The sequence below is a fragment of the Prosthecobacter sp. genome, assembly GCF_044236155.1.
In the GTDB taxonomy this organism is placed as follows: domain Bacteria; phylum Verrucomicrobiota; class Verrucomicrobiia; order Verrucomicrobiales; family Verrucomicrobiaceae; genus Prosthecobacter.
On the sequence record NZ_JBIIHA010000001.1, the window covers coordinates 401,640 to 459,310 of the forward strand.

Below are 57,671 nucleotides of genomic sequence, written 5' to 3' on the forward strand. Positions count from 1 at the left end.
GAATGTGCTTAGAGGTGAAGGTGGGAACTATGGGAACAAATATAATTAACAAAATCTGACTATCAGGATTAAAGTTATTGAAATTATATTAGATGTGGCTAGGATTGGTGTGTTAACCCGGAATCATGCCCTTTCAAAGCCGAAAAAATCCAAATTACCTTTACCCAGCGTGTGGGTCCGAGGTAACAGGATTTTTTTCTTTGAAAAAAGTGATAAATTATATCCCAAATGTAATTTCTGTCATTTTTTTGTTGCTTTTTTGTGCGCTTCATAATGTTTCAGCTCACAACCTTAACCAGCGCACAAACTACCTAGTGTTTGATGACGCCACGATGGCCATGATCAAGCAGCGGGCGAAAGCGGGTCAGCAATTACTCAAGGCGGGCGACATCATCGGCCTCGTCATGAAAGCCACGCCGGATGTCGGTACTCCCACGGGTGCGGGTGGTTACTCGACGTTTTTCGTTCCTGTGGGAACGCAGGTCGTGGGAGCGCAGTATGGCTACATCGACAGCAAGGGGAAATTCGTCGCCATTCCGATGAAAGGGCAGTCGATCTTGTCCCTCGGCGACGGTTCGATCTCAGCAGCGGCGCAAAATGCGCTTAAAGGCCTCGAACTCGGCCCGAACATCGTTGGCCAGAAGACATTTGCTGTAGATGGCTCCTCTGGTGTCATGCGCGGCACCATGGCGGGCGTGTATGCTGACACCGGCATTTTTTATTCCACCGATCCGAAGACGGTCTGGCAAAGCTGGGTGACATCAGGCGGTCTGGACAACAACATCGGCACCACCTCGGATAACTACATCACCAACAACTCCGGCGATGTGATCATTCCGACAACTCGCTGGGATGCGGAGCAGTTGCTGGCCTGGGGTTCGAAATCTCCCGGCGCTTTGGTGGATTCTTCTGACCAGCGTGGCAACACACCTTGGGGCATGGGCAGCGGTGTCGCAGGTCCGCAGAGCGGTTATGCCTGGCACTTCGACAAGACGGTGTGGGATACGCAGGCCAGCAACTCCAACCGAATGAAGCTTTCGGTGAACAGCATGGGGCCATGGCAGCGCATTCGTTACTCAGGCAGCATGGTCAGCAAAGACGAGCCCGGCCGTCAGGGATCTGATCTCGGCTACGTCGGAGTGGACGCCTCCAGCATCGGCTTTGACCTCAGCCCCGCGAATCCGCTGCCCGCGACCACGAGCTGGAATGACTCGACCAGTCCCAAGGCCATCCGTATGGCTTGGGGGAATCTGGAGCTCTTCCGTCCTGAATACAGCCGTGTTCAGTTGAAGATTCTCAAGAATCCCGGAGAGGCCGACTCGCCATTTGATACCGATGGTTTCCTCCAGTCCTACACCGACACCTTTGGCGGTGATGCCGGCGGTGAGTACAACAACAAAGACCACCTCTGGCGCTATTATGAGCCCACTGCCGCGAACCTGGCAGGCAAACCGTTCATCGCCAAGACCGCCTCCAAGCCCATCGTGGCTCCGGGGGAGAATTTCTATTATGACATCGATGTGGTGAACTTCAGTTTCATCACGCTGACGAATGTGGTGGTGGAGGACATTCTTCCTTCAGGCGTGCAGTTTGTCAGCGCCCAGCCGGCGGTCAGCAGCGGGACCAGCACCCTGACTTGGAATGTCGGCAGCATGGCCCCGCAGAGCATCAAAAGTTTCCGTTTGAATGTGAGGGCCACCGGCACCGGCATCCAGGTGAACACCGCATCGACCCGTTCTGATCAAGCTCCCAAGGCCAGCACGATGGAAATCATCGACATCACCAGCCAGGCGCTTCTTTATCCTGACAAAACGGTGACTCCCGCGGATGTTCAGCCGGGCGGCACGGTGGCATACACATTGGTGATCGAAAACACGGGCACCACCGGCAGTGTCACGCCGATGGTGATCACGGAGTTTCTTCCCGCAGGTTTCACTTACCAAAGCCTGGTCTCCGCGAAGGTGAACGGTGCCCCGGCGGCCTCCGGTGGCGTGGTGGTGAACAACTCGGTTCCATCCAAGCCGCTGTTCACCATCAACCAGGCGATCAATGCGGGCAAAAAGCTGGAAATCACCTTCAACGCCAGGGTCAGCGACTCGCAGCCGACAGGAACCTACACCAACAGCTTCAGCTACGAGTTTGGCGGCAAGATCATGTCCACCGGAGCGCTGGCGCCGGTCAATGTGGGCGGAGCACGCATCGGTGACACGGTGTTCCGCGACTGGAATGGGAACGGCGCGCAAGACGCGGGCGAGGAAGGCCTTCCGGGCGTCACGGTGCAGTTGTGGAACAGCGCCGGCACGGCTGTGCTCGCCTCACGCGTGACCGACGCTTCAGGAAAATATGTTTTCGGCGGGGTTGCGTCTCCTGGCACTTATCAGGTACGCATTTCCAGTCCGCCTGCGGGATATGTTCCGACCTATGACCTCGATGGTCTTGGCATCGGCAGCGTAAATCTCGCGGTGGTTTCCGTCACGGCAGGGCAGCAACGCATGGACGCGGACTTCGGCTATCGTCCGGGCGGTTCCGGCAGCATCGGTGATCTTGTCTTCAATGACACCGGCAGGGACGGCAGCTATCAGGATGGCATCGACTCCGGCATCCCGGGCGTCACCGTCCGGCTCTACGTTGACAGCAACAGCAACAACAAGCTCGACACAGGCGTGGATCTGTTGCTGGCCACCACCACCACCAATGCCAGCGGCAATTACGCCTTCACCAATCTGGCCACCGGCCTGCCCTACATTGTGGATGTCGATGAAGCCGACGCGGACATCGTCACCGCTCTTGGCGGCTCGCCGGTGCGCATCACCACGCCTGATCCGGTGATTCTGACCAACCTCGGCGGCGCTTACAATGGTGCTGATTTCGGTTTCTGGCGCGAGCAGCCTGCCAGCATCGGTGACGAGGTGTTTCTCGACAACAACAGCAATGGTGTCAACGACACGGGAGATCGTCCGGTGGTGGGCATGCCCGTGATGATCTACGGGGATCTCAACGGCAACGGCTATCCAGACGCTTCGGAATGGCTGCGCACCGTGCTCACTGATGTGCAGGGCTGCTACTTGATGACCGGCCTGGGCGCGGGCAGCTACATCGTGACCCTGGATGACAATTCGGCCGCCGTTCCGCCGGGCTATCACCAGGCCGTGGAGCAGGTGGCGGTGACCGTGGCCGCCGGAGATTCAGACCTGACCGCCGACTTCGCTTTCGTGCAGCTTCTGAGCAAGACCGCCAGCCGGGCCAATGCGGTGCAGGGAGACCAGATCACCTACACGATGACGCCCCGCTACTCGGGGACCGATTTGCTGTCGAATCTCACCATCAACGACGCGCTGCCTACCGGGACGACCTTTGTCAGCGCCGGTCAGGGCGGCACGGTGAACACCTTTGTGTCACAGCCAGCGGTGAATGGCAGCGCGGGCAATCCGGCCGTGCAGATGACCACCGGCACCTACACCGGTGATGGAACAGACAACCGCAACATCACCGGCCTCAGCTTCCAGCCGGATGTCGTCATCATCAAAGGGGCGAGCAGCGTGGCACCGGTCATCCGCACCTCATCCATGAGCGGAGACGCGGCCAAACTGGTCACGGCGAGCGCCATCACCGCCAACCTGATCCAGTCTTTCCTCTCCACCGGCTTCCAAGTCGGCAACAACTCGGCCGTGAACAGCAGCGGCATGCGCTACGACTGGATCGCCTTCCGCGCGGCCGGCGGTGCGCTCAGCGTGGGCAGCTACACCGGAAACGGCGCTGCCACGCGCACGATCACCACGCCGGGCTTCAAGCCAGGCACGGTGTTTGTGCTGCCGGCCACGGCATCGGCGGCGGTCATGAAGATGGACTCGATGGAGGACAATGAATCCTTCTTGTTCACCGGCGGTGCCGCCGCGACGAATCTTGTCACCGGGCTTTCATCGACCGGCTTCCAAGTCGGGGCTGGCAGCAATGCGAGCGCGACGGTTTATCACTTCCTCGCTTGGAAGCCCCTGGCCGGCATCACCGCCACTGGAGTTTATGACGGCAACGCGGCGGATGACCGCAATGTCACCGATGTCGGCTTCCAGCCGTCGTTTGTGTTGCTGCGCAGCGCCTCGGCGGTGGCGGCGGTGATGCGTCCGGCCACGCTCACCGGTGATTTGTCGCTCTTCGGCAGCGCCACATCGAACGCGGCCAACAACATCCAGTCCTTGCTAAGCGATGGATTCCAGGTCGGCACCGACACGCGTGTGAATGCTTCCGCGGTGCAGAACTACTGGGCCGCTTTCCGTCCCGCCACCGCCTCCGCGCTCACCACCACGGCGATTGGCGTGTCCAAAACCGTGTGTCGCAACGGCGACCTCGTCACCGTGACCATGACGCTCACCAGTGACGCGGCTTTGTCCGGAATCACTCCAGCAGCGCCTCTGGTGAACGCCACCGGCAGCGCCACGGCCACGCTGGTGAGCGGTCCCACGCCCGCCACGGCCTCCATTGCCGCAGGCGGCAGCACCGCTTTCTCCTGGACTTATCAAGTGGATGCCGGAGTCAGCAGCGGAGACATCAGCTTCACCGCCGGCGCCACCGCGGGGAGCTACAAGTTTGACGAAGGCATTTCTCCGTCGCTCAACGTGTCAAAAACCGGCACGGGACAGAGCGTGAGCTGGAACCTGGGCAGCACGACCGCAGGCACGCCCGGATCATTGGTGCAGAATCTGAATCTCTACGCGTTGCAGGGGGACGGAAAAACCGGCTTTTATCGTTACGATGCCGGCACAGGGACGTGGCTGGCACGTGCGGTCACTCCGGCGGCGGTGCAATGGGGCGGCGCCCTGACCTCGGACCGCACCTTCCTTTATGCGACACGCGGAAACGGCACCAACGCCTTCTGGCGTTACGATCCGGCCACGAACGCATGGACCGCACGTGCAAACGTGCCCGGCACCGTGAAAGAAGGCGGTGCGCTGGTCTATCTCGCGCCTCATGTGTATGCGTTGCGCGGCGCCGGCACCGCCAACTTCTACCGTTACAACAACTCCACCAACGTCTGGAGCACGATGGCCTCGCTGCCCGGGAATGTGAAAAATGGCGGTGCATTGACCACCGACGGCACGTTCATCTACGCACTCCGCGGGGATGGCAAAAGCGACTTCTACCGCTATGATCCGTCAGCCAACACATGGACGAAGAGAACTTCAGTGCCCGGCGGTGTCAGCAGCGGCGGTGCCTTGAGCTTTGACGGCACTTACATTTATGCGTTCCGCGGCGGTGATCGCAAAGAGTTCTACCGCTACAATCGCTCCACCAACGCCTGGAGCCGCCTCACAGATGCTCTTGGCACCGTCAAGGATGGTGGCGCGATGGTGTATGCCGGTTCCACTCTCTATGCTCTGCGCGGCGACAACACCAAGGACGCGTGGCGCTACAACCCATCCTCAAACGCATGGGCCGCCATGGCAAGCATGCCGGTGAATGCGAATCCCGGTGCTGCCATCGTGGATTACGGCTCGCCCACCCCTACCGAAATCAATGTGGATCTCAGTGTGACGCCTTCCCTGGTGGTTCATGGCGGCACCGCGACTGTGACGATGACCGTTTCCTCCAGTTCCGGGCAGATCACGGGCGTCACACCTCCCGCGCTCACGGCTACCGGCACGAACGGCACCACGGCCACGCTGCTCAGCGGTCCATTGCCTTCCAGCATCACCGTTCCGTCCGAGGGATCGGCCACGTTCACCTGGACTTACTCCGTCTCGGCCGGGACCAACCCCGGCACATTGAGCTTTGCCAATGGCGCGTTCAGTTCTGCAGGCCGCAGCTTCCCGGCATCCACGTCCAACAGTATCATCACCACGCGCCCTGTCACGTTCACGGTCAGCGTGACGGACGCGTCCGCGCTCGACTCGGTGGACAACGTCGCCACCATCCAGACCAATGAGCTGAGCGGCACTTACATGCTGGCGGACTTCACCAGCGGCGCGGATGAGGACCGCTTGCTGCTGGTGAAAAACAACCAGGTGGAGGACCTGGGCGCTTCCGGCACCACGCAGGGCAAGGCCATGCTGCTCAACGCGGACGGCACTCTTTTCGTCGCGGACCGTGATCCTGCGATTGGCTCCGGAGCGGACCGCATCGCAGTGATCAATCCCGGAACCTCCTCGCCGCCGGTGAGCCAGTGGGCCTCGAGTGTGGTTGGTTTCAGCAGCCAATACAGCACCACGGACTGGTCGGCCGCCCAGGCTCTCGGCGCGCCCAACACGATGAGCGCGGGTGATTTGCCCACGGCCTGGGCACCTGCCACGAACACCAGCAGCCCTGAGTTCCTGCAACTGGGATTCACCACGCCGGTGTATGCGACCTCAGTGCGCGTGCGCGAGACTTTCTCCGCTCCGTTTGTCACCGGCATCGAACTTGTCGAGCCCAATGGCACCGTGCATGTCATGTCCATCCCGGCGGACACCACCGTGGCCCCTGGCTATTTCACCTTCAGCTTTCCGGCCACCAGCTATCTCGTGGATGAGGTCATCATCCGCACGACAAAGTCAGGATACGAGGAGATTGATGCCGTTGAATTGAACGGCTACACCAGCCTGGGCTTTGCCACGACGGTGATCGGACGTGCCGCGGATTCCACCAATCTGCTTGAGGGGCCGCTTGGCAATTTCAGCGTGCTCAAAATCACCTCCATGGCCTCTGATCCCGCCACGGGAATGATCCAGGCCATCCACCGGCGAGATGATGCCAGCACTGGCAACACGCTGCTGGACGTGATGTTTTTGATCGATCCCTCCACCGGTTTGCATGTGGAGGACGCCTTCGGTGCCGGGGTTGATTACGTCGTGGTGGCCTCCAACACCCTGCCTACCGCTCTTTACGACATTGATGACATGACGTTCCATCCTCAAACGGGGGAACTGTTTGCCGTGGCCAATGACTCGGTGACAGGTGTCAGTGACTCGGACCGTCTGGTTAAAATCGATCCGTTGACGGGCGCTGTGACGGACATCGGGCGAATCACGATCGCGGGGTCTTCCACTGGCATCAATGACTTTGGAGGTCTGGGCTTCGACGCCAATGGCGTGTTGCGCGGCAACACTGGCAACACCGGGGCCGCGGCTACCAACAACACTCTCTGGCGCATCAATACCGACACGGGTGTTGCCACGCGGGAATTGACCATGACGGCCACTTTCCCGGCGTACACAAATTATCAGGCTCTTTCCAGCTCTTCTGCCGCTCCGGCCATCCCGCAGACGCCGAGCCAGATCGTGCAGACCGCGCTCACGGGAAGCATCGGGGACACGGTCTTCGCGGACGTCAATGCCAACGGCGTTCAGGATGCCACGGAGGTCGGTCTGGGCGGGGTGAAGATCACCGTCACCAACGGCACGATCACCAAAACGGCGACCAGCGACGGCTCGGGCCGCTACCGCGTCTTCGGACTGAATTCCAACGGCGGCTCTCCCTGGTCGGTGAGCGTGGATCTGGCCACGCTGCCCGCCGACTGGGTGGCCACGACCTCCCCGCTGCTGCAGCGCACGCTCGCGGCCAACGGCACGCAGATCAATGACGCCGACTTCGGTTTCATCCCGCCGGTCACGAACGGCGGCTCGGTCCGCGGTATCGTGTGGCTGGACTTCGACCAGGACACGGTCATCGACACCACGGAGCCGTTTCTGAACAACATCACCGTTCGCCTCTACCGCGATCTCAACAACAACGGCACCATCGAGTCCAGCGACCTGCTGATGCGCCAGGCCATCACCGATGTGAACGGCGCTTATGCCTTCACCGGCCTTGGTGCCGCGAATTATCTCGTCGATGTCATCGAAAGCACTCTTCCTGCCGGCGTGGTGCTCGTTTCCGGTCCTGCGACGCTTTCGCTGACCACAGGATTGAACCGCATCACACTCGCTGCCGCGCAGAACGTGACGAACGCGAACTTTGGTCACAACCACAGCGGCAGCATCGGTGACCGCGTGTATTACGACACCAACTTCGACGGCATGCAGGATGCTGACGGCGCGGACAATGTTTTGGGCAATGCGGATGACGAGCCCGGCATCGCCTCCGTCGGCGTCTCGCTTTACGCGGATGACAACGCGAACGGGAAGGTGGACGCCACGGAGCGAATCCTGCAGTCCACCACCACGAACGCCAGCGGCCAGTATCTGCTGAACCGCCTGCCTGCGGGTCGCTATGTGGTGCGTGTGGAGGAACAGCATGTCCCCGCGCCTCCAACGAGTCCGAACGCCGGCAAATTTGACACCATGCTGCCCACCACAGGCGAGGAGATCGCGGTAAATCTCGCCGCAGGAGCCAGCGTGCTCACCGCCGACTTTGGTTTCGGCGAACTGGCACTGGTGGAGGGCATTGTCTTCCACGATACGAACTCCGACGGTCTCATCGGACCGGGAGAGCCCGGCCTGCCGAACGTGACCGTGACGCTGACCGGCACCGCTGTCTCAGGCGCCGCCGTCTCCCGCTCCGCTACCAGCGCCGCCGATGGCGGCTATGCCTTCCTCGTGGTTCCGGGCAGATACACTGTTTCTTATGTGACGAACGATCCGGACATTCCCGCGAGCATGACGCGTGCGACGACTCCCACGTCGTATCTGATGAGCGTTGTGGGCGGAAACGAGATCGAAGACATCAATTTCGGCCGCGATCACGCCGGCGCGGCCACGGGGGTCATCTTTGCGGACGCTGACGGCAACGGAGCGCGCCAGACCACGGAAAGCGGCCTCGCTAATGTGCTCGTCGAACTCTACAACTCGGCGGGCACCACGTTGCTCGACTCCAAAGTGACCGACACGGACGGTGTCTATCGTTTCGACGGTCTCGACAACGTGACTCACCTCATCAAGGTGCGTTCGGATACTCTTCCGACAGGTTATTCGACCACGCCCACGGCCGATCCGGTGCTGCCGCTGGATGGCAATGCGACCGTCGCGATTTCTGGAGGCGGAACCGTCAGCAACCTCAACTTCGGCTATCGCATTCCAACCGTCACGTTCGGTCTGGCCGGTCGTGTGTGGAATGACAACGGGCAGGGCGGCGGCGTCGCCGGTGACGGCGTGATCAACGGCACCGAGGCCGGTCTGTCTGGCGTGCCGGTGCAGGCTCTGGTCGATGTCACCAGCGATGGCACGACGGACGACACGCTCACCTTGTCCGCCGATGCCAGCGGTAACTTCAGCTTCACCGGCATCACCTCGGGCTCAAAAGTCACGCTGATGGTCAATGGCACGACCTTGCTGGCGCAGGGATATGTGCAGACCGGCGATCCTGACGCGACCAGAGACCAGCAGACGGTGATCACTTCGCTCACCTCCAATCTGACGGGCCGTAATTTCGGTTATCGTCAGCAATTGAGCAGCGTGGCCGGCCGCGTCGTCATCGGCAGCGGCGATGGCATCGCGCAGGCGGGTGAGACAGGTCTCTCCGGCGTCACCGTCACATTGACCTCCGCAGGTGCCGACACGATCTTGGGTACGGCCGACGACACAAACTCCACCGCCACGACGAACGCCTCCGGCGCCTACACGTTCAGCAGCCTTCTCCCCGGCGGCTACAGCGTCTCCTACACTCCACCAGCCACTTATCATGCCTGGGCCGACGCGGACGGCATCAACCCGAACAACATAAGCATCACGCTTGACCCCAATCAGACGCTGACCGGTCAGGATTTCGAGGCGGCGCGCCTTCAGATCGGCAGCCTGGTCTGGAACGACGTGAACAACAGCGGCACCTTCGACGCGGGAGAAAGCGGCATTTCGGGTGTGCAGGTGCAGTTGTTCACTCCCGGCGCTGACAACGCGATTGGCGGCAGCGGCGGCAACGCGGACACTCAGGTTGGCACGACCACCACCAATGCGTCCGGCATCTACAATTTCACCGGCATGGTGCCCGGCGCTTATTATGTGCGCGTCACGCCTCCAGGCGGTTTTCCCTTCACCACCGGCACTCCGGTGACTGCGGACAACCAGCTCGACAACGACAACAACGGCAGCCAGCCCGGTGGATCGGGCACGGTCCTTCTCAGCCCTGTTTTCGTCCTGGCGGTGGGCACGGAATCCGTCACCGACGGCGACACGGATCCAAACACGGAGATGACCATCGACTTCGGTCTGTCGAGTTGCCGCACGTTCACCATTTCGCCATCTCAACTTCCCAACGGCACCGCTGGAACGCCCTACAATGCCACGCTGACCGCTTCTGGCGGCACCGGACCTTACACCTTCCAGGCACGCAGCCCGCTGCCGGGTGGTTTGAGCCTCTCCTCAAGCGGTGTGATCAGCGGCACGCCGACAACGGCAGGTGGAGCCACGGTGCTGTTTGCCGCCATCGACTCGCTTGGCTGTGAAACGACCGTCAGCCGTGTGATTCTCGTCTCACCCGCCGTGGGAGCCTGTCCTGATCCGCAGGGACGCACCTATGGCAATGCGTATCTCGTCACACGTTTGGGCCGCGATGTCTTTGGCGGGGAAACCCAGAGCCAGGGCAACTGCGTGTTCAACATGTCGCCGGACGGCCGCTGGGTCACCGGTATTCGTTTTGGTCTCAAAACACGCGGCTTTGTCATGAACACGCTCTCGCTGAGCAGCGTGGACGTGCCGCTGGTGGATGTCACGCATCCCTATGCGATGGGCAGTGATGTGAATGACAGCGGCAATGTGGTCGGTCATGAAAAATGGACCGCAGGTGCGAGGTTCAACGTGATCCCGTGGTTCTACAACCGCACGAGCGGAACGGTCGTGCGTCTGCTCACGCCGTATGATGGAAACACCAGCGTTTACGCCCTGCCGGTCGCCCTGACGGCCGACAGCGCTTTTGCGTTTGGCACGGCTGACCCTGACGGCCCTTCCGGCCCGTTGATGTCGCAAGGCGGCATGTGGAACCTGAGCTCGCGCGCATGGACGGCCATCGCCGGCGTGCGCGAGGTGCTGGATGCTTCCGCCGATGGCACGCGGCTGCTCGTCATCGACAGCAGCGGCACAGGCAAGGTCATCAGCGGCAGCCATGCGAGTGGCTGGAGCACCACGCTGGTCACCTTCACCGGCGGATCGCTGCGTGGTGGCCGCATCAGCCCGAACGGACGTTATGTCGGCTCCAGCCAGCGCATCGCCGGAGTGCCGGTGCCGTTTGCGCATGACATTCAAACCGGCGCGCGCACGAATCTGCCGCGTGTGCTGCCGCAGGATCAACTGGGTGGCATTGTTGGTGCGATCAGCGACACCGGACGTGTGCTGGGATCGATTTACAGCAGCGGCTCCACCGGCAGCTTTGCGGTGATGTGGGATTCTCCCACCACCGCCTACAAGCGCGTCGCTGATTTGCTGATCGAGGACGGTCATGCCGCGCAGGACTCCGCTTACGCGTTCTGGAACATTTACAATGGGGGTGACGGCATCTCCGCCGACGGCAACACGCTGGGCGTTTATGGCAACAATCCCGGAGCCATTGAGGATTCGATGATCTTCCGTCGTGTGCCGGCCGCGGAGGCGCGCCTCTGCCTCGGCAACGCGGTGTGGCAGGATCTGGATCGTGATGGCATCAAGGATGTGGGAGAACCTGGTGTCGCAGGTGTGGTCGTGCGTTTGTTCCATCCTGGGGCGGATGGAGCGCGTGGCGGCACCGGTGTGAACGCCGACAATGAGGTGGCTCCTCCGATCACCACGACGAGCAGCGGCGCTTATGTCTTCAGCGGTGTTCCGGCGGGCACTTACTATGTGCAGATCACGCCCACGCTCGCGCTGCCTTCGACCTCGGGCGGCGTCGTGACTTTCGACAACGGCATCGACAATGACAACAACGGTCTGCAGCCCGGCGGCCCCGGAACACCGATCGTCAGCCCGCTGATCACGCTGACGGCCGGGTCGGAGTCGATGAACGACGGCGACACCAATCCCAACACCGAGCTCAGCATCGACTTCGGCCTCGGCGACGGCGTGAACCTGGGCGATCTGGTGTTTGCCGACTTGAACCGGAACGGACTGTTTGACGCGGGCGAAACGGGCATCCCGAACATCGGCGTGGAGCTCCTGAACAGCGGCGGCATCGTGCTGGCCAGCACCGTCACCGGCGCGGACGGACGCTATTTGTTCGGTGGTTGCGCCCCCGGCAGCTACCGCGTGCGCATTCCGGTGCCTTCGTCCACCTACACGCTCGCATCACCGGCGGTGAACGCTGACAACGGCGTGGACAACGACAGCAACGGCATCCAGCCGGCGGGCACCGGCGGCAGCACCACCAGCCCGCTCATCACGCTCGCCACCGGAACGGAGCCGGGTTCGTCCGGCGGCACCAGTTTTGAAAACACCATCGACTTTGGCTTCCGCTCCTGCCCGGTCATCGCGATCTCTCCGGCGATGCTGACAGCGGGTGTTGTCGGCACGGCCTATTCGCAGACACTCACCGCCAGCGGTAGCAGCGCCACGCCTTATACCTGGAGCATCGTTTCGGGATCATTGCCGGCGGGATTGAACCTCGGCAGCGGCGGTGTCATCACCGGCGCGCCCACCGCCCCCACCAGCGGCGTCAATGGAGCCAGCGTCACCATCCGCGCGATGGACGCCGACGGCTGCTTCAAGGATCAGGTCTTCAACATTCGCGTTTGTCCTGTGATCACAGTGAATCCGGCCACGCTGCCCGTGCCTTTGATCGGTGTTCCGTATTCACAAACCATCACGGCCACCGGCACAACGGCCACGCCGTTGCTTTACAGCGCCACGGGGCTGCCAGTGTGGCTCAGTCTCGATCCCGCCACCGGCGCTCTGTCCGGCATGCCCACCAACGCGACCTCGGTGACCTTCACCATCACGGCCACGGATGCCAATTTGTGCAGTGCTTCGCGCACTTACACGCTGCCGCCGGTCTGCCCGACCATCACCATCGCTCCCACCGTGCCCTCGGTGGCCAGAGTGGGGCAGGCATACTCGCAGACGCTCACCGCGTCGCCGCAGTCCGGCCTCATCGGCCAGTATTTCTCCGGCAGAAACTTCGACAGCCTGCTGCTGACGCGTCAGGACAGCTCGATTGACTTCAACTGGGCCGGCGGAGCCCCGCATGCCTCGGTTCCGGCGGATAATTTCTCCGTGCGCTGGAATGGCTTCATCCGTCCGACTGCGACCGGCACGCACACCTTCCAAACCACGTCTGATGACGGCATCCGCCTCTGGGTGAACAACACGCTGATCATCGACCAGTGGAGGGATCAATCAGCAACCAATTACAGCGCGACCATTTCGCTCACGGCAGGAACCGTGGTGCCGGTGCGCGTCGAGTTTTATGAAAATGGCGGTGACGCGGTCTCGCGTCTGCAATGGTCCGGCCCTTCGCACGCGATGCAGACCGTCACCGGATGGCTCACGCATGCGTGGAGCATTGCCAGCGGCACACTTCCGGCCGGGTTGTCGCTCGACCCGGCCACCGGCGTCATCAGCGGCACTCCGACGGTCGCGAACGGTGTCGGCGTCAATGTGACTGTGCGCGCCACCGATCCCACCGGCTGCTCCGGCACGGCAGTGCTGCCGTTCCAGGTCTGTCCTGTCATCACGCTCACTCCTGCCGCGCTGAAGCCTGCGACGGTCGGTTTGCAGTATCAGCAGACGATCAGCGCCTCCGGCGGTGTCGCGCCGTATCAATTCACGCTCGCCAGCGGCACGCTTCCAGCCTGGTGCACGTTGAATGCGACCACAGGTATGATTTCCGGCACTCCGCCAGATGCCACGCCGATCACATTCACGGTGCGCGCCACGGACGCGAACGGCTGCGCCGGCACGCAGGCCTACACGCTCGATCCACGCTGCCCGATCATCACCCTGACACCCGCGACGCTGCCAAAGGCGACGGTAGGCGTGGCTTACTCGCAGACGCTGACCGCCTCCGGCGGCACCGCGCCGCATTCATTTGCCGTTGAAAGCGGCACGCTGCCGGACGGGCTGACGCTCTCGAGCGGCGGTGTCATTTCAGGAACGCCGACGACGGCAAACGCCGCCGGCACCAGCATCACGGTGCGCGTCATTGATGCCGAAGGCTGCGTCGGTCTGATCACACGCCAGGTTCAGGTCTGTCCGGTCATCACGGTGAATCCGGCCACGTTGTCACCGCCTGTCATCGGCTTCGCGTATTCACAAACGGTGACCGCCAGCGGCACCAGCGCCACGCCGCTGACCTGGAGCGCGAGCGGCCTGCCCGCGTGGCTGAGCCTCGACAGCGCCACCGGCGTGCTCAGCGGCAGCGCGACATCCATCACGCCCGTGAACTTCACGCTCACCGCCACGGATGCGAACGGCTGCTCCGGCTCGCGTGCCTACATGGTCACGCCGACATGTCCGGTGATCTCCCTCGGCGGCACCACGCCGCCCAACGGCTATCTCAACACGCCTTACACGCACACGCTCACCGCAAACGGCGGCACGGCTCCGTATTCCTTCGCGCTCATCAGCGGATCGCTGCCGCCGGGCCTCACACTGGCCTCCAACGGCACCGTGACCGGCACGCCGACGACCTTGGGCAGCTACAGCGTCACCGTGCGCGCCACGGACGCCTACAACTGCCAGAGCGCGACGGGAACCGTCACTTTCCTCGTCAAAGGCATGGCGCTTGGCAACCAGGTGTGGATCGACATGAACGACGACGGCCTGCGCGGCTCCACCGAGAGCGGGATGCCTAACCTGCGCCTGCAATTGTGGTCGCCAGGCATCAACGGCATCGCGGAGAACGGCGCGGGTGACGACGTGCTGCTCATCACCGGTTCCACGGACACCAATGGCCTCTATCTTTTCAACAATCTTGCCCCCGGCGTTTACTACGTGCGCGTTCCGACGCCGCCGACATTCTATCCGAAAACAAGCACCAACCAGGTCGCGCTCGACAACCGCGTCAACAATGACAACAACGGCCTTCAAGGCGCCTCGGGTGCCCCGGTTGTCACGCCCCTGATCACGTTGTCTCCGGGAACCGAGCCCGGCAGCGGCACCGATGGCGACGACACCGACTCAGACAGCACGATCGACATCGGCTTCGCCAACTTCAATCCCTGCCAGATCACCAACCTCATCGACAACCCGAGCTTTGAGTTCCAGGGGCTGCCAAACACAACGGGAACGCCGACCACGGTGCTCGGTTACGACGGCACGGGCACCGCGTTCGGTGCGAACATCAACGCCTTCCAGTGGCTGGGCGGCACCAATGGCACCAGTGGCGTCGGCGAGCCCATCCAGCGCGCGCAGGTTCTGTCTGGAAACAATGGTTCGCGTGTCTCTTGGATGGAGAGTGTGAAAAGCCGCCACGGGAAGCGCATGCTGCTGATGCAAGGCACCAACTCCTGCGTCAGCCTGCGCCCCGCGGGTGGCGGCGCGTGGAGCACGGTGCTCCAGGCGGGCAAGGAGTATGAGCTGAGCGTGTGGGCGTCCAGCGCGTCCGCCGGCGCGGCCTCCATTTTGTGGGATCTCGGCGCGAACGCGCAGATCTTCCAGATCATCACTGGTTCGACGCCCGGTATTTATCAGTACTACAGCGTTCCGCAGGGCGAGCTGAGCGCCACCGCCCCAGGCGTGAGCCAGTGCTGCGGTTACACCGGCGGTACCATCTCCTACCCGACCTTCGGCGCGTCGGACTACAGCGGCTGGACCGGGGCTTCCTCCAACACCACGCAGCCGACGTGGCGCCAGTTCACCTATCGTTTCCGCATCGCGAACGCTGCCACGCAGTCGCAGATCGACACCGCCAACATCGTGCTCTCGGGCGGCAGCAGCACCAATCCCGTCGCCGTCGACCTCGTTTATCTCTGCCAGGTCAGCCCCTCCGCCACGCTCACCATCGGCAACCTCGTCTGGAACGATGCCAACAGAAACGGCGTGCGCGACACAGGCGCTTACAGCGAGATCGGCATCGGCAGCGTCACGGTCGATCTCTACCGCACCACCAACGACATTGCGGGCGACGCGGACGACCTGCTGGTCGGCACCACCACGACGAGCCCCGTCGGCGCCTACAACTTCACCGGACTCGCCGACGGCAAATATGTCGTGCGCGTCACTCCTCCCGGCAGCATTCCCGCCACCGGCGGCAACGTGGTCGTGGCCGACAGCGGCATCAACAACGACAACAACGGCTCGCAGCCCGGCGGCCCCGGCACCTTCCTCTACAGCCCTGTCATCAACCTCAACATCGGCGCGGAACCGATCAACGATGGCGACACCAACCCTGATACCGAGCTGAGCATCGACTTCGGCCTCTTCACCGGCATCCAGCTTGGCAACCAGCTCTTCATCGACGCAAACAACGATGGTGCTTTCACCAGCGGCACGGAAACCGGTGTCGGGGCCGGTGTCGCGGTCGAGTTGCTCGACGGTACCGTCAACACGGTCATCGCCAGCACCACCACGAACAGCAGTGGCGTCTATGGGTTCACCGTTTATCAGCCGGGCGCGTATCGCGTGCGCGTTCCAGTCCCGCCCGCGTCCTACCCGCTGGTCTCGGGCGTCGCCGACGGTTCTGACAACGGCGAGGACAACGACAGCAACGCCATGCAGAGCGGCGGTGTCGGCTCCGCTGTGATCAGCCCGGTCATCACGCTCACCGCCGCAGGCGAGCCGGGCAGTTCCGGCATCAGCAACATCGAAAACACCATCGACTTCGGTTTCCGCGGCTGTCCAGCCATCACCATCAGCCCCGGCACGGTTCCGGTCGCCACGCAGTATGCGGCCTACAGTCCGCTGTCATTCAGCTCCAGCGGCGGCTCGGGTGGTTACTCCTATTCGATCAGCAGTGGTGCGCTGCCAAGCGGCATGACCCTTAGCAGCGGTGGTGTTCTCAGCGGGACACCAGGCGCTGCCGCCGCACCGGGCAGTTATGCCTTCACCGTGCGCAGCACTGACAGCCAGGGCTGCTCCAGCACTCAAAGCTACACGCTGATCCTCATGAACGCCCTGGTCACCGTCAATCCGGCGACTTTGCCAGCGGCGACGCAATACGCGGCTTACACACAGAGCCTGGCGGCTTCCGGCGGCACATCGCCCTACACCTGGAGCGTCAGCCCCTCCGCCTTGAGCGGCACTGCCGCTTGGTGGCCGGGTGAGGGTGGCGCGGCCGAAGTGGTTGCAGGAAACAACGGTGCGCTGCTCAACGGCGTGGCCTTCACACCAGGCGTTGCAGGCCGTGCATTCAGCTTCGACGGCACGAATGATTACATGCAGGTGGCGGATCAGTCGGTCATGCGTCCGGCCCAGATCAGCCTCGAGGCGTGGGTGCGTCCCGCCGATGCCTCGCCTTCTGGAGATCGCAGCATCATCGTCAAAACCACGGATGTGGCCGCGCCCGCCAATGGCTATGGAATCACCCAGCTTGGTGGCGGCAGCACGCTGCGTTTCTGGATCAACGGCACCACTTCGGTGGGCTCCGTCTCGGAGTTTGTCGATGCGCCGGTGGCAGCGAACGCATGGAGCCATGTCGTGGCGACCTACGACCTCAACAATCTGCGGATCTACGTGAACGGCGTCTTGATTGCCTCCAAGGCCTTCACCACCGCCATCAATCATGCCACGCATCCTCTGAATGTCGGTGGCAGCCCCGTCGCGGGCACCAGTTGGGCCGGCGCGATGGACGAACCGGTGATTTACAACCGCGCCCTCAGTGCCGGAGAGGTGCTCGCGCGTTTCAATGCCATCGATAGCGGCAACAACGGCCTGCCCGCCGGTTTGACGCTCGACACAGCCACCGGAGTGCTCGGCGGCACTCCCACTGCGGTCCCTGCGAGCTATCCTTTCACGGTCCGTGCGAGCGACCTCTACAGCGGCACCGGCCTGCGCGCTTACACGCTCGTCGTCAACTGCCCGGTGATCGACATCACGCCCAAGACGCTCGATGACGCCACGCAGTACGCGGCTTACACCTCTGTCACGCTGAACGCGTCGGGTGGAACCGCGCCTTATCAATGGGACATCACCAGCGGAGCGCTGCCCACCGGCATGAGCATGAGCAGCGGCGGTGTCATCAGCGGCACGCCGGGTTCCGCGCCGGGCTCGTATTCTTTCACCGTCCGTGCTCGTGACGCGAACAACTGCGTAAGCACCCAGGCGCTGAGCCTCCGCGTCGTCTGCCCGCCGATCACGCTGACTCCGGCCACGCTGGCGAACGCGCAGCAGTTCGCGGCTTACTCTCCTGTTCTGCTGGACGGCATGGGCGGCAGCGCGCCATACACCTTCAGCATCACCAGCGGTGCGCTGCCTGCGGGCATGAGCCTCAGCAACGCCGGCCTCATCAGTGGCACGCCGACGGCGCTGCCGGGGGATTACACCTTCACGGTGAGCGGCACGGACAGCGTGGCCTGCTCAGGTACGCGGGCTTACACCTTGCGCGTTATCTGCCCCGTCATCACGGTCACACCCGCGACGCTGACGAACGGCCGCCAGTATCAGCCCTACAGCCAGACGTTGAGCGCGAGCGGCGGCAATCCGGCCTACACCTGGTCTTTGGAAAGCGGCGCGTTGCCCGCCGGACTCGTTCTTGGCAGCGACGGCATCATCAGCGGCATGCCGACGGCGGCTCCCGGCAGCTACACGTTCCGCGTGAAGGCCACGGACTCATCCGGCTGCTCGGGATCGCGTGACTGCACGATTCTTTTCGACTGCCCGCTCATCAGCGTGACTCCGACGACGCTGCCGCAGGCCACCACGACGATGGCCTACAGTCAGCAACTCACCGCGAGCGGAGGCACCGCGCCTTACACGTGGTCGCTTGCCAGCGGATCGCTACCCTCGGGCATCACTCTCTCTTCCGCTGGTTTGATCAGCGGCACGACCGAGGCGGTCGGCTCGTTCAACTTCACCGTTCAGGTGTCCGATTTGAATGGCTGCATGAAGCAGCAGGCGCTCGCGCTCGGTGTGAACTGCGCCGCCATCACCATCACGCCCGCGTCGTTGCCCACGGCGTTGGTTGGCAGCGCCTTCTCGCAGCAGCTCACGGCCTCCGGCGGAGTGGGCGTGAAGACATGGTCGCGCACGGGCGGCGCCTTCCCCACAGGCTTGAGCATCTCCTCCACCGGTCTGATCAGCGGCACGCCCACCGGCACGCCGGGCAATTACACCTTTACCATTCAGGCGATGGATCAAAACAACTGCCCGGGCACCATCAACTATGTGCTGACACTGGAATGCCCCACCGTGACAATCACACCGGCGACGGTCCCGAACGGCACGGTGGCCGCGGCCTATTCCACAACGTTCACCGCCTCGGGTGCCACCGCGCCTTACACTTGGAGCGTGCCTGCTGGCAGCACGCTGCCTCCGGGGCTGGGGCTCAGCCCGTCCGGCGTTCTCAGCGGCACGCCGACCGTGCCGGGCAGCTACAGCTTCACGGTGGAGGCGCGCGGGGTTTATTCCTGCCTTGGCAGCAGGACGATCAGCATGACGGTTGACTGCCCGGTTCTGGCCCTCGCGCCCGCCACGCTGGCCTCAGGGTATCGCGGCGTGGCTTACAGCCAGACTGTGACGAGCAGCGGCGGCATCGGACCCTACACGTATTCGCTGGTCGCCGGCAGTTTGCCGCCGGGCGTGACCCTGAACACGAGCAGCGGTGTCATCAGCGGCACGCCGACCGCCACCGGCAGCTACAGCTTCACCATTCGCGGTGTGGACTCGGTGACATGCTCGGGCACGCGTGACTACATCATCGACATCAACGGCCTCTCGCTCGGAAATCTCGTGTGGGACGACCTCGATCAAAATGGAGCGCGTGACGCGGGCGAACCTGGCATCGGCGGCGTGTCGCTCCAGCTCTTCTCGACGACGGACACAGTGATCGGCAACGGTGACGACATTTCCCAGGGCACGACGACCTCCGACGGCTCCGGCGCTTATGCGTTCACCGGGCTGGCTCCGGGCAATTACTTCGTGCGCATCGCCACGCCGCCTTCCACGCATCCTTTGTCCTCCGGCCCTCAGGTTTCCGCTGACAATGGCATCGACAACGACAACAACGGCGTGCAGTCCGGAGGGAAGGGGACCACGATCAACACTCCGGTCATCACTCTCGCTGTCGGACGCGAGCCGGGAGACGTTGCCGGAGGTGCCGACGCCGAAAACAGCATCGACTTCGCTCTTCGCGCCGTGCCGGCGTCGATCGCCAACCTGCTGGAGTATGATTTGAACGCCACCAGCGGCGGTCTGCCCGCGCCTCCGAGCTTCAAGAACCCCTGCGTCGTCAACGCGGCCAAGATCCAGATCGAAGACGACATGAACGGCCTCGCCGACATCAGCGAGCCGACGAGCAATGGTCCGATTCGTGGTGGTTCGCTCTCCCGCCGCATGCGTGACTGGGACGCGGCCTACGACACCGCCTACGACGCCACGCGCACCAGCATGACGCAGAACCGCGACAGCCTGTGGATCCGTTTTGACATGGATCCGACCGCCACCGGCAACATCGGCAACCTGCTCTTCGACGTCTATCGGGTCGGCACCACCGCGCCGGTGCAGGGGAAGGTCTTCCTCACCTGGAAAGACGGCGCGAACCACCGCACGGCCGTCACAAACACCTTCCTCCTGCCCGCCACAGGCTCGTGGTATTCGATGAACCTGCCGTGGAGCAGCTTCATCGGCGGCGCCAGCGCCCTGCCCACCGGCGCCGAGCTGGCCGGGAAGCCGTTCTTGATCGAAATCTATCTCTGGGGAGGTGATGGATCGGGCTACATCGACATCGACAACATCCTGCTGCAGGGAAGCGCCACCTGTGATCCGCCGACACTTTCCCTGGGTGACTTCGTGTGGGCCGACACGAACTCCAACGGCATCAAAAATCCCCGCGAACCCGGCCTGCCGAATCTCACGGTGCAGCTGCTCCAGGCCGGCGCGGACAATCTGACCAACACCGGCGACGACCAGCTCATCGCCACGACGACGACCGACGCGAACGGTTATTATCTCTTCACCGGACTGCCCGCGGGCAAATATTTCGTCCGCATCCCGACGCCGGACACGCTCTGGCCTCTTGCGTCCCCCGCGGTGAATCTCGACAACGGTGTGGACAACGACAGCAACGGCCTCCAGCCCGGTGGATCAGGCGCGGCGGTGTCCAGCCCGGTCATTGATCTCGCCGTCAATAAGGAGCCGGGAAATCTCGCCAGCGGCGGTGGCAATCAGGAAATGACCGTCGATTTCGGCTTCAGCGCCGCGTTGGCCATCGGTAACTTCGTGTTCTCCGACAACAACAACAACGGCGTCGTCAATGCGGGCGAGACAGGTGTCGCTGGCGCGCAAATGGAGCTCTTCAGATCCAGCGACACGACGGTCAACAACGCGGACGACGTTAAGGTTGGCTCGACATTCACGACCGGCGCGGACGGTCTTTACAGCTTCGCCGGGCTCTCGGCGGGCAGATATTATGTGAAGCTGACGCCGCCCATCACGCATCCGCGCCGCAGCAGCACCAGCAGCAGCTCCGACAACGGCATCGACAACGACAGCAACGGCATTTCGCAGTCAGCGACCGGGGCGCCGATCTTTTCGCCGATGATCACGCTCTCCGCGCTGACCGAGCCGGGCAATTTGCTGGCTCCCTTCGGTGGAAACATTGACAACACGATCGACTTTGGCCTGCGTCCGACCTTCAACAGCATCGGCAACCTCGTTTACAAGGATGCCAACAACAACGGTGTCCATGATTCCGGCGAAGGTGTCGGCGGGGTACGTGTGGAGCTGCTCAACAGCTCGGGCTCCTTCGTCACCAGCACCACCACGAGCAGCACGTCCAGCACTCGTGGCCGCTACCAGTTCACGAATGTGGTGCCGGGATCTTATTTTGTGCGCGTTCCGGCCTCCGAGTTTGGCGTCGGCAAGCCGTTAGTGAACACGATCTCGATCTTCCCGCCCAGCTCCTCGGACAATGACACGGACGACAACATTGTCGGAAACGACGATGGCGTGGACAACGCGCAGCCTGCGGTCAACGGCATCAGCAGCGCGCTGATCTCACTCTCCGACAGCGGCGAGCCCACGAACAGCACGGGTGAGAGCGGCGCTTTCAACACGCTTGACGACGCCGACGACAACAACGGCAATATGACGATCGACTTCGGCTTCAAGACCGGCGGGCCGACCGCCACGGGCTGTTACCACTTCCTGGCCTGTGACAAAAACCGCGACGGCGTGCTCGGAATGGCCACGGACTGGACTCCCTCCCAGGCCTATGATTTTGCTTACACGCCGGGCATCGCCCACATCGACAGCGCGGACATGATCTATGACGCCGCGCTCAACCGTCTGAGCCTCGACATCAGCATGAACCAGATCGGCGCGGCGAAGGTGGACGCGCTGTGGTTCCTGGTCAGCACCGGCGCGAATCCGGCCACGGCCGATCATGCGATCGTCTATGTGAACGGCATGACGCGTTCGAGCCCGGTGGTGAGCATCTACCGCTACGATCCTGCTCTCGGACATAACAGCTGGCAGACGGCGGCGAACCTGATGGTGACCACGGCGGGCGGGAATGTCACCGCGTCCGACGTTCTGCTGCAAAAAGTGACGGAAGGCGGCTCCAGCGTGCGCTTCCAGTGCGTGATCGACGTCACCCGCGTCAACAACGCCTCCAACTGGAGTGCCATGGGCGTGGATGCCGGCACATGGGAAGGCATTCAGACAGGAGGCAGCTCGGGCATCGTGCTCCACATGGTGGATCTCGACAGCCAGCCGGCCTACGACAGCAATGGCGCGCTCACCTCTTTCAGCTACACGCCCGGAAGCACGACAGAAGGCTTGTTCGAGACGGATCCCTCCGGCGTCTTCACCATTGCCACCGAACCCTGCTCCGTGTCGCCGTGGGTGAGCGTCGGCAACCTTGTCTGGAACGACACGAACAACAATGGGCTGCGGGATACCATCGAGCTTGGCATCAGCGGCGTGACCGTTCAGTTGTTCAGCGCTGGAGCCGACGATGCCATCGGCGGCAGCGGCGCGAACGCGGACACGCAGGTCGGCGGCAGCGTCGTCACCGGAAGCACCGGTCTTTACTCGTTCACAAACCTGGTTCCCGGCAAATACTACGTGCGTGTCACTCCGACGGTGGGCGTTCCGGGTGTCAGCGGTGTGGGCGTGGCCCTGGACAACGACATCGACAACGACAACAACGGCAGCCAGCCGGGTGGACCGGGCACCTTTGTGTTCAGTCCGGTGATCGATCTCGCCGTGGGCATGGAGCCCGCCTCCGGCGTGGACGGCGACGGCACGAACGGCAACAACACGCTCGACATCGGCCTCTTCACCGGCATCACCGTCGGCGACCTTGTCTGGAATGACTCGAACAACAACGGTCTCAAGGACACCACGGAGCCTGGTGTGGGCGGCGTGCAGGTGGAGCTCATGAGCCTCGGCGCTGACAACGCCGTCGGCGGCAGCGGCTTGAACGCGGACACGGTGCTCCAGACCACCTCGACGCTCAGCACCGGCGCCTACAGCTTCAGGACTTACGTCTCCGGATCTTACTATGTGCGTCTCACGCCTCCGGCTTCTTTCTCGCTGGCCAGCAGCGCCGTCGTCAGCTCGGATAACGCCGTGAACAATGACAACAACGGCTCGCAACCTGGCGGAGCCGGTTCCGCAATCAACAGCATGGTCTTCCAATTGACCGCCGGCGGCGAGCCTGGGAGCACGGGCACGACCAACACGGAAAACACCATCGACTTTGGCCTTCGCTCCTGCCCGGTCATCACCATCACCCCGGTCACGCTTTCCAACGCGATGAGAGGTGCGAGCTACAGCGCCACCTTCACTGCCGCCGGAGGTAATTCGCCCTACACCTGGAATATTTCAAGCGGCACCCTGCCAACAGGCCTGTCCTTCTCCAGCGCCGGTGTGCTCAGTGGTACGGTGACGGCCCCTCCGGCGACTTACAGCTTCACCGTTCGCGTGGTGGACTCCTCCGGTTGCTCCGCCACGCAGGCGATGACGCTCGCGGTCGTCTGCCCGGTGCTGTCGATGTCGCCGACCAGCATGGCTTCTCTGACGCAGAATGCTCCGGTCAGCCAGCAGTTCACGGCCAGTGGCGGCACGTCTCCCTACACCTACACACGGGCCTCGGGCACGCTCCCGTTGGGTGTTTCGCTTTCCTCCGACGGGCTGCTCTCCGGCACGGTGACGGGTGCTCCTGGCATTTACAGCTTTGTCATCCGCGCCACGGACGCGAACGGATGCGCCATCGAAAACGCGATCACCTGGACGATCACGTGCCCAACGATTGCGATCTCGCCTGCGACGCTGCCTGCGGCGACGCAGTATGCCTCTTACACGGCGCAAACCTTGACCGCCAGCAACGGCACCGCGCCTTATGCGTGGACATTCACGGGCACTCTTCCTTCAGGGATGGCCTTGAGCAGCGGCGGCATCCTCAGCGGGACGCCCTCCAGCGCGCCAGGAACCTACAACATCACCGTCACGGCCACGGATGCGAACGGATGCGCCGGCTCCAGGGTTTATCCGGTCGCCGTCAACTGCCCGTCGATCAGCATCAACGCCCCGGTATTGCCCTCGGGAACCAAGGGCGTCGCCTATCCGAACCAGCAACTCAATGCCAGCGGCGGAACAGCGCCTTATGCCTGGAGCCTCGTTTCGGGCGCTCTGCCCGCTGGTTTGTCCCTGAGCAATTCGGGCCTGATCTCCGGCACGCCCACCGCCACCCCGGCGACTTACACTTTCACGGTGCGTGCGACGGATGGTGTGAACTGCTCGGCCACCAGCGCGCTCCAGATCGTCATCGCCTGTCCCACGCTTTCCATCGGACCTGTGCCGCTGCCTTCGGCGGTGCAGTATGCGTCTTACAGCCAGACTCTGGCCGTCGGTGGCGGCACGGCGCCTTACACCTGGAGCCTTGCCTCCGGTGTGCTGCCGACGGGCATGACGCTTTCCAGCAGCGGTGTGCTCAGCGGCGCGCCCACAAGCCTCGGCAGCAGCACGTTTGTCGTGCGTGTCACGGATGCGGAGAACTGCTCCTCCACGCAGCAATACACGTTCACGGTGGATTATCCCCCCATCACGATTCTTCCGCCCACCCTGCCTGATGCCACGCGTCTGGTGCCCTACTTCCAGCAGATCACCGCGTCGGGCGGCACGGCGCCTTACACCTTCAGCAGGCTGACGGGAAATCTGCCATCAGGCTTCTCGATCTCCTCCAGCGGCGTGATCTCCGGCAGCACGACGGCAAATCCAGGCACCTACTCCTTCACTGTGCAGGCGCTGGATGCCAACGGCGCGCCGGGAACACAGCCCTACAGCATCACGGTTCGCTGCCCTGATTTCATCATCTCGCCCTCCACGCTTGCGAACGGCACAGTGGGTCAGGCTTACTCCTCTCCGCTGAACGCCACGGGCGGCACCGCTCCCTACGTCTGGAGTGTGGTCAGCGGCACGCTGCCCTCCGGCCTCTCCCTGAGCTCCAGTGGCATCATCTCCGGCACTCCGACGCAGGCGTCCACGGCATCCTTCACCGTCGAGGCCCGGGATGCCTTCAACTGCGCCAGCACACGGCTGTACACACTCGCCGTGAACTGCCCGTCCATGAGCATCACGCCGGTCACACTGCCCAGCGCGTATCACGGCACGCCTTACAGCCAGCAGTTCAGCATCAGCGGCGGCACCGGGCCGTATACCTGGAGCGTGATCGCGGGATCACCGCCTGCGGGCATCACGCTTTCCTCCTCCGGTCTGCTTTCAGGTACGTCGAACACCTACGGCACGGCCGGTTTCACGATCCGTGTCACGGACGCCTACGGCTGCTCGTCCACGCAGTCCTGCTCGCTGCTCGTGAAGGGGCTGAGCATCGGCGATGTTGTTTATGAGGACACCAACTTCAACGGTCTGCGCGACAACGGCGAGCCGGGCATCAAGGACCTCACCGTCGAGCTCTGGGATCCGGGCGCGGACAATGCCATCGGAGGCAGCGGCCCGAACAGCGACCTCATGCTGCGCAGCACCATGACCGGCGCGCTCGGCCAGTATCACTTCGACAACCTCCAGCCCGGGGAATTCTTCCTGCGCGTCATCATGCCGTCGCCGTTGAACATCCCCGGCGGTAATCCGGTGAACCTGGACAACGGCATCGACAACGACAACAACTCCGCCGCGCAGCCCGGCGGTCCCGGCGCGCCGGTGTTCTCTCCTGTCATCACGCTATCCACCGGCGGCGAACCCACGACGGATGATGGCGACGCGGACACCGAATTTACCGTCGATTTTGGCCTCTTCCGCGGCATGAGCGTCGGCAATCTCGTGTGGCAGGACACCAATGACAACGGTCTGCGCGACAACGGCGAACCCGGCATTGCAGGCGTGCAGCTTGAGCTGTGGACGGTAGGTGCGGACGGACACGTCGGCGGCACGGACGACACCCTGCTGCGCACCACGACCTCCGACAACGACGGAGCGTATCTCTTCACCGCCCTGCCGCCGTTGCAGGTCTATGTGCGCATCCCCACGCCGCCTTCCGCGCAGCCCTTGTCCAGCAGCGTCACCACCTTCGCCGACAATGGCGTGGACGACGATGACAATGGTCATCAGATCAATGGCAGCGCGATCTACAGCCCTGTCGTCAGCCTGAGCGCGGCGGATGAGCCCGGCACCGGCGGCGGCACCTATGAGGAGACCACGATCGACTTTGGGTTCATGAATGTGACGCCGACCATTTATGTCTCCGCCACGCAGGCGGACAGCGTCCAGACCTTTGACTCCGGCACGGGACTTTATTCCGGCTCCCTCGTTCCCGCGTTCGGCAACAGTCTCAGCCAGGGCAACGCCGACTTCGGCGACGTGCCCTATGCCATCGAACTCGGCTCCGACGGCAACTGGTATGTCGCCCACTACGGTGCCAGCAACATCCGCAAGATCAGCCCTGCCGGCATGGACCTTGGCCCCGTGCTCGACAACTCCACCGCCAGCGTCAGCCTGATTTCCCAGTTCACCATCGGCCCGGATGGGCACTTCTATGTCGTCGATGTCAATGGCGGTCGCATCGTGCGCTTCCAAGGCCCGGCCGGAACAACACCCGGAGCGCCGATCGGCTCGGCGCCGTTCACCTTCATCACCCAGAATGGAGTGGAGGACGTCAACTTCGGACCGGACGGCAATCTTTACCTCATCGTGCAGACAGGTGCGGTGCGTGAGGTGCGCCGCTACAACGCCACCACCGGCGCTCTTCTCGGCACCGTCGTCTCCGACACTCAGCTCGTGAACATGGTCCCAGGCGGCCAGCCCATCGCGCTCATTTCCGGCATCGACATCCATGGCTCCACGCTCTACGGCGTGAATCGCAGCGATGGAGAGGTCTTCAGCGTGGATCTCAGCAATCCTGCCGCGCCGGGACTGCCGCAGCTCATCGCCACTCTTTCCAGCGCCGGCAAAGGCGAGGTGGACACGCGTGATGTCGAGTTCAATCCCGCCAACGGCCAGCTTTACATCTCCGGCTATCACTGGGGCAAGCCGGTCAATGCGGGCACCTACATCAGCGGTGCGTTGATTCGTGTTAATGTTGCCGGAGCACCGAACGGCACGGTCAGCATTCACGAAGTGCCCATCCCGCGTCCGCCGGGTCCGAACAACGAAATCTGGGCCGGCCCGCGTGACCTTGCCATCGGTCGTCCCTACGCGCCGCTGCCGGAGTCCGTCGCCATCGGCTCTCTCGTTTGGAATGATCTCGACGCGGACGGCGTGCAGGATGCCGCCGAGCCGGGCATTCCCGGCGTGCGTGTCGAACTGTGGCGCGATGTGAACGGAAGCTCCGCCGATGGCGCCGAGGTGCTCATCGGCTGGACCTACACGGACTCCAACGGCCACTACTACTTCTCAGGCCAGGCTCCGGGCACCTACCAGGTGCAGATTCCAGAGTCGAATTTCGTGGATGGCCTGCCGCTGGCCGGCAGCGGCTACAGCAGCCCGATCACCTCCATTCTGGACGATCAAATCGACGGCGATGACAGCGGCCGTCAGCCGGACGGCCCCAAGACTATCGTGAAAAGCCCGCTTATCACACTTTCTCCCTCGACCGAACCCTTGGGCAATGGCACCAGCGGCGCGGAGCATGCACGCGGCGGCGAGATCGACAACTACACCGTCGATGCAAATGGCGACATGAGCGTGGACTTCGGCTTTGTCGAACCCGGCATCATGGGCATTGGCAACCTGGTCTTTGTCGATGCGAACGGAAACAACCGCTTCGACGTGGGCGAGGGCCGGGACGACGCGATCGTCGAGCTTTATCGCTGGGGTGACACGCCCGGAGTCACACAGCCGGTCGCCACCACCGTCACCGCGAACGGAGGCATCTTCCTCTTCAGCAATCTCTGGCAGGGCCAGTATTTCATCCATCTGCCCGCGCAGCAGTTCGAGTTCAACGGCAGCCTGCGCGGCCTCTTCAGCCTGCCCGGCTTCTCCACGGGTGACGATGATACAGGCGAAGATTCGCTCGACTCCGACGAACCCTGGGTCACAGGCGTCAGCAGCGGCATGATCAATCTCGTCCGCGAGGAGGCTCCCACCGACGACGGCATCGAAACCGGCCACGACTCCTCCACCGACCTCGACGACTTCAACATCAACCTCACCGTGGACATCGGCCTCTTCCGTCCGGTGGAGCTCGGCAATCTTGTTTTCGCAGACAACAACTCCAACGGCCACTTTGACGCGTCCGAGGGGCTCGCGGGTGTGCGTGTCGAGCTTTACAGCGACACCCAGTTCCCCGGCCTGGACAATCCGATGGCCTTCACCAACACCGACACGGCGGGCCGCTACGGATTCAACTTCCTGCGTCCCGGGAACTACATCGTCCACATCCCCGCCTCGCAGTTCCAGTCCGGCGGACCGCTTTACCAGCGCATCAGCATCCTTGAAGGACTCGTCGGTGACGACGATGTCGGCGAGGACGGCGTCAACAACGGCGATCCTGTTCTCAACGGCGTCTCCTCGCTCGTCATCAGCCTCTTCCCCGGCAACGCGCCCACTGATGACAGCGGCGAGACGGGCTTTGAGAACACCGGAGACAATCAAATCGACGCCGCGGTCGATCTGACCATCGACTTTGGTTTCCAGACTCCTGTCGGTGCCGGCAATCTCGTTTACATCGACAGCAACGAGAACGGCTTCGCCGACGTGGGCGAGGGCGTGGACGGCGTCACGGTTGAGTTGTATCGCGCCGACCAGACACCTGGGTTTGGCGTTCCGTTGTTTGCCCGTGTCACCGCAAATGGAGGACGTTACTTCTTCGATTCGCTTCCGGCCGGCAGCTACCGCCTCCACATTCCTTACTCCGAGTTCGAGCCCGGCCGTGTCCTCAACAGCCTGCAATCCTCCGCAGGAGCCGGTAATGTCACGGCCGACGTGGACGACAACCTGCCTGACAACGAAAACGGCATTGATGACGCCGCGCCGTTCCTCAATGGCATCTCCAGCGCCGTCTTCACGCTCGGCGTCGATGCCGAGCCGGTCGATGGCGGTGGTGAAACCGGTATGGCCAGCGACCTCGACGCCTTGGACGATGACAACTTCAACCTCACCCTCGACTTTGGCTTCGCGCCGTCGAATCCGAACGGTGTCGGCGTCGGCAACCTCGTCTTCCTCGATCTCAACGGCAGCGGCCTCTATGAGCCGGGTGAAGGCGTCGATGGCGTCAAGGTGCAGCTCTTCGCCGCCTCGGCCGATCCGCTCACGGCCACACCGCTCGCGACCGTGCTCACCAGCAACGGCGGCGGCTATCTTTTCTCCAACCTGGCGCAGGGCGACTATCAGATCTTCATCCCGCCGTCTGAATTCGCTCCTGGCAAGCTGCTTAGCGGATGGCGGTCTCTGCCCGGCGACGGCGGCGACAACGGCCTGGACGACAATTTCGACGAAAACGGCGTCGATGTGATCGATCCGTCGGTCACCGGCATCGCTTCCGCCGCCTTCCATCTCGCGCCAGACGAGGAGCCCGTGAACTCCCTTGGTGAGTTCGGCGTGAATCCCTACATCGATGATGTGAACGACGACAACACCGACCTCACCATCGACTTCGGCTTCTTCCGCTCCGTCGCCGTCGGCAATCTGGTCTTCATTGACACGAACTACAACGGCCGTGCCGACGCGGGCGAAGGTGTCGAGGGTGTCACGCTCGAGCTTTACCGTGATGGCATGGTGCCGCCGTTTGACGCACCGGTCGCCACCACCACCAGCGGCGCGGACGGCAGCTACCTGTTCAGCGATCTTTCGCCTGACAGCTACTTCGTGCGTGTTCCTTCATGGCAGTTCGACTTCGGCATGCCGCTTTACAACCAGGCCAGCATCCTCGGCGTGCAAAATGGCGACGACCATCTCGGCGAGGACGGCCTCGACGATGGAAATCCGACCGCAAACGGCATCCAGACCGCGGTGTTCGTGCTCAACGCCACCGGTTCACCTACCGGCAGCCAGGAAGGCGGCCATCTCGGCTCCAGCGACGACATCGACGACGCCGCGGTCAATTTGACCATCGACCTCGGCTTCGTGCCGCGTGTCTCCGTCGGCAATCTCATCTTCGCCGACACCAACAACGACGGTGTCTTCGATCCGAACACGGAATCCGGCGTGGATGGTGTCACCGTCGAGCTTTGGACGAACCAGTCCTCCTCCACAACGCCGATCGCCACCACCACGACCAGCGGCGGCGGTCTTTACAACTTCAACGTCGCCCCCGGAGCCTACCATGTTCGCGTGCCTGCCTCGAACTTCAGCGAAAGCGGCGCCCTGGCCGGTCGTGTGCCGTCCAAACCCGCCGCGGCCGGTTCTGCTGGCGTCGCCAGCACTGAAGGGGACGATGACGTGCAGCAGGACGGCTACACCACCGGTTCTGTGCTCGTGGATGGCGCGCGCACGCCGCTCTTCACTGTGTTGCCGGGCGACGCGCCGGACGCCACGACCACCGAGACCGGCTATCTGTCCGAATCCGACGACTTTGACGACACCAATGTCGATCTCACCGTCGATCTGGGCTTCTCGCCAAAACCGCTGACCGTCGGCAACCTCGTCTTCCGTGACTTGAACTCGAACGGGCACTACGACGGCGGAGATTTCGGCGTCGCCGGCATCAAGGTGCGGCTCTTCAAACTCGGTGACAATCCGGCCACCGCCACGCCAGTGTCCGAGGTTGTCACCGCCATCGACGGCTCCTTCCTGCTGAATGCTTATGAGGCCGGACAATACTTCATGCACATCCCGGCCTCCGAGTTCGGCGGCACTTCGCTGCTCGCGGGCACGACCTCTGTCCCGGGCTATGGCGCGGATGACGGCATGGATGATGACGCGGGTGAAAACGGCATCGACGCAGCCAATCCCGGCACCACCGGTGTGAGCTCCATCGTCTTTGAGCTGGCTTATGACGCCGAGCCCGCCGATGGCGGCACCGAGACCGGTTTCCTCGCCGCGCAGGATGCCTTCAACGATGGTGATGCCGACCTCACCCTCGATTTCGGCTTCACCGGTGGCGCGCTGCCCAACCTGATGAGCATTGGCAATCTCGTCTTCAACGACGCGAACAACAACGGCGTCGCCGACGCGGGCGAAGGCGTTCCCGGCGTGTGGATGCTGCTGTATGCGGGCAGCGGCACCGCAGGCTCCACCAGCTCCATTCGCAGCACATTCACGGACGCGGACGGACGCTACCTCTTCAACAACCTCGTCCCCGGCACTTACACCGTTCACGTCGCCGCGGACAACTTCAAGGAGTCCATCAGCATCGGCGGCGGCCCCATCGGCCCCGGCCCGCTGTTCCGCAAAATCTCCCTGCGCGGCCATCAGGTTGGCACCAGCGATGACAATCTCGGCGAGGACGGCATCGACGTGCAGAATCCGGAGCAGGTTGGCATCACCGCGCCGCCGGTCACGCTCACCGCCGCCTCCGCGCCGGTCGGAGCGCAGGAAGGCGGGCTCCAAGGTGCCAGCGATGATGCGACCGACGATCGCGTGAACCTCACCGTGGACTTCGGCTTCGGCACACGTCTCGGCGTCGGCAATCTCGTCTTCCGCGACAACAACGCCGACGGCAAATTCCAGACTGGCGTGGATGCCGGCATCTCCGGCGTCACGGTCGAGCTCGTTCACATCGACGGAGCCACCAGCCAGGAGAGAGTCGTCGGCACGACCACAACGAACGCGAACGGTGCTTATGTGCTCTACGGTCCTCCCGCCATCGCTCCCCACGCCTACAAGGTGCGCATCCCCGCCGCGCAGTTCGCCCCCGGCGGCGTTCTGAACTTCCTGGTGCCAAGCGTGCTCACCGCAAACGGTTCGGATGATGACACGAATCAAAACGCGCTTCCTGGCGTCGCCCCCGAGGTCACCGGCATCTCCACCGCCAGCTATCCTGCCACCGCAGGCACGCAGCCGACGGATGCTGACGGCCGCGAGACCGGCTTCGACAAGGCAAGTGACAACGCCGACGACGCCAACGTCAACCTCACCTTCGACTTTGGCCTCAAGCCGAAGGCCGTCATGGTCGGCAATCTCGTCTTCCGCGATGTCAATTCCAACGGCTCCTTCGAGTCCGGCATCGACCTCCCGGTGCCTGGCGTCACCGTGCGTCTCTTCCAGCAGTCGCAGGACATCACCGCCACGCCGGTTTATGAGGCCGTCACCGCCGCGAACGGCACCTACATGCTCTACGCCACCTCGCCCGCGGCCTACTACGTCCACATCCCGGCCTCAAACTTCGCCATCGGTGCTCCGCTCAACGGCCTGATGTCCGTCGCAGGCTCCGGCAATGTTCCGCCCACCGGCAATGCCGACACCGCCAGGGACGACCGCTTTGACGACAATGGCGCGGATGTCTCCGTTCCCGCCGTCAGTGGCGTCTCCTCCGGCATCATCAATCTCTCCTATGGCGGAATGCCCGTGAACAGCAACGTTACTTCCAGCAGCGGCGAAAACGGCTTCGAGGCCTTCATGGATGATGTCGCCGACTCCTCCGGCATCATGACCATCGACTTCGGCTTTGAAGTCACCGCCGGTCAGCCGCTCGCGGCGCGTCAGCAGCGCTCGCTGGGCGGAGCGGAGGTCGCGGCCTCATTCCCCGCCACATTCACCGCATGGCTCTCGCAGAACAATCTCTCCGGCCTCGGCAATCCGAACGACGATCCCGATGCCGATGGCCTCGTGAACCTCATGGAGTACGCCCTCGGTACCTCGCCTGACAGCGGCCTCGGCATCTCGCGCTTCCGTCTTGTCAGCAACACAACCACCGGCACCATCGAGGCGCTCGTCACACGCCCGTCCGGCGAGCATCGCGACCTGCGCTACATCCTGGAAGGCAGCCGCGATCTCGCCGCCTGGACCGCGCTCGCCATCACGCCTGCGGTCAAAGCGGGCGCGGATCAGACGGAGACGCTCACCTTTGGCGCTGTCGATGCCGCCTTCACCGGCGCGTCCTCCGGATTCCTCCGCCTCAAAGTCACGCTCGATGCCGACCTCGACGGCACCGCCGAGGCCACGGCCTGCACGGAGTCCGTCGGCTGGTCGCGCATGGGCTTCAATGCCGGCCGCCAGACGCTTTCCATGCCGCTGCTGCTCCCGGCGGTTTACACCGGCAAGGTCAGCTCTGTCAGCGGACGCGATATCACCGTCAACACCGGCGGCCTCGACATCGGCACGCTCTGGCGGCAGGGCGCGGCTTATTACGCCGAGGTGCTCGACGGCGCTCTCGCCGGACGCGTCTTCGACATCGACACCACGGCCTCAACCGGCGGCGCGCTCGCGCTCACCACCGCCGCTGACTCGGACCTCGTCGGCGCGCGCCTCCGCGTCCGTCCGCATCACACGCTCGGTGCCTTGCTGCCGGCGGACATGCTCCAGCCCGGCGCGGCGGCGGAAGAAGCGGACCGCGTCATGTTCTTCGACACCGCCCTGAACAACTTCCAAGTCCTCTGGCTCCAAGCCGCCGCGGACACGGCCCGCTGGACGGATGCCGGCGGTGCCACCGATGTCTCCAGCCGCGTCATCCCGCCGCAGGCAGGCCTGTTCGTGCAGGTTCGTGCCACGCCCGTCACGCTCACCTTCATCGGCGAGGTGCGCGCCGCGCCGCTCGCCCTTCCGCAGTCCGCAGGCACGCATCTGCTCGGCAGCGGCCTTGTCAAAGCGCAGACTCCCGGCTCGCGGACGCACACCTCCGGCTCGCGCCTCCGCCTCTGGAGCGCCGACGACGGCTCCGCCTCCGCCGCCTATCACAACTACCTCCTCAATCCCGAGTCCCGCTGGATCGACGAGGCCACCGGCCTCGACGTCACCACCGAGCCGCTGCTCGACGCCTTCCGCGCCTTCTTCCTCGTCAAATAAGCCGCGCCGTCCTCGGACGCGCGCCGTTTCCAGTTTGCAATTTTCCGTTTCCACTTTGCAGTGCCGCCCATGCCCTGCCGCTTGCTTCTGCTGCTCCTTCTGGTCTCCGGCCTGGTCAGTTGCAACACCGTGCGTGACACCGGTGTCACCACCTTCCGCTACGGCCGCAAGTTCGTCACGCATGACATCCCCCGTGCTTCGCGCTTCGTCTGGCAGCGGGCCCGCGGACTCTGGGGCGCCGCCCCCGACGACGGCTCCTTCTGGTACGCCGATCAGATGACCGGAAAGCCCTCCGTCGTCATCAATCTGGGCGAGCAGATGGTCTATCTCTTCAAAGGCGGCGAGCTCGCCGGCGGCTCACCCATCTCCTCCGGCTCCGAGGGCTACGACACCATGCCCGGCAGCTACCGCATCATGGAGAAGGACATCGACCACAAATCCTCCATTTACGGCGACTACGAGGACTTCCAGGGCAACGTCATCCTGCAGAACATCGACAATCGCAAGGACCCGCGCCCGCCCGGCACGCGGTTCGAGGGCGCGAAGATGTACTACTTCATGCGCGTCTATGGCGGCGTCGGCATGCATCAGGGCTATCTGCCCGGCTATCCCGCCTCCCACGGCTGCATCCGCCTCCCCGGCCACATGGCCGAAAAATTTTACCGCGAGGTCCACCTCGGCACGCCTGTCGAGATCGTGCCTTGAGGCTACCCCCTCCGGTCCGCCACAAAGATCGTGTGCGTGCAGCGCTTCGCCTGCGGATAAGCCTTCGCCGCCACCGTTTCGACCTTGAAGCCTGCTTTGTTCAGCCGTTTGGCAAACGCATGATCCGTGCTGGCCGACCAAAATGTCACACGGCCTCCTGGTTTCAGCGCGTGAGTGATCGCGTCAAAGCCCTGCGGCTGATACAGCCGCGCATTGCCATCCTGCACCATCGCGATGGGGCCGTTGTCCACATCCAGCAGGATCGCGTCGTAATGCGCCGCCGGAGCGCGGGCGATCACCTGAAACACATCCTCCACGTTGACCTCCACACGTGCATCCTCCAGCAGCAGGCCGTTCACCGTGCTCAAAAACTCACGATTCCAGGCCACCACCTCCGGCAGCAGCTCCGCCACCTGCACGCGTGCATCCGTGCCGACGAGTTCCAGCACCCGCCGCAGCGTGAAGCCAAATCCCAATCCGCCGATGAGCACGCGCACTTCCGGTTTGCCGCTCAAACGGGCGCACGCCAGTTGCGCCAGCACCTTTTCCGACTCCGACGCATTCGTCCCCATCAACGGCTGCCGGTTCACCCGCAGGTAAAAGTGCATGTCATGCGCATGCAGTGTCAGTTCCGCGCCCTCGGGCGTGCGGGCTTGAGCGAGTTGGAGGAAGGGTTTCATGGAAGAGCGACAGCGGGAGACTGTCGCTCCCACTAGTGCAAAGGAGCACGGGAAATGACATGCTAGACTTGCCTTACCGCTTCGCCTTGTTAGCGATCGCCTTGTAGTAGCTCTCAATCGCAGCGCGGTATTCGGGGGCGGCTTCGCTTCTGGTGGCTTCGGTGAGGTCGTCGGCCATTTTCTGCGGCAGGTGGCCCCAGTCTCCCTTCACGAGGACGGTGACCTCGCCGAGCACGCCGTCCTTCAGCTCCATGGATTGATTGCCGCCCTCGGCGGACTGGGCCTGCGTGTTCTGGCCTTTCTGCTGCTGGTTCTGCGCCATCTGCTGCTGGCCAGGCTTCTGCCCGGGTGTCTGGCCCTGGTTTCGCGCGTCGGCCATGCTCTGCTGCTGGGCCTGCTGCGCCTGGTTGAGGGAATTCTGCGCCTGCTGGCCCTGCTGCTGCTGCCCGTTTTGCGCCTGCTGCTGCTGGCCGTTCTGGGAGGGTTGCGCGCTCTGCATCGGGTGAAGTTGCGCGTCGAGCTGGTCGAGCGCCTGCGCGAGCATCTGGCCCTGAAGCTGTTCGAGCGGGGAGGCGAGCATGGGAGGCGAGGTGGCGCTGGCGGTGGCCTCGGCGGCTTTCGCGGCCTTGGCGGCGTTCGCCTGGCTCTGCTGCGCGGTCTGCGGGTTCGGCTGTGGATTCGCTTGCTGCGCCTCGGCCTGCTGTCCGGCTTGTTGGAGCTGGTTGCTGGCCTGGGCGACCTGCTGCGCGGCCTCCTGCTGCCCGAGGCGCTGCTGGTGGCGTGAGACGCGTGCCAGATCGTTCGCGGCCTGCTTCTGCGCCATGCCGTTCTGCACGGCCTGCTGCGTTTCTTTGGCAACGGCCTGCTCGGCCTGCCGCGCTGTGTCTTTGGCGGTGTCTGCCAGCGCCTTCTGCATGGAGGGATTTTTCGGCAGTTCCTTTTCCAAGGCTTCAAGAACGGCCTGTGGGTTCTGGCTGGCGTCCTTGGCCATTTCGGCGAGCTGCTGGGCGCGTTCGTAGGCCTCGTCGAGAGGCTCCTGCACGCCGAGCTCCTGCTCCATCTGCTGCATGGCGGCCTGCTCGGCCTCGGTGAGCTGCTGGCCCTGCTCCATCTTCTGCATGTTCTGCGCCAGCTGCTGCAGAGCCTGCGCGGCCTGCTGCTGCGCGTCGGCAGCCTGCTGCAAATTCTGCGCCTGCGGCTGGCTCTGCGTGGCCTGCGCGGCCTGCTTGAGGTTCTGCGCGATCTGCGGCGACTTCTGCTGCATCTGAGCGAGCGCGACATCGGCGGCGCGGGCCATCTGCATGCCGGGCTTTTGCGTCAGATCGGCGGCGTTGGCCTCCTGGCGCAGCGCGGCCTGCAAGGACTCCATCTTCTCCGCGTTCGCCGCCGCCTCGGGCCGCAGTTCCTGCGCTTTTTGCGCGACTTGATCGACGGGCTTCTCGGCTTTCGCCTCGTTCGCGGCGTTTTGCGTCTGCTGCTGCGTTTTCTTCAAGTCCTCGGCGACTCGCTTCATCATCTCGCTGACCTCCGGCGTCATCGCGGCGAGTTGGGCGCGCGCGGCGTCGATCTGCGGCTGCAACTGCGCGGCGAGCTCGTTCGCCTTCATCTGCGCGTCGGTGGTGGCCTGTTGCGCGGGCTGGTTGTTGAGCTGCTGGCCGGGTTGCTGCTGCGCGGCCTCGCGGGCGAGGTTTTTGTTCTGCTCCGCGGCGTTGCGCGAGGCGTCGCTGGCCTGCTGGGCGGCCTGGCGGAGGTTGTTCGCGGCCTGCGGGTCCTTCTGCTGCATCGCCTCGGCAAGGCGGGCGCGGTTGATCTTTTCCGGGAGCTGCTGCAGCGCCTCGGCGGCGGCTTTGGCCCGCGCGGCCGTCTGCGCGAGGTCCTGCTGGTTCTGCGGACGCATGGCCTCCGCCTGCGCGGCCTCAAGCGCCTGCGCCGCGTCCTGCGCCAGCGCGTCCGCCTCCAGCGCTCGTGCTGCCTGGGCGAGCTGCGTGGCCTGATCCCTCAAATTTTCCATGGCCTTCTGCGCCTCGGAGGGCGGGGCGTTGTTCTTCCGAGCCTTCTCGGCCTCCTCCTGCGTGGGCAGGGGCAGCTTGCGCGCCTCGGCGGTCTGGCGGGCCAGCTCGTCGGTGGCGCGGCTGGCCCGGTTCATGTCGAGCGCGGCCTGATTGTTGGTGAGCTGGTTCTGCTCCCGCAACTCGGCCTGGTCTTGGAGCTGCTTCGCGGCCTGGGCGAGCTCCTTCTGCGCTTTCTCGGCGGGCGTCATGCCGTCGCGCTCGGAGCGTTTGTTGTGGCGTGGATCGCGCGCAGCCTGCTCGGCCAGGGTGAGAGTGTTCTTCGCTTCTTCGAGCTTCGCGAGCGCGGGATTCTCCTGACGGGCGAGCTGCTCGCGGCGCTGCTGCGCCTCGTTCGCGGTCTGCTCGGCGATGTTGCGTGAAACGTCCGCCGCCTGCTGCAAACGACCGCGCAAGTTGTCGGAGGCGCCGTAGAGGTGCTCGGGGCTCTTGGTCTGCTCCGGCTTGTCGAGGCTGCTAGCAAGGTCATTCGCCGTGTCGGTGAGCTTCTTGTCCACGTCCTGCAACTGGCCGCGATTGCGGCCGTTCTGCGTTTCGTCGAGCTGCTGGAGGTCTTTTTGCAGCGTTTTCGTCTGCGCCATGAGCGCGCGCTGCTGCTCCTGCCACTTCGGGCGTTGCTCGGCATCACGATTGGCCTGGAGCGCGTTTTCGGTGAGCATGCGCGCCTGCCGCTGAAGCTGCTGCGACTCCTGCGCGGAGATCTTCGCGGTGTCCTCGGCGGCGAAGGCGCGCGCGGCGTCGGCGATGATGTTCGCCTGGCTGTAGGCCTCGTGCGCGGCGCGTTTGATCTGCTCGGGATGCTCAATTTCGTCCGCGTTGAGCTTTTCCAGTTCCGCCATGTTCTCCCGGCGCATCTGCGCGAGGTGCTCGCCGAGGAGCTGGACCTCGCTGGCGTCGAGCTGGTTCGGCGCGTCGCGCGCGGCGTCCTTGAGCTCCTTCCAAAGATCATCCGCCCGTTCCTTGACCTGCTCGAGCTTCTGCTGCGCGCCGGCGAGCGCGTTCTCGGCCTCGGTTTTCGCCGCGTCGGGGTTCTTGCGGGCATTTTTCTCCGTCTTGCGCACTTTCTCGATGTCCTTCACGAGTTCGCGCATCTCCTCGTTCAGGCGCTCGGCCTTCTGGGCGAGTCGGCGCTGCGAGGCGGACCACTCGCGCTGACGCGGATCGACGGTCTGCTCGAGAATGATGACGCGCACCGGCGGTGACTCGGCCTTCTGGCCTTTCAAATCGACCACGACGAGCTTCAGCAGCACCGCGTCACCGGCCTTCACGCCGAGCTGCGCCAGCGGGATCAAACTCTGCACTGGTGCTTCTTTCGTCCCCTTGGTGATCTGCACGTCGCGCTCGCTCCAGACCGAAGCATTCACGGCGTGGGCGATGCGGACGCTGCCGAGCCCGACATCATCGGAGGCGGCACCGGCCAGACGCACGGCTTCATCCGGCAGCAGTTCGATCTGCTCCCCGGGCTCGTTGATCTGCGCGACGGGCGGCAGGTCAGGAATCGTGGTGATGCGCCAGGGTGTGCTTTCCTCGTTGGTGAAGCCGGTTTCGATGGATTTGAGGTCGATCTGCCAGGTGCCATTGTCGGCCTTGATAGCGATCTCGGTGGTGAGAGTGGCAGCGTCGTTCGTTTTGGCGGGGGATTTCTGTTTCTCCGCCAGGTCGGGGTTCAAGACGACATCGCTCTGCGAGACGGGCTGGTTGGTTTTGAGCGTGAGCTTGATGGTGGAGCCGTCCAGCGCCTCGAGATCACCATGATCTTCGGTTACCTGCGTTTCCTTGGCCTTGGTGTAGGCTGGTGGCACGATGGTCTTGGTGAACTCGGTCACCCGCGGCCGTGCGCGGGCGCTGAGCGTGCGCCAGGGCGTGATGGCGTCGCCCGTGTGAATGCGGTAACGCACATCGTTCTGGCCGACGGGCACGACGCCCTCGAAGCGGTTGCTGCCGACGGCGGAGAGCTCGTTGCGGCGCGGCTTGGAGCCTTCGCTTTGCAGCTCGATCGTTGCGAGTTCGGTCTTCGCGCCCTCGGTTTCGATGATCAGCGGCACCTCGGAGCCGATGGGTGCGAGCGCGTCGGCCTTCGCTGGCTCCAGGATGCGGATTTTCACGGACGCGGGGCGTTCTAGATTCGCGAAGGGCAGCGCGGCGCGGGCGAGGAAACCGCTCAGATGCAAGCCGGGCACGCAGCAGAGCACAAGGATGACTGCCGCCACGCCACCGGCGAGGAGGAACCAAGGCTTGAGGGCGCGCACGGGGAGTTTTGTTTTCCAGTCGATGCCCTCGACAGCGGCGGCGACGTCGTCCTGGAGTTTTTCTCGGAACTCGACGGAGTCCTTCACGTTCGCGCCATCGCGCGGGTCGGCGAGCTCGACGGCAGCGAGCAGACGCTCGTGCAGCGCGGGCTCGGCAGCCTCGATGAGCTTCGCGGTGCCCTGATCGCCCTTCGCCTGCGCGATGAAGCGCCACGCGACCTTCCACGCGGCGAAGGCTGCCCAGGCATACACGAGGAGCGAGATCCATGGGCGAATCACGTCCGGCATGAACCACGCGCGGTCCAGCAGCGCGATCAAGGTGAATGCTGCGAGCGCAATGGCGGCCCCGCAGAGCAGTGCGCGCACTTGCAGCAATGACTGACGGCGCAGGCGGAAACGTTCGAGAGCTTCGTGCGTGGCGGGACGGAGGGCGAGGTTCATGAGGGTGGAGGCTTAACGCTGTGGACGGGAGCAAGTTTTCCACATCGGGAAAGATGCCAAGCGCTCACAAAACTTGCTTGGAACGGGCGGGATCTATTGCCAGGGGTTTGTTCGCATGCCCGCTGCTTGTGAACAGCGTCCTGGGGCGGACATGAAAAACCGGATGCCACATTCTTTCGATCATGGCATCCGGTGATTGAGAACTGCACAGGCGATTACGCGAGGCCGACGATCGGGTGCAGGTTGGATTTGCACCATTCGCCGTTTTGCTTGGTCACGCCATCCGGGTCATCGACAGCGCAGTGGGCCTCATCTTCGCAGATGATCCAGCCGGAGTAGTTCCGGGCCACGAGGAACTCGGTGATCTTGTGGAAGTCGAGCTTGCCGGTGCCCATCTGGGCCCAAGGCTCGGCACCGTTGCCGGAGAAGTCCTTGTAATGGATGTGGTTGATGAGGTGCTGCCACTTGCTGAGCGTGGCGATGACGTCCATGCCGCCGCGGATGATGTGGCCCACGTCAGGCGTCCAGCCGGTGACCTTCGGGTCGAGGCTGCTGAGGACGACATCGTAGTCCTCCTGCGTGCGCACGAGCGAGGCGGGCGGGGAGTTCGGGTGGTAAGAGCAGACGAGACCGGCATCATGGGCACGCTGAGAAACGGCGTTCACGTTTTTGGCGACGTTGAGGCGGCGCTTTTGAAGATCCTTCGTGCGGCCGGAGGGCAGGGTGACGGTGCCAAGCATGGCACCGGGGAAGTGCTTCAGGTAGTTGATGGTGAAATCCGCGGCTTCCTTCTCATTCGGAGCCTCGGTGTCCCCATCCCAGGCGCAAACGAGGGCCAGACCGCAGAGCTTCATGTTGTACTTCTGAAGCGTGTCCTTCATGAGGATCGGGTCGATCTGCGGCCCGAGCCAGTATTTGGAGCAGCCGAGGGCGCTGGCGGAGATTTCGAGCACCATCGGCTCGATGCCGGTGAAGCCCGCCTCGGAGGCGATCTTGATCATGTGATCGAGCTTGTTGTCGTAGCCCTTGCCGGTGCCCTGCATGAACCAGGTATAGACTTCGGAGCCGAATTGGATTTTGCCCATGATGTGAATGTGGTTGTTGGTTTCGAGAAAATGGCCTGCGCGGAGGCAAAGCGCGCGCATTTGAGACGAGCGGCGCGGAGATGTCCAGTCTTCTGTTCTTTGTTCCTTGTTCTTGTTGTGTCAGGGTGCTTCGGGCGGTGGTGGAAGGGCGTCGGGCATATCCGGGGAGTCGGGATGACGCAGGTCATGCCAAACTTCCGCAAAGATGAAGGTGCTCTCCCGGCTGCGGGTTTTGGTGAACGTGAGCGGGATGCGAACAGTGCCGTGCACGAGCCCGGAGCGCCGCATGATCGCAACGTCGGCTTCCAGGACGATGTCGCGTTGCTTTTTGGCATCGAGGTGGATGTGCGGCCCCAGCAGCAGACTAGCGCGGGTGCGTCCTGCCGTTTTTGTTGGCTTGAATTCGGCCCGCCCGGCAAATCCGCGTGATTCCATGGGTGCCTCGAAGTGATCGGGACCGCTGAGGCGCAGGCGTTTGATTTCGAACCAGCGCTGGTCGTTTTCCAGGCCGAAGCCATGCACACGGAGCAGGTAGGGGCCGACTTCGGAGATCAAGGCTCCGCCGACGACCATGGCGCCGAGAGCGGCTCCGGTTTCCTGAGCTTGCGGGATGAATTCAACCCGAAAGGCGGTGTCGCTGACGCTAGGCGCCGGGTTGGTGGCCGTGTATGCATGCCGGGTGGTGAAAAGGTGGACACAGGACGGCAGCAGAAAAAGACAGAGCAGGGCAGACAGGGGGCGCATAGCTCTAGAATGAGCGAGGAATTGGATGCTGACGAGGCTCGGTTCGGGTGAACAAAGCTTTGAGAGGCTGTGTTTATCAACCAAGTTGACAATATTTAATATATTTAATATAATAACAATAGAATGAGGTTTTTGCTGCCAGTGATCCTTCTTGCCGCTTGTGTCGTGCCCTTTGGCACGGCCAAGGCGTTGAATTGGAATGAATTGAACGATGGTGATCTTTCGGGCGATGGCAATGCTCCCACTTTCATCACCTTCACAGAGGGCTCGAACCTTATTGAGGGGACCATGGGCAGCCTCGGTGGCACGGGGCCGCTGGATGCGGACGTCTGGACATTTACCATCGCCGCAGGCTACTACCTGACAGGAATTACCTTGGTCTCTTATTCCGCTCCGACCGGCCCGCATGACTCTTTCATGGCGATCGACGACGCCACGTCGATCAACATGTTTGACCCTTCACTCCACCTGAGCAACGGCCTGTGGAACGAGCAAGTGGACGGTTTTGGCAACACTTACACCGATCTCATGGCCATTCTGGACGCCGGACCAGCCTTTGGCGGCACCGGGTTTGATGGCCCGCTTGGTCCGGGAAATTACACCTTCTGGGTGCAGGAAGGTTCGGAGCAGATCCAGTACTGCATCAATTTTGAGATGACCGCCGTGCCGGAGCCGGGGAGTTCATGGCTGCTCGGTCTGGCAGGGCTGATAATGATGCGTCGTCGTCGCTGACTGAAGCGCGTCGGGAGTTTGCAAAGCCTGGGTGTCACGTCTATTGCGCGGGGCACATGATTCGGAACCTGATCCTCGACTGGTCCGGCACGCTGGCGGACGATCTGCCCAGCGTGCTGCGTGCCGTCAACGGGATGCTGAGCGCCGCCGGGAAGGCCGAACTGTCGCGAGATGAGTTCAAGTCACGTTTCCGGCTGCCCTACACGGAGTTTTTTGATGAAATGCTGCCTGGAATGCCGGTCGAGAGGCTGCAGCAGCTTTACCTCGAGCATTTCCCGCACGCGCATAAGGGCGTGACGCTGCTGCCGCATGTGGCGGAGTTCCTCGGTCATGCCGCGGCCACGGGACGTCGGCTGGTGGTGCTCAGCAGCGCTCCTGCCGCGCATGTGGAGGCGCAGGCGGTGGCGCTCGGCGTGCGGGATGCGTTTGAAGTCCTGCGCTGCGGCGTGGTGGACAAGCGGGAGGAAATCCATGCGTTGCTGGCCGCGCTCGACATGCGGCCGGAGGAGACCGCCTTCATCGGCGACATGCGGCATGACATCGACGCGGGCAAGGCCGCCGGTTTGACCACGATGGCTGTCTGCACGGGCTATGAGAGCGCCGCGGTGCTCCTTGAATCCTCGCCGGATTTTCTCTTGCGAGATCTGTCACGCCTGCCGGTCCTTTTGGGTCATGGCGGCAGCGGCGGGGCAGGGTTTCCCGTCGCCACCGTCGGCGCGTTGATCGTGAACAGGGCGGGGGAGTTGCTCCTCATCCGCACGCACAAGTGGAGCCACCGCTGGGGCATTCCAGGAGGCAAGATCAAACGTGGCGAGACCTGCGAGGAGGCGCTGATCCGTGAAATCGCCGAGGAAACCGCGCTCACGCTGAGCGACATCGAGTTTGTCATGGTGCAGGACTGCGTGGAGCCGCCGGAGTTTCAACGTTCCGCGCACTTTTTGCTTCTGAATTACATCGCCCGCTGCGCGGACGAGGCTCCCGAGGTGATTTTGAACGAGGAGGCGCAGGCTTTTCAATGGCTCCCACTCTCCGAGGCGCTCCAAACCGACCTGAACATCCCCACACGCATCCTCATCGAGGAGTGCATGCGTCGTGGTCTTGTGTCATAAACTCCGCCATGCTCCTGCCAGACGAAATTCACATCACCGGCCTGCGCCTGACGACGAACATCGGCGTGCCTGATGAAGAGCGTGCCGCCCCCCAGGTGCTGGAGGCAGACATCTGCATTCGCATCACGAAGCGGTTCGAGGAGATGTGTGATGAAATCGCCGCGACCATCGACTACGCCGCCGTCGCAGCGCGGTTGCAGGCGCTCGCCGCGGAACGTCCTCGCAAACTCATCGAAACCCTCGCCGCCGAGATGGTTGCTTGTGTCATGGACGAGTTCGGGGCCTGCGGGGTTACCATTGGACTGAGAAAGCACATCCTTCCCGGCACAGATCATGTGGCGGTGCGTCTTGTGCGCGGAGTTTGAACCGCGCTGCTGTCCGGCGGGTCTGAGTTCGCTGTTGCCAGCCAGAAACCCGCCGCTAGTATCGGCGCTGGTTGAAAAATCAATACCGCCAAACAATGACCGCCCCGCGCATTCTCACCGCCGCACTTCTGACCCTTTCGCTGCTGACGCCTTCGTGTTTGCCGGAACGTGTGGACTCGCGTTACCCCACCATTTCCCAGCAGGACGCCTATGATGTGAGCTGGGGGCTGCCGCCGCGCAAATCACGTGGCAATCCCAAACTGCGTTATCAATACAACGCGCGCCAGGAGGAGATTTCCCGGCCGCTCGCCGTGCCGCAGGCAGCCGCGCCTGCCCCGGAACCCGCGCCCGCCCGCTCAGCGGCTCCTGCTCCTGCGCCCATAAGCCCGACGCTGCCTTCGAACTCCCCGCTGCGTTGACACCTTTGCCGCGACCCACCTCATGCGAATCGTTTCCGACGTGAAGACTTCTTTTCTGACCTGCATCCTCGTTCTTTGCTGCTGTACCGCTCTTCGTGCGCAGCAGATCAAGGCCCCCGAGTCACTCCAGCCCAGCCCGGCTCCTGCGGTGGCTGCTCCTGGCAAATCTGAGGTTCCTTCTCCGGCCGCGAACGTCGAAAAATTGGCCGAGGAAGCTCAAAAATCCCTTTATCAGGCCGCCGACAAGTCAGGCGGGGCGGCTCCCAAGAGCGGCGCTTCCTCCTCCGGCACGCTGCGCCTGCCCTCTCCGGTGGGGGAAAATCCCGCTCTTTGGTCGAAGGATTCTGTGCGCAAGATCGCTGTCATGGAAGTCGGCTTTGGCGGCATGAAGGACACGGTCATGATCGAGTTGTATCCGAATGATGCGCCGCAGACCGTCTCCAACTTCATCAATCTTTGCGACAGCGGCTTCTACAACGGCCTGGCGTTTCATCGTGCGATCGAGGGTTTCATTGTCCAAACCGGCGATCCGCTGACTTCCGACGAGTCGGCCCGCGAAAAGTGGGGCACCGGGGGTGAGGACAAAACCTTGCCTGCGGAGATTAAACGTCCGCATCGCATCGGCGCGGTGGCGATGGCCCGTCGTTCAGACAAGGTCAACCCGGAGCGTCGTTCCAACAGCTCGCAATTCTACGTCGCGCTCGGCAACTATGCGGCCCTTGAGGGCAAGTACACCGTCTTCGGCCAGGTGGTTTCCGGACTCGATGTCTTGAAGCACATTTCGATCATGCCGGTGGATGCGAATGACTGCCCGGTGGCGCGTGTCGAGGTCAAGTCCGTCAAAGTCATCGAGCACAAAGGACCGTTGCAGGTGGAGCCTGAGGTCGCTTCGGGTGATGGCAAGCGCTACGCCAAGCCGGATTCAGCCCGTGGCATGGTCGGCCGTTTCCTGCACCGCGTCTGGTGATTGCCGCGGGCTCTTTTGCCTGCGGCGCGTCTTCCATTACTTCGCCGGAATTTCGTAGCACACCGCCTCGGTGTCATTGCGCAGCAGCAGCCAGCGACCTGCCAGCGTCGGAGGATTCCATGTTTTGGAGTGCAATGCATCAAGGCGCGATACTTCCTCAAGCCGCTCAGGATTGGCTTTCACCAGCGTCACGAAGCCTTTTTCCGCCTGCACGAGCATCCACGAATCTCCGACACGGATCTGCTGGCCGAAACCGTAGCGCCCTTCGCGCCACACCCGCTCTCCATTGCTCAAATCCACGCAGCAGAACGTGCCTTCGTCGGCCGCATACGCATGCGCGCCAAACACGCTGGCGCTGCTGAACTTCGTGCGCGGCGCGCTGCTGTTCCAAAGTGAAGTCGCGACTAGTTTTCCATCGCCGCCCGCCTTGATTTCGAGCAGATGTGACTTCACGCCATAGCTGGAGGTGATGAGGATGCGTTTAGGTGTGACCTGCACCGGCTGTCCCACCTTTGGAAATCCCCCCGGCCAGTCAAAGCGCCACAAAACCTCTCCGCTGGCCGGATCATGTCCGGTCACTGACGTGTTGTTGATATTCACGATTTGCTCGCGTCCGGCCAGCGTCAACAAAACGGGCGAACTGTAGCTGCCGCCATCATCTCCGGCCTTCCAGGCGATCTCGCCGTCGCTCTGGCGATATGCGATCAGTGAAGTTCCGCCGTCACCGCCGCTGCACACCACGAGTTCGCCGCTGAGCAGCGGAGAGGAGCTTTTGCCCCACTGCAAATTCACCTTCGCGGCTGTGTCCTTGAGCGTCTCGCGCTTCCAGCGCACGGCTCCGGTTGCCAGATCCAGGCAGTTGAGCAAGCCTGTCGCGCCCACGGCGAAAACCACACCCTGCGTCACATCAATCGTCGGTGTCGCACGCGGGCCGATGCCACCCATCGCCTCGTCAAAACGTGCTTCATCCGTGTGCGACCAAAGCAGCTTCCCGGACGCCAGATCGTAGCAGGTCACGCATTCTTCCGGCCCCCGTTGCTCCTGGGTGATCGCACGACCTCCGGACACCGCGAAGCCCGACCAGCCCTCGCCGACACGAACACGCCACACCTCGCGAGGCGGATGTGCTTTCCAGTCAGTCTGCCATTCTGGCTCCGGCAGCACGCCATCGCCTTTCGTGCCGAGGAAACGCGGCATGTCCATCGCGCCCGCTGGAGCGGCTGTCGCGGCAGGTGGAGTGGTGCTGTTGTGCAGCGTCGGCAGCGGCTCTTTTTTCTGCCATCGCCATGCCAAGCTCGGAAATGCCGACCCGTCCGCCGATCCGTCATAGCGGAACAATGCGAAAAACAACATGGCGCATAGCATCAGCACACCCATCCGCCTCAGTCGTGCTCCTTGCTTTCGCAGAGCCCACCACAGTCCCATGAGCAGCAGCCACAACGGCAGCAGAAGCATCACCGAGATGGAGCGCATCACGTTATCGGTCATCCACAGCCACGCGGAGAAGCCGCCGAGGATGAGCGTGAGGAAGAAGGGGAATTTGGGGATCATGGACTTGAAAACGATGCCAAAACCGAAGCCGGAAGATTACGTTCGTCATTCGCGCTTCGACATTCATTCGTCATTCGGAATTCTCCATTCGTCATTTCCGCCGAAAACGCCTCGCCTTCCTTCGCGTACTCACCATCCTCCGCCACCATGAAGTCACTCCTCCTCTCCCTCCTCGCCGCGTCCACCCTGCAAGCCGCCGATCATGTCGTCTATGAGCCTGCCGGAGATTCCAAAGGAAAGCACATTGTTCTGCTCGCCGGTGATGAGGAATATCGCAGCGAGGAGGCCATGCCCATGCTCGGGAAGCTGCTCAGCCAGCGCCACGGCTTCAAATGCACCGTCTTGTTCAGCCTCGGGGCCGATGGGACCATCGACCCGACCGCTGGCGGCAGCCTCAGCCATCCCGAGGCGCTCGACTCCGCCGACGCCATCGTCATGCTGCTGCGTTTCCGTCATTGGGATGACGCAACGAGCAAAAAATTCGAGGCGGCCGTCAATCGCGGCGTGCCCGTCATCGCTCTGCGCACGAGCACGCATGCCTTCAACGGCTATCCAAAGGGCAGCCCCTTCGCCGCGTGGAATTTCAACAACAACGGTGGCTGGGGCCGCAAAGTGCTTGGTGAAACTTGGGTCAGCCATTGGGGCAATCACAAGGTCGAGGCCACCAAAGGCATCATCGAAGCCGCCAATGCCAATCATCCCATCCTGCGCGGCGTGAGTGAAATTTTCGGCAACACAGACGTCTATGAGGCCGCCCCGCCTGCCGATGCCGTCGTCCTCGTGCGCGGTCAGGTCCTTCAAGGCATGACGCCCGACACCCCGCCGGCCAGCTACAAGAAAGCCACCGCTGCGAAGGTCGAGCAGGAGGTGAACACGCCCATGATGCCAGTCGCCTGGGTGCGGGTGGTGAAAAACGACGCTGGCACCGAAAACAAAGTCTTCTGCACCACCATGGGCGCCGCCACTGACCTGGCCACCGAAGGCACACGCCGCATGGTCGTAAACGCCACTTTCTGGGGCCTCGGCCTCGAAGTGCCGGAAAAAGCCGATGTCACACCTGTCGGCGACTACAATCCCACCATGTACGGCTTCAAAGGCAACAAGCAGGGGCTGAAGCCGGATGATTTTGTGCTTGGAAAGTAGCTCAAGCCTCCGGCTTGGATCTATTTGAGCTCAAACACGAACGGGATGCCCTGTTCGGCCATCATCTTCTGCTCCTTTGCCATGAAGCGGTCGGCCAGGCGTTTGAAACTGCCGTCCGCCTTCATGCGTGCGAGCAATTCGTTGATCTTCGCCTTCATCTCAGTCTCTCCCTGGCGCAGAGCCACGGCCCAAACCTCCTCACGCAGCGGCGTGAGCAGCGCCCGTGTTTTTTCCGCATGCTCGGCATGGTGGCGCATGATTGAGACCTGGTCGTAGATCCACGCGTCCACGTTTGCGTTCACCACCTCCATCACGCAGGAGGTGTCGTTGTCGAGCGCCTTGATCTGCGCATTCTTCAGGTGCTCGCGCGCCCATGTTTCGCCCGTCGTGCCGAGACGCACGACGATCTTGCGTCCGGGTGCCTCCAAGTCGCCGCTGTTCATCACCGGTGAGTTTTTTGCCACCAGCACGGACAAGCCGGTCTTCACATAAGGATCGGAGAAATCCACGGCCTTCCGCCGTTCCGGTGTGGCGCTCACCGAGGAGATCACGAGGTCGAGGGCATTGGTGAGCAAGGCTGTCTGCAACCCGTCGAAATTGATGTTTTTGAACTCCACCTCACGTCCCAGCGCCTTCCCAATTTCCCTGCCGATCTCGATGTCCACGCCGGTGATCACGCCTTTTTCGTCCACGAACTCAAACGGCGGATAGGTGGCGTCGGTCCCGATGATGAGCTTGTTGCTGCGTGAGCAGGCGCAAAGCGTGAAAAGAAGGCTCAGGGCTAGAAGTCGAATCATGATGTGGTTCAGGAGTTCAGATCGCCGGCAAAGTCACTCGGCATGCGCCAGTCACCACGAGGAGAGAGGGTCACGGAGCCGACTTTGGGTCCATCAGGCACGCTGGAGCGCTTGAACTGGTTTTGCGCGAAGCGTTTGAAGAACAGCGCGAGCCACTTGGCGATGGTTTCGTCGTCGTATTTGTCTGCAAAGGCCTGCGCGGCCAGCCAGCGGATCTTTTCCGCGCTGCTGCCGTGCCGCACGAAGTGGAACAGGAAAAAGTCATGCAGTTCATACGGCCCGATGGTGTCCTCGGTCTTCTGCTGGAGTGATTCATCGGCCGCGAGCGGCAGCAACTCCGGCGTGATCGGTGTGTCGGAGATATCCCGCAGGATCGCGCCTGCTTTTTCTGCGAACGGACCTTCCGCGCACCATTCGATGAGGTAGCGCACCAGCGTCTTCGGCACGCCGGAGTTCACATGATACATCGACATGTGGTCGCCATTGAAGGTGCACCAACCGAGCGCCGCCTCGGACAGATCGCCGGTGCCGACAACGATGCCGCCGGTCTTGTTGGCGATGTCCATCAGGATCTGCGTTCGCTCACGTGCTTGCGAGTTCTCGTAAGTCGCGTCGTGCTGATGTTCCGAATGGTTGATGTCAGCAAAGTGCTGCCGCACGGCGTCGGTGATCGAAATCGTGCGCAGTTCGACGTTCAGCGCCTCGGCCAGTTTCTCCGCGTTGCCCTTCGTGCGCGTCGTCGTGCCGAATCCTGGCATCGTGATCGTCAAAGCGGCGCTCATCGGCATTCCGGCGCGTTTGATCGCCTCCAGCATCACCAGCAGCGCCAGCGTTGAGTCGAGTCCGCCGGAAAGCCCGAGCACCGCGGTCTTGGCGCGCGCTTGTTTGAGCCTGCGGGCGAGTCCGGTGGCCTGAATCGCGAAAATCTCCTCGCACACGGCATGGCGGTCCACTTTGACCGAAGGCACGAAGGGATGCGGTGTGATCGTGCGCAGCAGTTTGTCCTCGTTTCCGAGCGCAGCGCCGAGATCGAACACCACCCGTCGGAACACGATGCTTCCTGCTTCATCGCGAAATGAGGCGCTCTTCAAACGGTCGTGAGCCAGATGCTGGAGGTCGACGTCCGTGACGGCCGAGCGTGTCTCAAACGCAAATCGTTCGGTTTCTGCAAGCAGGATGCCGTTTTCGGCCACGATGCCGTGGCCGGAATAAACCACGTCCGTGCTCGATTCGCCCGCTCCGGCTCCGGCATAGACGTAAGCTGCGAGACAGCGCGCCGATTGCTGCGCCACCAGATGGCGGCGATACGGCGCTTTGCCGAGAACTTCCGTGCTCGCGGATGGATTCGCCAGCAGCGTGGCTCCGGCCAGCGCGAGATGACTCGACGGCGGAATTACCGTCCACAAGTCTTCGCAAATCTCCACGCCGAGCACGAAGCCAGGCACATCCAGCGCCTCAAATAGCAGTTCCGCGCCGATGGGCACGTCCTGGCCGTTCAACCGCAGCGTCGTCGTGTTCAGCGTGTGCGCGGGCGAGAACCAGCGCCGCTCGTAAAACTCCGCCGAGTTTGGCAGGAACGTTTTTGGCACCAGTCCGATCACACGACCTTTCGCCAGCACGGCCGCGACATTGTAAAGCCTGTCCTGCACCAGCAGCGGCAGTCCCACGACCAAAACGGACGGCAGATCATGCGTGGCCTGCGTCAGATCGTGCAAACCGCGCAGTGCCGCCGTGCGCAAGGCCTCCGTGTGAAACAAATCCGCGCAGGAATAGCCGGTGAGGCTCAATTCGGGGAAAACAATGAGCCTGCAGCCGCGATGCGCCAGTGAACGAGCCTCACGCGCGATGATCGCGGCATTTTTTGCCAAATCTCCCAGCACCAGTTCCGGCGAAACAGCCGCCACGCGCACGAAACCAAGTCGTTCGCGGTTGTTGGTCGGGGAAGGGGAGGCCTGCGGCATGTGAAACCTTAGCACGCGTGGTTTGGGGTGTGCGAGGGGAGAATTCAGGCGGCGGCGGCCACTGGAAGGATTCCCGGCCCATCCCCCATTTGACCCGCTTGCATTTCTCGCCAAGTCCAATGCTCCCACCCATGTCCAAAGCCGTTTTCCGTTCCATCCCCCTCCGCGATCTCACAGCTGACCAGCTTTTCGATCTCTCGAAGCGCATGAAGCTCTCGCTGTCCAAGGCGGACATGCTCGCGGTGCAGAAGATTTATCAAGATGAAGGCCGCGAGCCGACGGATGTGGAGATGGAAGTCATCGCGCAGACTTGGAGCGAGCACTGCAAGCACCGCATCTTTGGCGCGAAGATTTATCATACGCTCAACGGCCAGCAGGAGGTCGTGGACGGGCTCTTCAAGACCTACATCCGCAAGGTGACCGAGGAGATCTGCAAAACGAAGCCCGACTTCGTGCTCAGCGCCTTCGAGGACAATGCGGGCTTTGTGAAGCTCGATGACGACAAGGCCGTCTGCCTCAAGGTGGAGACGCACAACCACCCCAGCGCCATCGAACCCTACGCGGGAGCAAATACCGGCCTCGGCGGTGTGATTCGCGACATCCTCGGCGCGGGCAAGGGCGCGAAGCCGGTCGCCTCGCTCGATGTGTTCTGCTTTGGCCCGCCGGACATCGAGCAGGATCAAATCAAGGCCAAGGACGTCATCCATCCGCTCGGCGTCATGCGTGGCGTGGTGCGCGGCGTGCGTGACTACGGCAACCGCATGGGCATCCCCACCGTCAATGGCGCGATCCAGTTCGACGACACCTTCATCTACAACCCGCTTGTCTTCTGCGGCACCGCCGGCATCATCCCGATCAAGGACATCGCCAAGGAAGTGAAGCCCGGCCATTTGCTCATCGCCGCGGGCGGTCGCACTGGCAAAGACGGCCTCAAAGGCGCCACCTTCTCCTCCGCCGAACTCACCACCGACTCGCATGAGGAAGACCAGACCGCCGTGCAGATCGGCAATCCCATCGAGGAAAAGAAAGTCGCCGATTGGGTGCTCGCCGCTCGTGAGAAGGGCCTCATCCAGTTCGTGACCGATTGCGGCGCGGGAGGTTTCAGTTCCGCCGCAGGCGAAATGCTGCGCGATACTGGTGGCGAGGTGTGGCTGGAGAATGCGCCGCTGAAAGCGCCCGATCTGGAAAGCTGGCAGGTCTTCATCAGCGAATCGCAGGAGCGCATGGTCATCGCCATCGACGAGAAAGATCTGCCCGAGCTGCAAAAGCTCGCTGACATTTATCAGACCGAGATCTTCGTGCTCGCGAAGGCCGACGGCTCGCAGCGGCTCAAAGTCATGCACCACGGCACCACCGTCTGCGATTTGCACGTCACCGCGCTGCACGAGGCACCGCGCCGCGAGATGCGGGCGAAATGGCGCACGCCAGCCGATGTGCAGCCCGCCGTGCCCGTGCGTCCGGAATCCTGGACCGCCACGCTGAAGACCTTGCTGTCCGATTTCTCCATCGTCTCCCGCGAGCCGATCATCCGCGAATACGACCACGAGGTGCAGGGCAATACCGTCCTCAAACCGCTCGCCGGAGCGGCGGGCGATTGCCCACAGGATGGCAGCGTCATCCGCGTCGATGGCAGCAATCAACTCGTCTCCCTCGCCTGCGCCTTGCTGCCGGAGTGGGGCAAGACCGACCCGCATCTCATGGGCCGCGCCGTCGTCGATGAATGCGTGCGCCAGCTCGTCGCCATGGGCTCGAATCCCGACCGCATCGCCATCCTCGACAACTTCTGCATGGGCAATCCCGACAACGAGCGCGAGCTCGGAGCCCTCGTCGAATGCACCAAGGGCATGGCAAAATCTGCCATCGCGTATGGCGCACCCTTCGTCAGCGGCAAGGACAGCTTCTACAACTACTTCGTCACCGACGAAGGCCCCGTCTCCATCCCCGTCACGCTCCTGCTCAGCGGCTTCGGCATCGTCGAGGACGCCAAGCACGTCGTCGGAGCCTCCTTGCGCCGCGTCGGCAGCAAGATCGCCGTCTTGGGCAAAGCCAGCGCCGGACTCCGCGGCAGCATCGTCGCCAAATACACCCGCGGCATCGGCCTCGATGCCGGCCCGTCCTTTGACGAAGCCGAAAGCATGGCCGCCTACCGCCGCTACTTCGATCTCGTGAAGCAAGGCACCATCCTCAGTGCCCACGACATCGGTGAAGGCGGCCTCGCCGTCGCCCTCGCCGAAATGGCCTTCAGCGGCAAAGCCGGCCTCCGCATCGCCACTGACAAGATGCCCGTCACTGGTAGCGGCCTCACCACCGCCGAACTCCTCTTCGGCGAAACCCCGGGCCGCCTCCTCGTCGAGATCGCCCCCGAACACGTCGCCGCCGCCGAAAAAGCCGGCCTCGTCATCATCGGCGAAGCCACGCGTGATCCGTATCTCTACATCTCCCACAACGGCACCACGTTGATCGATTCCCCCATCGATCAGCTCAAGCCTCTGTGGAAGGATGGTCTGGTGAAGTATTATTGATTTCGCAGGATGGTCCTCGACCCGCACGCGCCCAACATCGTTCTTGTCGCCGTCCGCTAGTTTCGCTATCCTCACGGCATGACAGCGACCCTCGACCAAGTGTACTCCTCGGCCCGCACGCTTCCGCTGCCCGACCTGGGTTTCCTCGTCACCCGGCTGCTCGGCGAGCTGTCCGAGTCCCTGCCCAGCTCCAGTGATGCCGAACTTCACGCCATCGCCGATGCGCGTGAAGCCGAAATGGATCGCGATCCCTCCGCCACGATCTCGCATGAGGACATGATGACCTTCATTCAAAGCCGCCGGCGGTGAAGGTGGTGTATCACAAGCTGGTCCAGAAGGATCTCGACGACGCCTGGCGCTACTACGAAGACGCATCGGAAGGCTTGGGCGACCGCTTCTTCGACGAGTTCCTCGCCGTCATGGCCACCATCCAGCGCAATCCGCGTCACTGGCCCCCGACCGACAAAGGCCGTCGCGTGGCCCAGTTCTCCCGTTTCCCCTACAAGCTGCTGTATCGCGCCGAACCTGAACGTGTGAAAGTGCTCGTCGTTCGTCACCAAAAGCGCAGCCCCGCCTACGGGGACAAGAGGCGCTGAAATGAATTTCACCCCGAAAGCAACGACCTCGTCATCATCGGCGAAGCCACGCGTGACCCCTACCTCTACATCTCCCACAACGGCACCACCTTGATCGATTCCCCCATCGATTAGCTCAAGCCGCTGTGGAAGGATGGGGTGGTGAAGTATTATTGAAGCCCTCCAGCTTGGTACCGACAGAAAACAGTATTTGGGCATTCATCATGTTGATTTCCGGTACAGAATTCGGTACAAGAATTCATGATTGGCCAATTCTTCACCCCAGAAATCGTGTCTCAAACCATGTTCAAGATGGTGGGGACACGTTCCAAACAAAAGGTCATCGATCCTAGCTGTGGTGATGGTTCGTTTTTGAGAACAGCACCATCTGGGATCGACATTTACGGTTGTGAAGTCGATCCAAGGTATGCGGAACTGTCACGGTCTTTGCTGCCAAGCGATCGTTTTTTTCATGGCGATGCGTTAACAAGTTTAGTTGCTCAATGGGGCTCATTTGATCTCGCAATCGGAAACCCACCTTTTCAAGCCCAAGGGAACTTGGAGAAGCGTGGCGATGTGCTGCGTGGTTTTGATCTTGGGGCTGGAAGATCCTCTCAATGCCTCGAAGTGTTGTTTTTGGAGCTCTTCGTGAAGCTTGCCAAAATGAATGGACGTATCGCGGTCATCCTGCCCGACGGTCCATTCAGTAACAAGCCGTTCAAATATGTTCGTGATTGGCTGCTTCGCCGTGCTCATGTCGAAGCCATCATCAGTTTGCCACGAGGAATCTTTTCAAAGACATCAGCAAAGACCAACATTTTAATTGCCAAGAAGCTGCCGGTCAGCGCTCAGCCCTACCGAGAGCCCACCGCGTTGCTTGAATGCGCTACTCTTGGCGAATTACTCCCTTTGAAGCTGTCCGCATGGCGAAAAAAGGACGCACGCTGGAAAACGGTCGTCTTGGCTGATTGTGACGATTGGAGGCCGGAAGCGTTTTTGAACCCGACCCATGGTGACGAGCCGACTGTCAGACTGGGCGATTTGTTTCGCTTAAGAACAGGCTACGCAGCTTATGGCCACCAGCGGGAGCTTTTGGATTCTCCAGGCAAAGATCGCATCATTTTACTGAGAGCGAAGAACCTTTCACCCGATGGAGGACTTCGCCTCACCCAAGACTGTGCTCACATCCGCGTCGATGGGAACATGTACTGTGAGGATTCCAGAGTTAAGGCTGGAGAGCTGCTTTTCGTCAGAGTCGGAGCCGGGTGCTATGGTAGAACAGCTTTAATTGAAGAAGGAATTGAGGCGCAGGCTGACGACTGGATTCACATCCTTAGTCCGATGGTGAAGGTCGACGCTTCAGGCATATTTAACTGGTTCAATAGCGAGGTGGGGCGGTCTGCGGTTCGACGCATTGCGAAAGGAGTGGGAACCATGAGCGTGTCGAAAGCCTCTTTAGCAGAGCTCCGCCTGCCAGCACGCTTTATGCTCTCAAATGACTTGGTCCTTGATGGTCTTGCTTGTCCACCAACGCCCTTTAGATCGCCTGAGATTGAACCGACGAGACAGGCTGCATGAAACGGTTATTTGAATGAGCGGGGCGGTGAGATGATTGGATTGGGGAATGCCGCACCCCATAAAGTCACCTCTGCATTCGTCTGCTTATCTTGTGAAGCAAACTGCCAGAAAATATCGACAGGCAGCGAGCACTGAATTCGACGCTGCACTTTTGAGTCAATTTTTGGATTGATGACAATTTTGCAGGAGCGAACAACGGCTTGCACCTTCCAAAGCTTGGCCTTCTGGCGCACCGTTGAATAGTGCTCATTCAAATTTTTGACGACCCTATCCAATTCACGCAGTTGATCGACACAAAGTTCGCCCCAAAGCGACTCCCACGTGTCAGCGGTAAAACGCGCATAGCCCACCTCAGTGATTCGCTTCTCAGTTTTCGAAGTTTGCTCCCAAAAACCCACTATCATAACGAATGGCTGGTCGATTTGTCGTTGCCTCAACACATCACCCAGCCCAATCGGGCTGCCGCGTTTGGCCGTCTTGATGGACACAGGGAGGTTTCTAAAACACTCGGGAATACGCACGCTGTTATTGTGCTCGGCGGCAACATCCCACTTTTGCATGTAGCTTCCCTCGTATCCTCCAAAGAACTGCTGCTTCACCCACTTTTCGAAGGTGAAGCCGTGTGATTGAACTTCTGGCATCTTGAAAGGGTAGGAAAAGAAGAACGGTTGGCAACAATTTCACAAGGCGGTCCTGAACTCTCGCCCTTTTGGGACACGACGTGGGTGGGCAGCAAATCGACTGATGCCGCACCTCGACTGCTGCGGCAGAATCTCTGGCACCTCCAGAGCCGGGCAGACCGCCGAGGCCGTGGCTTCTCCCTTTCCTCTCGGCGGCAGGCTCGCTTCGAGGTGGTGACTATATCTTTGCCAAGCCAAGGAGTTCCTTCACGCGGGTGAGCTCCGACGCGGAGGTTTTCGCCACAAAGCCACGGGCGTGGGCGAAGTGGACATCGGGCTCCTTTTCGATGCGGGTGAAGTCGTAGCGTGGGTCGTCGTTGTGGCGGGAGAGGCCGTAGCCGCTGCCGCGGCGGTCTGGGTAGATCAGCGCGGCCACGGCGCTGCTCTTGCCGATGCTTTCGAGGTAGCGCCCGATGCTGGCGGAGGGATCGTCCGGCACGGGATCGGTGCGTGGAAGGAAGAGCACCTCGTGATCGCCCACATTCCAAATCACCGCGTTCTGCGCGATGAAGTCGAGGCGGCTGCGCAGCTCCCGCGGGTAGTCCAGCAGGTCCTGGCCGATGTAGCCGAGCATTTCCCACAGCGGCTCGCCGGGCTCCAGTCGCCTGGCTTTGGCGAAGCGGCGCAGAACGGTCACGTCGATGGGCGAGTTGAGCCTGTTCATCGTGTCTCGATCCACGCCCAGCCATTTCGCCGTCACATTCGGCCCGCGTGTGTCGAACCACTCGGCCGGCTCAAGCCAGTCGCAAAACTCGCGTGCGTCCTCATACACGCCGAGATGCTGTAGCACGAGGCTCAGTGAACACACGGGCGGATGGTCGGCGGGAAACTGATGATGGTCAAAGTTATGCCTTTCCGGCTCATGCTCGCCTCCCACATCGACCACGGCGATGGTGGGATCAGCGAGATCTTCCGGCGTCGGCTCCCGTCGCACAATCGGCACGCGATGCACCGCCGCCAGCAGGGCGCAGGCGAGCAGTTCATCTTTATGAGCGCCA

At 62.5% G+C, this 57,671-nt stretch carries 21 protein-coding genes (1 of these 21 only partly in view); 12 read left to right on the forward strand and 9 right to left on the reverse strand.

Annotated features, from left to right (window positions below):
- Positions 1–314 precede the first annotated feature (314 nt).
- Entirely contained in the window at positions 315–34,301 is a 33,987-nt protein-coding gene (locus ACILSE_RS01655) for an SdrD B-like domain-containing protein (RefSeq protein WP_395715596.1), read from the forward strand.
- A gap of 69 nt (positions 34,302–34,370) precedes the next feature.
- On the forward strand, positions 34,371–35,006 hold the full coding sequence (locus tag ACILSE_RS01660; RefSeq protein ID WP_395715597.1) for a L,D-transpeptidase family protein: 636 nt from the start codon (positions 34,371–34,373) through the stop codon (positions 35,004–35,006).
- Between the two features lie 2 nt (positions 35,007–35,008).
- Here the strand turns inward: ACILSE_RS01660 and ACILSE_RS01665 are convergent, their stop codons facing one another.
- The 4 genes from ACILSE_RS01665 to ACILSE_RS01680 all read right to left on the reverse strand — a co-directional run bounded on the left by ACILSE_RS01665 (position 35,009) and on the right by ACILSE_RS01680 (position 42,274).
- Positions 35,009–35,686, reverse strand: coding sequence for a spermine synthase (locus ACILSE_RS01665; RefSeq protein WP_395715598.1), 678 nt, complete (start codon positions 35,684–35,686; stop codon positions 35,009–35,011).
- 73 nt (positions 35,687–35,759) lie between these two features.
- Complete coding sequence (locus ACILSE_RS01670) at positions 35,760–40,445, reverse strand: hypothetical protein (protein WP_395715599.1); 4,686 nt, start codon at positions 40,443–40,445, stop codon at positions 35,760–35,762.
- 215 nt (positions 40,446–40,660) lie between these two features.
- A complete protein-coding gene (locus ACILSE_RS01675; protein ID WP_395715600.1) occupies positions 40,661–41,530 on the reverse strand; it encodes a sugar phosphate isomerase/epimerase family protein in 870 nt (289 codons plus the stop codon).
- Between the two features lie 120 nt (positions 41,531–41,650).
- Positions 41,651–42,274 carry a hypothetical protein gene (locus tag ACILSE_RS01680; RefSeq protein WP_395715601.1) on the reverse strand — a complete coding sequence of 208 codons (624 nt, stop codon included), beginning with the start codon at positions 42,272–42,274 and terminating at the stop codon, positions 41,651–41,653.
- Positions 42,275–42,415: 141 nt separating this feature from the next.
- On the opposite strand from ACILSE_RS01680, the gene ACILSE_RS01685 reads away from it, so the two are divergent.
- The 5 genes from ACILSE_RS01685 (at position 42,416) to ACILSE_RS01705 (ending at position 45,866) form a co-directional block, all read left to right on the forward strand.
- Complete coding sequence (locus ACILSE_RS01685) at positions 42,416–43,006, forward strand: PEP-CTERM sorting domain-containing protein (protein ID WP_395715602.1); 591 nt, start codon at positions 42,416–42,418, stop codon at positions 43,004–43,006.
- A gap of 56 nt (positions 43,007–43,062) precedes the next feature.
- Complete coding sequence (locus tag ACILSE_RS01690) at positions 43,063–44,115, forward strand: NUDIX domain-containing protein (RefSeq protein ID WP_395715603.1); 1,053 nt, start codon at positions 43,063–43,065, stop codon at positions 44,113–44,115.
- Between the two features lie 8 nt (positions 44,116–44,123).
- Positions 44,124–44,480 carry a dihydroneopterin aldolase gene (locus tag ACILSE_RS01695; RefSeq protein ID WP_395715604.1) on the forward strand — a complete coding sequence of 119 codons (357 nt, stop codon included), beginning with the start codon at positions 44,124–44,126 and terminating at the stop codon, positions 44,478–44,480.
- Positions 44,481–44,575: 95 nt separating this feature from the next.
- Positions 44,576–44,899: a hypothetical protein gene (locus ACILSE_RS01700; protein WP_395715605.1), complete on the forward strand. Its 324-nt coding sequence runs from the start codon at positions 44,576–44,578 to the stop codon at positions 44,897–44,899.
- A 22-nt stretch (positions 44,900–44,921) separates the two neighbouring features.
- The gene (locus ACILSE_RS01705; protein WP_395715606.1) at positions 44,922–45,866 is read left to right on the forward strand and encodes a peptidylprolyl isomerase; all 945 of its coding nucleotides are present in this window, start codon (positions 44,922–44,924) and stop codon (positions 45,864–45,866) included.
- 36 nt (positions 45,867–45,902) lie between these two features.
- Here ACILSE_RS01705 and ACILSE_RS01710 read toward each other — a convergent pair whose 3' ends face one another.
- The gene (locus ACILSE_RS01710; protein WP_395715607.1) at positions 45,903–47,417 is read right to left on the reverse strand and encodes a PQQ-binding-like beta-propeller repeat protein; all 1,515 of its coding nucleotides are present in this window, start codon (positions 47,415–47,417) and stop codon (positions 45,903–45,905) included.
- A gap of 147 nt (positions 47,418–47,564) precedes the next feature.
- On the opposite strand from ACILSE_RS01710, the gene ACILSE_RS01715 reads away from it, so the two are divergent.
- Positions 47,565–48,560: a ThuA domain-containing protein gene (locus tag ACILSE_RS01715; RefSeq protein WP_395715608.1), complete on the forward strand. Its 996-nt coding sequence runs from the start codon at positions 47,565–47,567 to the stop codon at positions 48,558–48,560.
- Positions 48,561–48,580: 20 nt separating this feature from the next.
- Here ACILSE_RS01715 and ACILSE_RS01720 read toward each other — a convergent pair whose 3' ends face one another.
- Together ACILSE_RS01720 and ACILSE_RS01725 are read right to left on the reverse strand one after the other, a co-directional pair.
- Positions 48,581–49,357: a transporter substrate-binding domain-containing protein gene (locus ACILSE_RS01720; RefSeq protein ID WP_395715609.1), complete on the reverse strand. Its 777-nt coding sequence runs from the start codon at positions 49,355–49,357 to the stop codon at positions 48,581–48,583.
- Positions 49,358–49,365: 8 nt separating this feature from the next.
- Entirely contained in the window at positions 49,366–51,318 is a 1,953-nt protein-coding gene (locus tag ACILSE_RS01725; RefSeq protein ID WP_395715610.1) for an NAD(+) synthase, read from the reverse strand.
- Positions 51,319–51,449: 131 nt separating this feature from the next.
- On the opposite strand from ACILSE_RS01725, the gene purL reads away from it, so the two are divergent.
- From purL to ACILSE_RS01745, 4 genes are all read left to right on the forward strand, one after another.
- Complete coding sequence (gene purL / locus ACILSE_RS01730; RefSeq protein ID WP_395715611.1) at positions 51,450–53,840, forward strand: phosphoribosylformylglycinamidine synthase subunit PurL; 2,391 nt, start codon at positions 51,450–51,452, stop codon at positions 53,838–53,840.
- Between the two features lie 78 nt (positions 53,841–53,918).
- Entirely contained in the window at positions 53,919–54,149 is a 231-nt protein-coding gene (locus ACILSE_RS01735; RefSeq protein ID WP_395715612.1) for a hypothetical protein, read from the forward strand.
- Between the two features lie 5 nt (positions 54,150–54,154).
- On the forward strand, positions 54,155–54,436 hold the full coding sequence (locus tag ACILSE_RS01740) for a type II toxin-antitoxin system RelE/ParE family toxin (RefSeq protein WP_395715613.1): 282 nt from the start codon (positions 54,155–54,157) through the stop codon (positions 54,434–54,436).
- 240 nt (positions 54,437–54,676) lie between these two features.
- Positions 54,677–55,993, forward strand: coding sequence for an N-6 DNA methylase (locus ACILSE_RS01745; protein ID WP_395715614.1), 1,317 nt, complete (start codon positions 54,677–54,679; stop codon positions 55,991–55,993).
- 5 nt (positions 55,994–55,998) lie between these two features.
- Here ACILSE_RS01745 and ACILSE_RS01750 read toward each other — a convergent pair whose 3' ends face one another.
- Both ACILSE_RS01750 and ACILSE_RS01755 read right to left on the reverse strand, forming a co-directional pair.
- A complete protein-coding gene (locus tag ACILSE_RS01750; protein ID WP_395715615.1) occupies positions 55,999–56,634 on the reverse strand; it encodes a hypothetical protein in 636 nt (211 codons plus the stop codon).
- A 217-nt stretch (positions 56,635–56,851) separates the two neighbouring features.
- On the reverse strand, positions 56,852–57,671 hold the 3' portion of the coding sequence (locus ACILSE_RS01755) for an MYG1 family protein (RefSeq protein ID WP_395715616.1). Its footprint extends 29 nt past the window's final position; only the last 820 of its 849 coding nucleotides appear in the window; the start codon falls outside the window, past its right edge — the gene reads right to left on this strand; it ends in the stop codon at positions 56,852–56,854.

Excerpts from the sequence above, each read along its gene's own strand:
- ACILSE_RS01670 (WP_395715599.1), bottom strand. The coding sequence starts at position 40,445 with ATGAACCTCGCCCTCCGTCCCGCCACGCACGAAGCTCTCGAACGTTTC.
- ACILSE_RS01705 (WP_395715606.1), top strand. The coding sequence starts at position 44,922 with ATGCGAATCGTTTCCGACGTGAAGACTTCTTTTCTGACCTGCATCCTC.
- ACILSE_RS01690 (WP_395715603.1), top strand. The coding sequence starts at position 43,063 with ATGATTCGGAACCTGATCCTCGACTGGTCCGGCACGCTGGCGGACGAT.
- ACILSE_RS01680 (WP_395715601.1), bottom strand. The coding sequence starts at position 42,274 with ATGCGCCCCCTGTCTGCCCTGCTCTGTCTTTTTCTGCTGCCGTCCTGT.
- purL (WP_395715611.1), top strand. The coding sequence starts at position 51,450 with ATGTCCAAAGCCGTTTTCCGTTCCATCCCCCTCCGCGATCTCACAGCT.
- ACILSE_RS01735 (WP_395715612.1), top strand. The coding sequence starts at position 53,919 with ATGACAGCGACCCTCGACCAAGTGTACTCCTCGGCCCGCACGCTTCCG.
- ACILSE_RS01750 (WP_395715615.1), bottom strand. The coding sequence starts at position 56,634 with ATGCCAGAAGTTCAATCACACGGCTTCACCTTCGAAAAGTGGGTGAAG.
- ACILSE_RS01715 (WP_395715608.1), top strand. The coding sequence starts at position 47,565 with ATGAAGTCACTCCTCCTCTCCCTCCTCGCCGCGTCCACCCTGCAAGCC.
- ACILSE_RS01660 (WP_395715597.1), top strand. The coding sequence starts at position 34,371 with ATGCCCTGCCGCTTGCTTCTGCTGCTCCTTCTGGTCTCCGGCCTGGTC.
- ACILSE_RS01700 (WP_395715605.1), top strand. The coding sequence starts at position 44,576 with ATGACCGCCCCGCGCATTCTCACCGCCGCACTTCTGACCCTTTCGCTG.
- ACILSE_RS01725 (WP_395715610.1), bottom strand. The coding sequence starts at position 51,318 with ATGCCGCAGGCCTCCCCTTCCCCGACCAACAACCGCGAACGACTTGGT.
- ACILSE_RS01675 (WP_395715600.1), bottom strand. The coding sequence starts at position 41,530 with ATGGGCAAAATCCAATTCGGCTCCGAAGTCTATACCTGGTTCATGCAG.
- ACILSE_RS01710 (WP_395715607.1), bottom strand. The coding sequence starts at position 47,417 with ATGATCCCCAAATTCCCCTTCTTCCTCACGCTCATCCTCGGCGGCTTC.
- ACILSE_RS01695 (WP_395715604.1), top strand. The coding sequence starts at position 44,124 with ATGCTCCTGCCAGACGAAATTCACATCACCGGCCTGCGCCTGACGACG.
- ACILSE_RS01745 (WP_395715614.1), top strand. The coding sequence starts at position 54,677 with ATGATTGGCCAATTCTTCACCCCAGAAATCGTGTCTCAAACCATGTTC.
- ACILSE_RS01720 (WP_395715609.1), bottom strand. The coding sequence starts at position 49,357 with ATGATTCGACTTCTAGCCCTGAGCCTTCTTTTCACGCTTTGCGCCTGC.
- ACILSE_RS01665 (WP_395715598.1), bottom strand. The coding sequence starts at position 35,686 with ATGAAACCCTTCCTCCAACTCGCTCAAGCCCGCACGCCCGAGGGCGCG.